This is a genomic window from Amycolatopsis sp. NPDC051045 (assembly GCF_040682955.1).
Taxonomy (GTDB): Bacteria; Actinomycetota; Actinomycetes; order Mycobacteriales; family Pseudonocardiaceae; genus Amycolatopsis.
On sequence record NZ_JBFBCC010000003.1, the window covers coordinates 471,801 to 526,635 of the forward strand.

Here is a 54,835-nt window from a genome sequence, read left to right on the forward strand (position 1 = left end):
TTCCGGTAGTACAGCTCGCCGATGGCGCCGAAGGTCAGCTTGTTGGCCAGGCCGTTCGGGAAGACGTCCGGCAGCGTCGCCAGCTGCGGGGCGTCGAACTTCAGCGGGTTCGCCCGCAGCTTCGGCGGCAGCTCGTCCAGCTTGGCGAGCGAGCCGCGGCCGAAGGCGGCGCGGCCCAGCTTCGGGCCGGTGGAGATCGTGTCGAACCACGCCGACGAGTACGTGTAGTTGTCGTCGGAGCCGTTGCTGACCAGCTCGAGCGTCTCGTCGAGGTTGTTCGTGCGCTCGTTGTCCGCGATGAAGTACGCGGTCTCGGTCTTGGTCATCCGGATCTTGGCCCGGACGATGATGCCGGTCAGGCCGATGCCGGCCACGGTCGCCCAGAACAGCTCGGCGTCCGGGCCCTCCGGCGTCAGCGTGCGGATCTGCCCGTCCGCGGTGATCAGGTCCATCGACACGACGTGGTTGCCGAAGCTGCCCGCGCTGTGGTGGTTCTTGCCGTGGATGTCGTTGGCGATCGCGCCGCCGATCGTCACCTGCCGGGTGCCCGGCAGCACCGGGACCCACAGGCCGTACGGCAGGGCCTCGCGCATCAGCTGGTCGAGGCTGACACCGGCGTCGACGTCGACCAGCGCGGTGTCGGGGTCGATCGAGTGGATCCGGTTCAGCGCGGTCATGTCGACGACGAGGCCGCCGGCGTTCTGCGCCGGGTCGCCGTAGGACCGGCCGAGGCCGCGGGCGATGACGCCGCGCTCACCGGCTTGGGCCACGGCTCGGGCGATCACCTCGACATCGGAGGTGGTCAGCACGTCGGCGATGGTCGGTGACGTCCGCGCCCAGCCCATGAGCGTGCGTCGCTGTGTTTCGGGTACGTGGGTCACTCGACCAGGGTAGCCACGCCGAATGACGCCCGGAACGTGACCCTGAAGTGCTCGCTTCTACACTTTGCGCATCAAGGCACAAGCGCCCGCGCGGGTGACCGTGACTCAGGCATCGAGGTAATGCAGTGGTGGCGACCGATCCGCAAGCCGACGCGACGGCTGGTCCGTCGGCGTCCCCGGGACTGCTCGGGCAGCTCATCCGCTTCGCCCTGATCGGGGGCTTCTGCGCCCTGATCGACCTGGGCACCTACACACTGCTGACCCAGGTGGCCGGGATGGCCACTTCACCGTGGGTCGACATCGCTCGCGCTATCAGTTTCATCGTGGGCACCACCACGGCGTTCTTCCTGAACCGGAAGTTCACCTTCGCCGGCGGGCGCCGCGACGGGAAGGCGCAGGTCGGCTCGTTCGTCCTGCTCTACACCGTGACGTTCTTCGTCGCGGTCGGGGTGAACCAGCTCATGCTGCAGGTGCTGCCGGAGTCCGCGTGGCAGCACACGCTGTGCTGGGCCGTGTCGCAGGCCACCGCCACGGTGATCAATTTCGTGATGCTCAAGTGGGTCGTGTTCCGCGAGCCGTCGACTGAGGAGAACTGAGGACACTCATGCCCGGTAAAACAGCAACCCCGGCGCCGACCACCCAAGCCGGCGCGGCCGCCGAGACGCGGTTCACCGAGCACACTCCGCAGGGCCGCCTGACGGCGCAGCGCGGGCTCTACGCCGGCCCCGCGCCGATCGTCAGCAAGGACCTGTACGCCGAGCTCGAGTGGGGCGCGGCCGTGCGGGAACGGGCGGCGATCACCGTCGAGCCCGCCTCCAAGGTGTCGGGCAACACGTACTTCGGCCGGTTCCCGGCCAGCTACTGGCAGCGGTGGACGACGGTGACCGAGGTCTCGGTCGAGGCCGTCGTCACCGGCACCGGCCTGCTCTCCATGGGCGCGTCGGACGTCGAGGGCGAGCCGCGCGTGGTGGCCGCCGAGCAGGTGACCGACGCCAAGCAGGCGAAGGTGACGCTGACCGGCAAGCTGGACAAGTTCTACGACGGCGGCGCGCTCTGGCTCGACCTCGAGACCGAGGGCGGCCAGACGCTGCGCGTCGAGCAGGTCCGCTGGACAGTTGAAGCACCGACCGTGATCCGCCCGACCGCGGTCACCATCTGCACGATGAACCGCGCCGACGACTGCCTGAAGAACCTCCAGGCCCTCGCCGCGGACGTCTCGTCGCTGGAGACCCTGGACGCGATCTACGTCGCCGACCAGGGCACCGACCTCGTCGAGTCCCGCGAGGGCTTCGAGCAGGTCGCCAAGGACCTCGCCGACAAGCTGCACTACATCAAGCAGCCGAACCTCGGCGGCGCCGGCGGCTTCACCCGCGGCCTCTTCGAGGTGGCCGGGCACACCGCGACCGAGCACGCGAACGTCCTGTTCATGGACGACGACGTGCTGCTGGAGCCGGACCTGGTGATCCGGATGACGGCGTTCTCCAACCGCGCCGCCAACCCGATCATCGTCGGCGGCCAGATGCTGAACCTGTTCCACCCGAACCAGCTGCACGTCGGCGCCGAGTACGCCCGGCTCAACACGCTCGAGCCCGGCCAGCCGGTCGAGCACTCGCTGTCCACCGCCGACCTGCTCGGCGTGGACGAGGAGACGCTGAAGCCGAACCGCCAGGAGCGCCGCCTGGACGCCGGTTACAACGGCTGGTGGTCGTGCCTGATCCCCTACGAGGTGGTGCAGGCCACCGGCTACCCGCTGCCGTTCTTCTTCCAGTGGGACGACGCGGAGTACTCCTACCGGGCCCGCGCGCACGGCTTCCCGACCGTCACCCTGCCGGGTGCGGGCGTGTGGCACGCGGACTTCCACATGAAGGACTGGGACGAGTGGCACCGGTACTTCAACCTGCGCAACTCGATCATCACCGCGGCGCTGCACTCGCCGTTCAACCTCAACCTGCTTTCGCGGGTGCTGATCGCCCAGCTGGTGCGCTACCTGCTCGGCATGCAGTACGGCCTGTCGGCGACGCTGATCAAGGCCGTCGAGGACTTCCTGAAGGGCCCGGAGATCCTGCGTGACGGCGGGGTCGAGGCGATGAAGGAGATCCGCCGCATCCGCGACGAGTACCCGGAGACCAAGCGCCACCGGGCCACCGACGTCCCGGGCATCGCGTCCAACGACATCGGCATCATCAACAGCGCGCCGCGGCCCAGCATGCAGCGCCTGGTGCTGATCAAGCGGGTCCTCGACCGGGTCCTCGGCCGCAGCCGCTTCGGGCTCGGCGCGGTGCCGATCGACGAGGCCAACTGGTGGCACATCGCGCTGTTCGACACGGCGGTGGTCACCGACGCGAGCCAGGAAGGCGTCCGCGTCCGGTCCTACGACCGCGTGAAGATGTTCGCACTGGCCAAGCAGGGCGCGAAGGTCGTCCAGCGGCTGCGCAAGGAAGGCGCGGCGGTGCAGGAGCAGTACAAGCGCGCCATGCCCGAGCTCACCTCGCGCGACAACTGGAAGCGCCTGTACAAGCTCTGATCACGGGCTTTCGCGAAGGCCGTCTCACGCTCGTCGTGAGGCGGCCTTCGCGCGTTATGAGTGCATGCCGAACACCGTGCTCTTGCGGGTGAGGTCGTCGATGTAGGCGGCGGCGACGTGGGCGAAGTTGATCGCGACCACCTTGTCGTCCTTGGTGGTCACCGGTTCGACCGCGCCGGCGCGCACGAACTGGGTGAGCTTGTCCGCCAGCTTGCCGGATTCCTCGTTGGTCAGCGCGAACAGCAGGGGCTCGCCGCCGGTGGCGAGGTGCAGGACTAGTGCGGGTTTCGAGTCAGTCATGCGTCCATCGGACCAGCGGCGATCTTTGCCGGGCAAGCGAGTTCGCTGAGGGCGCAGCAGCGGGTGGTGGCGCGTGGACTACCGTTTTCGGCGAAGGCCGGAAGCACCCTCGGGGGGACGGAAGCGATGCCTCACTCGTTCTCGCTGTCGCTGGCAGCGGTGGACATCCTGCTCGAGCAGCTCGGGCTCGGCCGCGCGCCGACGCCGTTCGAGGTCCCGCACGTCGGCACGACCGTCGACCAGCGCGCGATGATCCGCGACGCCGTCGTCCGCGACCTGACCGGCCGCGGGCTGTGGAGCCGCGGGCGCCTCGACCCGGACGCCGAGCTGGCGCTGGCCACGTTCGTCCGCGGCAGCGTGACCATCAACGCGGCCGCCGAGCTGGGCGACCGGCACCTGTTCGCCCGCGTCGCCTCCAACGGCCAGTTCGCGGTGCTCGCCCGCCAGGAGGAGAACCTCATCCTCTTCGAGGAGGTCCGCCCGACCGGCATCGTGCCGGCGATCGTCGACCTGCTCCCGCTGACCCCGGCCGCGCCCGGCCAGTCGGTCACCATCTCGCGCCCGCCGGAGCAGCCCCGCCGTCAGCGCCGCGACGACACCTACGACCCGTTCGCCGGCGTCACAGGCCCGCGCTCGCCCAGCGCCGGCGGCCCCCAGGTCCGGATGATCGAGCGCGTGTTCCAGGAGCCGAAGAAGCGCGTCGGCCAGTTCACGGCCCAGACCCGCGGCGGCACGTTCCCCCCGCTGGCCTGGTTCGACACCCCCAGCGGCCGCTGGCTGATGTCGTCCCGCGCGGCGGCCGACGGCCAGCGCTGGATCACCTACGCCCCGGCCGACAACGCCCGGCTGGCGCAGCAGCTGTACGCCCAGCTCGAAGGCCAGTTCTGACCTCCGGGAACCGGTTGCCCCTCCGGTACGTCCGAAGTGAAGATCGGTGAACGGCCGTGGCGGAGGGTGCCCGGCTAGTAGACTTCCGGGTGCACACGCACGGGCGAAGCGATTCGGGGTGGAACAGCGATGCAGATGGCTGACGGCGGGGGCGGCGGCTCGATCGCGGACATCGTCAACCCGCTCTCCTCGGCGAGCATGGGTGCAGCGGTCCTGGCCGTCAAGGCGGAGACCGACAAACTGGTCGCGGCCGCCGCGAGCGGCGGCTTCAAGATCACCCCGGAGGGCGTCAAGCCCATCCGGGACGCGCTGAACGACCTGGTAGCCGACCTCGACGGCCTGGGCTACAAGACCGCGGCGCTGGACCAGGCCCCTCAGCTCGGCAGCCACCCGTACGGGCAAACTGTGGCCTCCCACGACCAAAAGGGCGCCACGGAAGCCGAAAGCTCGGCGAGGGCGGTGCTGAACCAGCTCAAGACGGTCGCCCAGCAGGCCGACGAGGCGCTTGCCCGGGCGGCAGGCCTGTACAAGGAAACCGAGAACCAAGCCTTCTCCTCGCTCCAGACCAAGCAGGCCTGAGGTAATGAAGAAACTCCTCGTTCGTGTCGTACTTCCGCTCGTCGCCGGCGGGGCACTGCTGGCCGGCTGCACCAGCACCCAGGGTGGAACGGCATCGCCCGCGCAGTCGCCGTCGGCCGGCGAGCCGAGCTCCCCGGAGAGCTCGTCGTCGGGTGGGGGCGGGACCGAATCGATCACCGATCCCTGTTCACTGCTCGAACCGGGCGATCTGACCGGCTACGGCGAGTTCAGGCCCCCGGAGAACGAGACCCTCGGTGGCGCGCGCGTGTGCAGCTACCAGAAGAAGACCGCCTCGGCGAGCGACAAGGGCATGGTCGTCGGTGCGAACGTCCGCGACAACGCCTCGGTCGACCAGGTCAGGGACACCGGTCGCGGGGTGGTCGACAAGGAGATCAACGGCCGGAAGGCGAAGGAATCGCTGGACGGAGTCGCTCCGGGGTGCACACTCGGGCTGGCCGTCGGTGATTCGTCCCGGGTGGATGTGGCGGTGACGGCGGTCGAATCGTCGGAAGAGGCCTGCCAGATCGCCGAGGCGGTCGCGAAGGCCGCTGTCGAACCGCGGTTGCCGAAGGGATAGGGGAACCCAGATGACGACACGACAGGGACCGCGGCCGAAGACCGAGGACAAGACGCCCCAGGAAGTCCAGGACATGGCGCCCGCCGAGCGGGATGCCTACCTGCAGCAGAAGGCCGAAGAAGGCGTCGAGCCGGGCAGCTGGCTGTTCGGTCCGGTCCAGCAGTGGATCGCCCAGGCCCAGGCCAAGAACCAGGCCCAGCAGATGGGCGACAAGAACGTCAAGGAAGCCACCACGGGCCGCGACGTCGAGTACGTCCAGGGGCTGCACGCGCCCAACGCGGACTACAAGGGCAGCGACCACACGCAGCTCCAAGCGTTCCTCCAGAGCAACCTCGACGTCGAGCAGGTCTCCGACGTCTCGACGGCGTACCACAAGGTCCACCAGGTCTTCGACAAGTTCGCGCAGTCGATGAACACGGCCGTCAACGCCTCCAAGGGCACCTGGGAAGGCAGCGCGGCCGAGAACGCGCAGCAGTACTTCACCAGCCTCAGCAAGTGGTCCGACGCGAACTCGCAGAACGCGAAGCTGGCCTCGGAAACCATCTACGACCAGGGCCAGGCCGCCGCCACGGCGAAGAACTCCATGCCGGCGCCGATCCCGTTCAGCTGGAAGGACGAGTTCGGGTCCTGGGCGACCTCGAACCCGTTCAACCTGCCCGACAACGTCGACAAGTCCATCCAGAAGCAGAAGGACAGCCAGGCGGCGCACGACGAGGCCGCGAGCGTCATGGCGACCTACGACAAGAACCTCTACGAGGCCGCGTCGAAGCAGCCCGCTTTCGCGCCGCCGCCGAGTTTCAGCACCGGTGGCGGCACCGGTGACCCGAACGGCACCGGGGACAAGAACGGCATCAACAACCCGTCCGGCGTGAACACGCCGGGCGGCAACTCGGTGAACATGCCCGGTGGCAACGCCGGTGTCCAGGGTTTCGGGACCGGTGCCGTCCCCGGCGGCGGCGGGTCGGCCGCGCACTTCTCCGGTCCCGGCTCGACCACCGGGTCCGGGTTCGTGCCCGCGGGCACGACGACGCCGTCGAGCTTCACGCCCGGCTCGATCCCGGCCGCGGCGGCTTCGAACCCGAACCAGCAGTTCGGCGGGATGCCGCCGATGAGCCCGATGCCGATGGGCGGCATGAACTTCGGCGGCGACGAGGCCTACAACTCCAAGGTCGGTGGCGGCGGCAGCGGGCGCGGTGGCGGCGGTTTCGGCCCCGGCGGCTCCGGTGCCGGCAACGCGACGGGCGCGGGCGCCGCGTCGGGTGCCGCCCGGCCGGGTGGGATCGGCGCGGCCGAAGCGGCTGCGGGACGCGGCATGGGTGGCCTGGGTGCGGGCGCCGCCGGCCGTGGTGGCATGGGCCCCGGCGGCGGCGGCATGGGGCGCGGCCAGAAGGGCGAAGGCGACGAGGACACGGAGCACTCGCGCCCGACGTACCTGGTCGAGGGTGACCCCGACGAGGTCTTCGGCACCGACATGCGCACGGCGCCGCCGGTCATCGGCGAATAAGGCGAACGAGAAAGGGCCCCGCGGCGAGCGGGGGCCCTTTTCCGTGGGAACTCAGTAGCGGTAGAACTTCTCGGCGCGGCCCTGCCGCACCAGCTTCAGCCACTGCAGGAACGCCTTCGGGTCGCGCTTCACGCCCACGAAGTACAGTCCGAATCGGACGATCTCCAGCGCGCCGATCCTGCGCATGCCCGGCTGGGACAGCAGGTAGCCGCGGTTGCGGTAGGTGTAGTAGCGCTTGACCTCGTTTTCCGGGTCCTGCGCGTGGAACTTGCCGCCCAGCATGGGCTTGAACTCGTCCGAGCCGTCCGGGTGCAGGTACTTCGTCTTCAGCGACGTGCCGAACGGCAGGCCCGAGCGGACCAGCCGCCGGTGCAGTTCGACCTCGTCGCCGCGGAAGAACAGGCGCAGGTCCGGCACGCCGACGACGTCCAAAGTGGACGCCCGGAACAGCGCGCCGTTCATCAGGGAGGCGATGCCGGGCAGGAAGTCCACGCCCAGCTCGGACTGCGAACGCTTCCACGTCAGGCCGCGGCGCAGCGGGAACGCCAGCTTGTCCGGTGCGTCGATGTTCGACACCACCGGCGAAATCTCCGCCAGGTTCCGCTTTTCCGCCTCCGCCAGCAGGATCGCCAGCACGTTCTCGTCGGCCGGGCGCCCGTCGTCGTCGGCCAGCCACACCCACTCCGCGCCCAGCGACAGCGCGTGCAGCATGCCCAGCGCGAACCCGCCGGCCCCACCGAGGTTCCGGTGCGACGGCAGGTACGTGTACGGCAGCGGGTAGTTCTCCACGACCTCGCGGGCCGAGTCGTCCGGCCCGTTGTCCACCACCACCAGGTGGTCGACCGGCCGGGTCTGGGCCGCGATGACCTTCAGCGAGTCCGCGAGCAGCTCGCGCCGGTGCCGCGTGACGACCACGCCGACGACCGCGCCGTCGGGCAGCTGCCGGGTCTCGCTGGTCATCATTCCCCGCCGTTCGTCGTCGCCGCCGGCTCGACGCCGAAGCGCGCCAGGGTTTCCTGGTTCATGTTCTCGAAGGGGTCGCGCCCCTTGTACGACGTGAGGACGTCTCGCAGCGGACCCTGTTGCTTGAGGTGCCCCTCGTCCATCCAGATGGCCGAGTCGCACAGCTCGAACAGGAACTCGTCCGAGTGGCTGGCGAACACCAGGATGCCGGAGCGCTTCACCAGGTCCTTGAGCCGGTCACGCGCCTTGTTGAGGAACGCCGCGTCGACCGCGCCGATGCCCTCGTCGAGGATGAGGATCTCGGGGTCGATCGACGTGACGACGCCCAGCGCCAGCCGCACGCGCATGCCCGTCGAGTACGTCCGCAGCGGCATCTGCAGGTAGTCGCCGAGCTCGGTGAACTCCGCGATGTCGTCGACCCGCTTCTCCATCTCCTTGGCCGTCATGCCGAGGAAGAGGCCGCGGATGATGATGTTCTCCTCGCCGGAGATCTCCGGGTCCATGCCGACGCCGAGGTCGAAGACCGGCGCGATCTTGCCCTGGATCCGCGACGAACCCCGGGTGGGCTCGTAGATCCCGGCCAGCAGCCGCAGCAGCGTGGACTTGCCGGCGCCGTTGTGCCCGACCAGGCCGACGCGGTCGCCCTCGCGGAGGTTCAGGGTCACGTCGTGCAGGGCCTCGATGATCGGCACCTTGGTCTCGGTGCCGATCTTGCCGCCGACCTTGCCGAGGACCTTCTTCTTCATCGAGCGGGTCTTCGCGTCGAAGATCGGGAAGTCGACGTAGGCGTTCTGGACGTCAATGCTGACCATTTGTGTCACACCCAGTAGGAGACGCGGGCACGGTAGTTGCGCATCGCGACGAGCGCGAGCGCCCAGCCGACGATGGTGATGGAGCCGACCACGATCCAGTTGCCGAGGGTGAACGACTGGCCGATCAGCGGCGCCCGGACCACCTGCATGAAGTGGTACAGCGGGTTCGCCTGGATGATCGGGAGCACCCACGAGATGCCCGCCCGCGCCCCGCCGCCCATCAGCTGGTCGACCGGCCACACGATGGGCGTGCCGTAGAACAGCAGCTGGATCAGCGAGTTGATGACCTGCGGGATGTCGCGGAAGCGGGTCGAGATGATGCCCAGCAGCAGCGTCACCCAGCCGGCGTTCAGCGCGAGCAGCACGAAGCCGGGGATCGCGAGCAGGATGTTCCAGCTCAGGCCGGGGTGGCAGTACAGGCCCGTGTGGCAGAGGCCGTCCGGGGAGCCCAGTGAATACGGGTTGTCCAGCGCGCTGAAGAAGATCACGAGGATCACGACGTAGACGATCATGTTGTGCGCCAGCAGCAGCGACTGCCGCCACACCGTGCGCAGCATGTACACGCTCAGCGGCGCCGGGAGCTGCTTGATCAGCCCCTCGTTGGAGATGAACGTCTCCATGCCCTCGGCGAGGCAGCCGCTGATGAAGCCCCACAGGATGAAGCCGGTGGACAGGTAGGGCAGGAACACCTGGATCGGCGAGTTGAACAGCTGCGAATACAGCAGCCCGAGCCCGAGCGCGATGACCGCCTGGCTGATCGTGATCCAGAAGGGTCCGATCACCGAGCGGCGGTAGCGCTGCTTGATGTCCTGCCAGCCGAGGTGACCCCACAGCTCGCGGGCGCGGAAACCGGCCTTGATGTCGGCGAAGGCACGCGCGAACGTCTTGCTGTCCGACATCGGGGGAGCCGACGTCGCTACGGGTGAGTCCGCGGCCTGAACCGTGCTGGTGGCATGCACGTGGACGAGGGTACCGAGGCGATGCGCGGCGGCCTTGATAGGGCACTGGCGTCGGGCGGGACCGGCCCCGGCGGGCCACGGGATAGGGTCGGGGACGGACCGCAGCCCCGCAGCGACCCGGAGGTTTCCATGTTCATGCTCGGCGAGCACCCGGTCGGTGCCGACCACCCCCCTCTCGTGATCGCCGAGATCGGGATCAACCACGAAGGCGACCCCAAGAAGGCGCACAAGATGGTCGACGACGCCGCGGACGCCGGCGTCCAGGTCGTCAAGATCCAGACCCACGTGGTCGACGACGAGATGATCCCGAACGACGTCGTGCCCGGCAACGCCGACGAGCCGATCTGGGACATGATGAACCGCGTCGCGCTCACCGCCGAGGACGAGCGCGAGATCAAGGCGCACGCCGAGGAGCGCGGGCTCGTCTTCCTGTCGACGCCGTTCTCCCGCGCGGCCGCGGACCGGCTGGCCGAGCTGGGGGTCGAGGGCTTCAAGATCGGCTCGGGGGAGTGCAACAACTACCCGCTGATCCGCCACGTCGCTTCGTTCGGCAAGCCGGTCATCCTCTCGACCGGGATGAACGACATCGCGTCCATCACCCCGGCCGTCGAGATCCTGCGTGCCGCGGGCGTCGGGTTCGCGCTGCTGCACTGCACGTCGCTGTACCCGACGCCGCCGGAGCAGGTGCGCCTCGGCGCGCTCGCCGAGCTGCACGCCGCCTTCCCGGACGCCGAACTCGGGCTTTCCGACCACACCACCACGATCTACCCGTGCCTGGGCGCCGTCGCGCTCGGTGCTTCGGTGCTCGAACGGCACTTCACGTCCGACATGAGCTGGCCGGGCCCGGACATCCCGGTCTCGTCGACGCCCGCGGAGTTCAAGCAGCTCGTCGAGGGATCGCGCCTGATCCACGCGGCCCGGGGCGGGTCGAAGCAGATCCTGGCCGAGGAACAGCCGACGATCGACTTCGCCTACGCCTGCGTCGTCACCACCAAGGACGTCGCCGAGGGCGAGACGCTGAGCGCCGAGAACATCTGGGTCAAGCGCCCGGGCACCGGCGAGATCAAGGCCAAGGACTTCGACAGCCTGCTCGGCCGGACCGTCACGCGGGCGCTGCCCGCGAACACGCAGGTGAGCTGGGCGGACCTTGGCTGAGACCGGGCGGCGTGAGGTTCTGTTCCTCACCGGGACCCGTGCCGACTTCGGGAAGCTGCGGGACGTCATGCTCGCCGTCCAGAAGAGCTCGGTGCTGTCCGCCCGCATCGTGGTCACCGGCATGCACATGCTGCGCAGCTACGGCTACACGGTGCGCGAGATCGAGCTGGCAGGGCTCGAACGGCTGCACCTGATCCCGAACCAGATCGAGGACGAGCCGATGGCGCTCGTGCTGGCCAACACCGTCCAGGCGCTGGCCCGGCTGGTGCACGAGGAGCAGCCCGCCGCGATCGTCGTGCACGGCGACCGGGTCGAGGCCCTCGCCGGCGCGATCGTCGGGTCGCTGGCGAACGTGCGGGTCGTGCACATCGAAGGCGGCGAGGTCAGCGGCACGATCGACGACGTCATCCGGCACTCGCTATCGAAGCACGCCCACGTGCACCTGGTCGCCAACGAGCAGGCCCGGCGCCGGCTGCTGCAGCTCGGCGAGGAGGAGAACCGCATCTTCGTCGTCGGCAGTCCCGAGGTGGACGTCCTGACGTCGGCGCGGCTGCCCGACCTCGACGAGGTCCGGCGCCACTACGAGATCCCGTTCACCGACTACGGCCTGCTCGCCCTGCACCCGGTGACGACGGAACGCGACCAGAACCGGCGCAACGCGGCGGCCGTGGTCGACGCCGTGCTCAGCGAGGGCAACTGGGTGGTCATCGACCCGAACAACGACGAAGGCTGCCGCGAGATCAGGAGCGAACTCGATCGCCTCGAAGGTCCCCGGTTCGTGCGCCTGCCGTCGATGCGGTTCGAGTACTTCGTCACCTTGATGAAGAACGCGGCCGTGGTGCTGGGCAACTCGAGCGCCGGGGTGCGGGAGGCGCCCGTGCTGGGCACCCCGTCGGTCACCGTCGGCACCCGGCAGCGCAACCGGACGATGGCGCCCAGCGTGCTGTCGGTCGACCCCACCGCCGAAGCGGTCACGGCGGGGATCGGCAAGGCCCGGGCGATGGGCCGGTGCGAGCCGCACACCGAGTTCGGCGAGCCGGGCGCGCACCGCCGGATCATCGACCTCCTCGAGGGCGAGGAAATCTGGCGGCCCTCGCTGTACAAGGCCTTCGTGGACCGCTGACCCGCCCGGCTTTGCTACTGGACTCCGCCGAGCTGCTCGGCCAGCACGAGGTCCGCGGCGGAATCGATGTCGATCGCGCGCTCGACCGGCACGAACTGGGGCCGCACCTCGGGGATGAAGAACCGTTCGTGCCGGCGCAGGTCGCCGGCGCGGACGAGGTAGATCCCGCCGGTGGGGCGCAGCACGACGGGCAGCGTCTGCCGGGGGGCTTCGAGGTCGGCCCAGTCCCGGACCGGGGCGATCCCGCCGTCCGGCGTCTCCAGGCACACCTTGAGCGGGTGGTGGTCGGTCGACCGGCACATCTGCACGACCGAGCCGGTGGGCCGGTCCGCGTGGATGTCGAGGCACTCGGCGATGTCGTCGGCGGTTCGCAGCGGCGAAGTGGGCTGGAGCAGCAGGACGAGGGTCGAATCCGCGACGCCGAGCGTGTCGATCGCGTGCGTGACCGCGGGCAGGGTCCGGCTCGTCGCCTCGGCGAGGTGGGCGGGCCGTGCGACGGTCCGGGCCCCCTCCGCCTCCGCCGCGGCGGCGATGTCGGCGTCGTCGGTGGTGACGACGACGTCGGCGACCCCGGCCGCGACGGCGGTGTAGACGGTGTGCGCGACCAGCGGACGGCCTTGGAAGGGCGCCAGGTTCTTGCCCGGCAGCCCGACGGAGCCGCCCCTCGCCGGGACGATGGCCAGCGCGGTCACAGAGGACCCCTTCCGGGTAACGACAGTGGTCTGTCGGCTATTGTCCGTCTGCTCGGCTGCCCCCTGACGGCGGCCCCGGTCACCGATGCCATGGGGGAGCGATGAATCGGACTCAGTTCGCGGGCGAAGCGTCCGAGCAGCTCGACGAAGGTGATGGCGGCCGCATGCTCCGGGACCTCCTGCTGGCCTACGCCCGCGGCCAGCGGATCGAGACGATCGCGGTGGTCGGGAACGCGCCGATGGCGCCCGACGCCGCGCGCGCGGCCCTGATCGACGGCAGTGACCTCGTCTTCCGCATGACGACGTTCGCGCTGGACGAGCCGGACGCCGAGCCGACCTACGGCCGCCGCACCGACGTCGTGGTGATCCACCGCGGGGTCGTCGTCTCGCCGTACACGTTCGCCGACTACACCTCGCGCCTTTACCTGCTCGCCGAGCCGGGCCGGCTGTTCTGGGAACCCGAGACGCTGCCCGACTGGTGGCCCGCGGACCTGGGGTTCGTGCCGATTTCGAACCGGGAGTTCGTGCTGCCGCTGTCGAAGCTGCTGGGGCTGTCGGCGGACGAACACGTCTGGGCCACGACCGGCACCTTGGTGACGTACCTGTGCAAGCGGCTGTTCCCCCAGGCGCTGGTGCGCCTCACCGGTGTGTCGATCGTCGAACGACCCGACCAGACCGACTTCGAGCACGCCTGGGGCGGCAAGGTCGGGGTGACGGCGGAACACCGGCTGCACGCGGAATCGCAGCTGCTGGGCACTTGGCGTGACTCCGGAAGAATCGAGATCATACAGTGAGTGACATTCACGGGGTGGTTTCACGGGCGAAAGAGCTCGCCCGGGTGGCCGGGCGGCCGGTGGTCGCGAAGCTGCGGCCGCGGATCGAAAACATCGCGCTCGACCGGATCCGGCCCGAACTCGACGCGGTGCACGCGGACATCGCCGCCCTGCGCGGCGACGTCGAACGAGCCACCCAGGAGCTCGACGGCCACGTGAAGTGGCTCTACGACGAGCAGCGCCGGCTGGCGCCGCACCTCGCTGCCCTGGAAGCGCGCGTCGCCGCCTTCGAACGGCCGGGTGCGGCGGCCCAGCTGGCGGGGAAGCTGGAGTACGCACCGGACGAGGCCGACGAGGTCCGCGCCGAGCACGCCCGCATCCGGGCCCGGCTCGCCGCGATCTCCAAGTACGAAGAGCGCTTGGCCCGCCTGGAGGAAGGCTTCGCGGCACCGCGTGAGGTGACCGGCTGAGCCGAGTCGAGGCCGAGACGCCCGCCGTGTCCCGGCGGGCCGGTTCGGCGTGGCCCCTGCTGCTGCTCCTGCTTCCGCTGGCGCTGACGATCGCGTGGACCGGGCTCAACCACGACGTCCGGTTCGTCCTCGGCACGCTCCAGACGGCCGGCGGCGCGGGGCTGTCGCCGTCCGAAGTCTTCGTGCACCGGCCGATGGCCTACCGGCTGGTGATGGCGCTCGGCGACGCCGGGAGCTCGCTGCCCGGGCCCGGCCGGGAGGCCGTCGTGCGGGTGCTGGCGCTGGTGGCCGTCCTGCTGGTCTCGCTGCTGCTGCGCGCGGGCCTGCTGCGGTACCGCCCGGCCCGTGAGGCCACGGCCGTCGCCGCGGCGACCGGTGTCGCGCTGGCGCTGGCCCCGAACTGGGACTTCCTGCAGCCGGAGTGGCTGGCCGCGGTGTTCGCGGCCGGCGGCGTCGGCGCCGCGCTCCGGATCCGGCGGCTGGTGCCTGCCGCCCTGCTCGGTGGGGTGCTGCTGGCGCTGACCGTGCTGGTCAAGTACACGACCGCACCGACCGCGGTGGTCGCGCTGGGCGCCGTGGCGGTGCTCGACCGGCGTCGCGCGGTGCTCACCGCCGTGCTCGGCGCGCCGATCTGCCTGGGCCTCTTCGGTCTGACGGTGCTGATCGAGCCGCGGGAGTGGCGGTGGTTCGGGGAGCTGTCCACGCTCAACGGGGCGAGCCCGCTCAGCCGCGGCTGGGCGTTGAGCGACGCGCGGGCGCTGGCCGGGACCGTGCTGAACGAGGCACTGGCCGTCCCGATGGTGGCCCTGCTCCCGGTGAGCGTGGTCGTGCTGGTGCGGCTGGCGGCGGGACGGCGTGCCCGCTTGGCGTGGCTCCTGCTGCCCGCGGCCGCGGTCCTCGTCGTGCTCGCGGCCGTGGTGCTGCAGGGACAGTGGTTCCAGTACCACCTCGCGGCGCTGGTGCCGTTCGCCGCCGCGCTCGGCGGCCTCGCGCTGGCGCGCTGGTCGGCCGAGCACGGCGGCCCACCCCGGGCGCTGGTGCTGCCGGCGCTCGCGCTCGGCGCCGGAATACCGATCGTCTCGGCGGCGAGCACGGAGTGGCGCCTGGCGCACGGCACGCCCGTCTACGCGGCGCTGGTGGTGCTGGTCGTCGTGGGCGTGCTGCTCGCGCTCAAGGAGCGTGGCCGAACGTGGCCGGTGGCCGCGATGCTCGGCGCGCTGGCCGTGTTCGCGGTGCCGGTGTGGCCGAGCGCGCCCTACTCGTTCGACGCGATCCACGCCGACTACACGAACTCCGAACGCGTCGCGGCGGCCCGGCTCGACGAGCGGCTGTTCGCGCCGGTCCGGGCGCGGATCGGCGCGGACACGCCCGTGGTCTACCTGGCGTTCGGCGACATGGCGTACTTCTTCGGCAACCCGGCGGACTGCCGCTACCCGGCACCCGTGTTCGTCCAGCGCGGCACCTATATCCCGGCGGTGCGCGGGCTGCGGAGTTATCGGGAGAACCTGGACTGCCTCGAGCGGACGAACGCCGCGTACTTGGTGGTCCAGCCGTCCTGGCTGGCGGTGGACCGGCTGCCGCCCGACGTCGCGGCCGGCCTGCGCAGCCGGTTCGACTGCGACCGCGCGCTGCCCGCGGGCGAACTGACGATCTGCCCCCGGCGTTGATCGAGGACTCTCCCTGTCCGCGATCGTATCTACGGTCGAGTCATGACTTCCGAGCTCACGCCGTTCCGCATCGACGTCCCGCAGGCCGACGTCGACGACCTCCGCGCGCGCCTGGCGAACACCCGCTGGCCCGACCAGCCCGCCGACGCCGGCTGGCGGCTCGGAGCGCCCGTCGACTACGTGCGTGAGCTGGCCGAGTACTGGCGCACGGGCTTCGACTGGCGGGCGCAGGAGGAGCGCATCAACGGCTTCCCGCAGTTCACGACCACGATCGACGGGACGAACGTGCACTTCCTGCACGTGGTGTCTCCGGAGCCCGAGGCGCCACCGGTACTGCTGACGCACGGCTGGCCGGGCTCGATCGTCGAGTTCCTGGACGTCATCGGGCCGCTGACGGACCCCCGCGCGTACGGCGGCGATCCCGCGGACGCGCTGACGGTGGTGGTGCCGTCGGTCCCGGGCTACGGCTTCTCGGGCCCGACGCGTTCGGTGGATTGGGGCCCGAACCGCATCGCCCGGGCATTCGCGGAGCTGATGACCCGCCTCGGCTACCCCCGTTTCGGCGCCCACGGCGGCGACTGGGGCGCGACGATCTCCCGCGAGCTGGCGACCCAGTTCCCGGAGCGGCTGCTGGGCATCCACGTGACGATGCCGGCGTCGTCGGTCGTCCGCAGCGAAGCCGACCTCGAGGGTCTCTCCGAGGCGGAGTTGGAGAAGGCTTCGCGCTCGCTGGCGAAGGGCGCGAAGTTCTCTCGCGAGGGCACCGGCTACGCGATCCTCCAGGCGACGAAGCCCCAGACGCTGGCGTACGGGTTGCACGACTCCCCGGTCGGTCAGCTGGCCTGGATCGCGGAGAAGTTCCGTTCGTTCTCGAACACAACCGAGGACCTGATCGACCGCGACGACCTCTTGGCCGACGTCTCGATCTACTGGTTCACGGAGACGGCGAACTCATCGGCGCGGTTGTATGCGGCCCTGACGGGCGGCTGGGGAGCACCGGTCCCGGCGAACACGGTCCCGACGGGCGTAGCGGTCTTCCCGGACGACATCGGCCTGCCGATCCGGACCCTGGCCGAGCGAACGGACAAGATCGTCCACTGGACGGAGTCCCCGCGCGGCGGTCACTTCCCGGGACTCGAGGAGCCGGACGCGTTGATCGGCGACATCCGCGAGTTCTTCCGCTCACTGCGCTGACGGGGGTAGGGGGGCCGGAAAACATCCCCCGCCCGTCCCTGGGGGGCGTCCCAAGTCCAGTCTATCGCCGCCCCCGGACAAACCCCCGCCAAACGAAGTTGTCCACAGGAGTTGTCCACATCCCCCATGGTCTGTGGACAACCCCGTGGCCAACCCTCAGAGGTACTGCCCGGTCCCGGAAATCCCCGGCCCGTGCTCATGCCCGTGGCCCACCGCACCCGAAGGCCCGGCCGGCAGCCCGCGCCGCATCTGTTCCAGCTGGACCCGCGCCGCCATCTGCTGGGCGAACAACGCCGTCTGGATTCCGCTGAACAACCCCTCCAGCCAGCCCACCAGCTGCGCCTGCGCGATCCGCAGCTCCGCGTCTGAGGGCGTCGAGTCGTCGGTGAAGGGCCGGACCAGTCGCTCCAGTTCGTCCTGCAACTCCGGGGCCAGTGCCTTCTCCAGCTCGCGGATCGACGTCTGGTGGATTTCGCGCACCCGCGTGCGGGACGCGTCGTCGAGCGGGGCCGCGCGGACCTCCTCCAGCAGCTGCTTGATCATCGTGCCGATCCGCATCACCTTCGCCGGCTCTTCGACGAGGTCACCCACCGATTCGGGGTGCTCGTCCGAAGGCAGCGGGGCCGCGCCCACCGGCGTGCCGTCCGGTCCGACGACCACCACGTGGGGTGAAGATTCCTGGCCCGGGTCACCCGTTGTGAAGTTCGGCTCGGTCATGTGCTCCATCCTGGCTTGCGTTCGACACGCTCCGCGACACCCGCGGGGGGTCCGTCTCCGAGCGTAGCGGTCCTGGTGGCTCTCCACCCAACCCCGGACGCACGGCGAAACCGCACGTCCGTACGGTGTCCCCATGGCGTTCGACGTCGCTCGTATCCGTGGGCTCTTTCCCGCGCTGGGTGACGGCTGGATTCACTTCGACGGCGCCGCCGGAATGCTGGTCCCGGAACAGGTCGCTTCGGCCGTTTCCACGGCGATGCGCGCCCCGGTGTCCGGGCCGGGCGGAGCGTTTCCGGCCTCACAACGCGCGGAAAGCATCGTAACCGCGGCCCGCCGGGCCGTGGCCGACCTGGTCGGGGCCGACCCGGCCGCCGTCGTGCTCGGGCCGAGCGCGCCGGTGATGCTGCGCCGCCTCGTCGACGCGCTCGCCGAGCGCTGGACCATCGGCGACGAGCTCGTCGTGTCGAGGCTCGACGAGCAGGCCAACCTGGCGCCCTGGCAGCGCGCCGCCAAGCGCGTCGGCGCCGTCGTGCGCTGGGGTGAGATCGACATCGAGACCTGCGAGCTGCCCGCGTGGCAGTACGAGCAGCTCGTGTCGGCGCGCACCAAGGCCGTCGCCGTCACGCTCGCGTCCGGTTCCGTCGGCACCCGGCCGGACGTGCCGACGATCATCGAGTTCGCCAAGCGGGTCGGCGCGCTCGTCGTCGTCGACGCCACCTACGCCGCGCCGTTCCTGCCGCTGGACATCAACGCGCTCGGCGCCGACGTCATGGTCGTGTCCGCGCAGGCGTGGGGCGGCCCGTCGGTCGGCGCCCTCGTCTTCCGCGACCCCGAGCTCATCGAGCGGATCCCGTCGGCTTCGCTCGAACCGACGGCCCGCGGCGCCGCCCGCCTCGAGCTCGGCCCGCACGCTTACCCGCTGCTCGCCGGGCTGATCGCGTCGATCGACTACCTCTCGGGCCTCGACGACGCCGCCACGGGATCGCGCCGCGAGCGCCTGATCACCTCGCTCGGGTCCGCGAAGTCCTACCACGCCGGGCTGCTCGCTCAGCTGTCGACGGAACTGCTGACGCTGCGGCACATCATGGTCATCGGCAACGCCATGCGCCGGATCCCCGCGCTCGCCTTCGCCGTCGCCGGCAAGAAGGCGCCCGAGGTGGCCGAGTACCTGGCGAAGCAGGGCTTGTGCGCCTTCGCCGACGACGGCACGAGCGGCGTCTTCGCGTCACTCGGCGTCGGAGAAGTGGGCGGCGCCGTGCGGATCGGGCTCGCCCACTACTCCAACGTCTTCGAGATCAACCAGCTGGTGCGCGTCCTCGACGAACTCCGCTAGGACTTCGCGGCCAGCAGGACCTTGCCGAACACGCTGCCCTCTTCCAGGGCGCGGTGGGCGGACGCGGCTTCGGCCATCGGCACCACCTGACCGACGATCGGCTTGACCGAACCGTCCTCGACCAGCGGCCACAGGCGCTCGCGGACGTCGGCGACGATCGCGGCCTTCTGTTCGACGGGCCGGAAGCGCAGCCCCGCGGCGAACACACTGGCCCGCTTGCCGAGCAGCGCGCCCACGTTGAGCTCGCCCTTGACCCCGCCCTGCATGCCGATGATGACCAGGCGGCCGTCGGCGGCCAGCGCGTCGACGTTGCGGCCCAGGTAGGACGCGCCCATGTTGTCGAGGATGACGTTCGCGCCGCCGGTTTCCTTGCGGAGCACCTCGACGAAGTCGTCGTGCTTGTAGTTGATCGTGAGGTCGGCGCCGAGCTGCCGGCAGCGTTCGAGCCGCTCCGGCGAACCCGCGGTGACGGCGACGGTGGCGCCGAGCGCCTTGCCGACCTGGATGGCGTGCGTGCCGATCCCGCCGGCGCCGCCGTGGATCAGGAGCACCTCGCCCTCGGTGAGTTTCGCGTGCATCACGACGTTCGCCCACACCGTGCAGGCCACCTCGGGCAGCCCGGCCGCGGCGAGCAGGTCGACTTCGCCCGGCACCGGCAGCAGCTGCCCCGCCGGAACGACGACCTTCTCCGCGTAGCCACCGCCGGCGAGCAGCGCGCAGACCTCGTCGCCGACGTTCCAGCCTTCGACGCCTTCGCCGAGTTCCGCGACCGTCCCGGAGCATTCGAGGCCGAGGGTTTCGCTCGCTCCGGGCGGCGGCGGGTAGTGGCCCTGGCGCTGCAGCAGGTCCGCGCGGTTCACCGCGCTCGCCGCGACCTCCAGCAGCACTTCACCGGGGCCGGGATGCGGGTCCGCGACCTCCGTCCACTCGAGAACGTCCGGGTCACCTGGTTCACGGATGGTGATCGCGTACATGTGTCGACTGTATACCGGTCCGCGAAGGTCCCGCCGAATGACGCATTGACGTACTACTCATTCGGAACAAAGGTGAGCAACCATGTCACTCTTTCGAATGAGATTTCTCCCTCCGGTGGCCTTGGCCGCCGGCGCGACGCTGGTGCTCGGCCTGACCCCGGCCGCCGCCGCGAACGCGGTCCCCGAAGGCCCCGGCTTGGCGAAACAGCTCGTCAAGAAGGTCGACGTCAACGGCGTCAACCGCCACCTGATCGCCCTCCAGCGCATCGCCGACACGAACGGCGGCACCCGGGCGGCGAGCACCGAGGGCCACAAGAAGTCCGCCGAGTACATCGCGACCAAGCTCGAGGCGGCCGGTTACCAGGTGACTCGTCAAGAGTTTCCGTTCACCTACTCGGAAACCCTCGCCGAGAAGCTGACCGCGGGCGGCGCGGACGTGCCGGTCATCGCCATGGAGTACACGACGTCCACGCCGGTCGGCGGCATCACCGCGCCGCTCGCCGTGATCCCGGTCGACGACACCAGCGGCTGTGAGGCCACCGACTACACCGCGGCCGTCGCGGGCAAGATCGCGCTGATCAAGCGCGGTGGCTGCTCGTTCGCGCAGAAGCAGCAGACCGCCGCGGCGGCGGGCGCGATCGGCGCGATCGTCTACAACAACACCGACGGCGCCCTGAACGGGACGCTGGGGGGTCCGGAGAACGCGAAGATCCCGACCGGTGGCGTGACGGCGGCCGCGGGGGCGCAGCTGGCCACGCTGGACGGGCAGTCCGTGACCCTGGAGCTGCGCGCCTTCCAGGAGGCGCGGACCAGCTACAACGTCATCGCCGAGACCAAGACCGGGCGCAAGGACAACGTCGTGATGCTCGGCTCGCACCTCGACAGCGTCCCGGCCGGCCCGGGTATCAACGACAACGGCACCGGCTCGGCGGCCCTGCTCGAGACCGCGCTGCAGCTGGGGAGCAGCCCGAAGGTCAACAACGCCGTCCGCTTCGGCTTCTGGAGCGCGGAGGAGTTCGGCCTGATCGGCTCGACCTACTACGTCGACCAGCTGAGCTTCGAGCAGCAGCTCGACATCGCGCTGTACCTGAACTTCGACATGATCGGCTCGCCGAACGCCGGGTACTTCGCCTACGACGGTGACAACTCCGACGGCGTCGGCGCGGGCGCCGGCCCGTACGGCTCGGCGCAGATCGAGAAGACCTTCGTCGACTTCATGCAGGCCGCGCGGGGCGTGTCCCTCGAGGGCACCGACTTCACCGGGCGTTCGGACTACGGCGAGTTCATCGCCGTCGGCATCCCGGCGGGCGGCCTCGACACCGGCGCCGAGGTGCTGAAGACCCCGGCGCAGGCGGCGAAGTGGGGCGGCACGGCCGGCATCGCGTTCGACCCGTGCTACCACCAGGCCTGCGACAACCTCGGCAACGTCGACCGGGTCGCGCTGGACCGCAACGCCGACGGCGTCGCCTGGGCCCTCGGCGTCTACGCGACGAGCACCGAGAGCGTCAACGGCGTCCAGCCCGGCAAGGCGAAGACGGCCAAGCAGAAGGCCACCGAACGCGGTGCGCAGCGGAACTTCTCCGCTCGCGCCGTCGCCGGTGACCCGCACGCGCTGACCGCCTGAGTACAAACCGAAGGGGCCGTCCCGCTGCCGGGACGGCCCCTTCGTCGCGGCTCAGCCCAAGCTGTTCGTACCGAAGGTGTCGCAGCGCGCGGGTTCGCCGGTCTGGAAACCGGTGGTGAACCACTTCTTGCGCTGCGCGGACGTGCCGTGGGTGAACTTCGAGCGGTCGACCTGCCCGCCGCCGAGGTTCTCCTGGATGTAGTCGTCGCCGATGCGGGACGCGGTGTCCAGCGCGGAGTTGATGTCGTCCTGGGTGATGTCGGTGATCAGCGGCTTGCCGCTCTCGGTCGGCGTCGTCGAGGCGTGGTTGGCCCAGACGCCGGCGTAGCAGTCGGCCTGCAGTTCCAGGCGGACCGAACCGGACGTCGGGCCGGTGCCGGTGCCCTTCTTCGAGGTGCCGAGCAGGTTCTGCACGTGGTGGCCGTACTCGTGGGCGAGCACGTACGCCTCGGTGAAGAGACCGCCCTGCGCGCCGAAGCGGGTCTTCAGCTCGTCGAAGAAGGTGAGGTCGATGTAGACCTCGGAGTCGGCCGGGCAGTAGAACGGGCCGGTGTCGGAGGTCGCGCTGCCGCAGCCGGTGCGCACGCCGCCGTTGAAGAAGTTGGTCGGCGCCTTCCGGTAGGTCGAGCCGGAGCGCGCGAACTGCTGCGTCCAGTAGTCCTGGACGGAGTTGACGACCGCGACGATCGCGCAGTCGTGGTTCTTGTTGGCGTCCGCGCCGGTCTTGCACTCGCCGGCGAGCCTGGAGTTGTCGACCTGCTGGCCGGACCCGACCCCGCCCAACCCGCCGCTGAGGCCGCTCCCGCCCGGGACGCTGACCCCGCCGAGCTGGGAAAGGACAAAGTAGATGATCAGCCCGACGACGCCGAGTCCACCACCGCCGAGCGCCACGCGGCCGCCGATCCCGCCGCCGCCACCACCGCTTCCGCGCAGGTCCTGGACCTCGGAGGCGTCCAGGCCGGCGTTGTCGTCGAATCTCACCGTCCAAGCGTAACGAGCCTGGGTGCGGCCGTCGCGTTGACGGGCGCACCCAGGCTTGTACCGAGGTATGTCTTTCGTCGAGCGGCTGGCCGCTTCCGGGGCCGGCGTTCAGGCGCTGTCGTCACGGCTGCCGAGGCCGTGACCGGATCCAGGCCCGACCCACGCCGTATGCGGGAACGCATGGAAGCCCGCTCTGGTGCTGTTCACAGGAGGATTCGCAGAACCCTCGATCGCGACCGACCCGGGTGTCCGTTCCGGTCGCGGGGACGCAGCTGGCGGTCAACCGCGAGAATCACCCGTCACACAACCACCTGACCTTCCCTGGCGGGGCGCCGGGCCGGGCACGTCGCCGATGCCGCGCCGCTTACCTGACCAACCGTCCGCCGACAAGCAGAATGCGCCTTTCCCGGCCGAGTCTCAACCTTTTCGTAACCCACGTTCGGGCGATGTTGCGACGGCATTTTCACCGGCAGACGGATCGGACTCGGACCGCGCGGTCCCTTGATCAGCGTTCTACGCTGCCTTATGGCCGAGGAGCGTGCTGTGCGGTGGTTGAACGAAGCCGAGATGGCGGCGTGGCGCTCCTACATCGTGGCGACCTTGCTGCTGAGGCAGCGGCTGCACCGTGAACTGTCCGAGCGCCACGAGGTGTCGCTCACCGACTACGAAGTGCTCGTCTGCCTGCAGTTCCAGCCCGATCACCGGATGCGGATGTCGGAGCTGGCGTTCCGGATGGGGTCGACGAAGAGCCGGCTCTCGCACCAGGTCGGCCGGCTGGAGGTCGCGGGCCTGGTCCGGCGGGCGCGTGACCCGGAGGACAAGCGCGGCGTCATCACGGAACTGACCGAGGAGGGCCTGGCGCTGCTGGAGAAGGCCGCGCCGACGCACGTCGAAGGCGTGCGCGAGCACCTCATCGACCTGCTGAGCCCCGAGGAGCAGGCGACGATCGCCGCGGCGTTCGAGCGGGTGCAGGCGCACCTGCTGGAGGCCGAAAGCTGAACCCGGGCGCACCGGGCGCCCGGGTTCTCAGTGCGGTAGCGGTGGGATTCGAACCCACGGAGAGGTTGCCCCCTCGCATGTTTTCAAGACATGTTCCTTCGGCCGCTCGGACACGCTACCTCGCTCCACGAGGGTAGCCGACGGCCCGAGGCCACCCGGGCCGTGCCTCGGGCGTGCTCGGGGCACGGGGACGCGACGGGATCCGGAGGGCGGCGGGACATCCGGGGCCCGCCCGTCCGCTCAGGCCCAGGTCAGCGTGAGGGCTGCGCCCTGCGCCCGGCCCGCTTCGGCGGCCGGCGTGCGCGTCGACGGGTCCAGCGGGTTCTGGCCGATCGCCGCCTGCGAGGCCTCGTCCGGCGTGATCAGCGCGACCTCCGCGCCCGCGGCGCGCAGGTCGTCCAGCACCGCCGGCAGCGGCTTCTCCATCGGCAGCGGGGCATCCACGCCCAGCGGCGAAACCACCGTCACGCGGGTGAAGCCCGTTGCGTAGTCGGCGTTCTCGGCCGAGCGGACGCCGCCGTCGACGTACCGGCGGCCGTCGATGGTCACCGGGGGCCAGACGCCGGGGACCGCGCAGCTCGCCGCCACCGCGTCGACCAGGGAGACGCCGGACGCGCGGTCGAAGCGCCGGGGTTCGCCGGTTTCCGCGTCGACCGCCACGATCACCAGGCGCCGCTCCGGCCAGTCGTGCACCGGCAGCCGCGCGGCGAGCACCGCGCGGCGGTCCACTTCGGGCACCGTTTCGGCGGCCAGGGCCAGCTTCCCCACGGCCCGCCGCACCTCGGCCGGATCGCTCGCGCCGGCGACCGCACCGCCGAAGTCGGCGGCGAACTTCTCGAAGTCGATTTCAGCCGGGATCTCCGGCGTCTGGCGGGCCGGGTCGGCCTGGCGCGCGAACAGCTCGTCCAGCGGCAGACCGCTGGTCACCTGCGCCGCGACCGCCGCACCGGCCGACGTGCCGACGATCAGGTCCGCGCCGGTGAGGTCCTGGCCGTGGCCGGCCAAGCCCGCCAGCAGCCCCGTCGTCCACGCGATCCCGGCGACCCCGCCGCCGCCCAGCACCAACGCCTGTCCACCCATGCGATCAGCCTATCGGGACCGGGAAAACGACCGCGCGGGATTTACCCGCGCGGCCACCACGGGCCCTGACTCAGGGCCGGCGCAAGGCTTTCGCGGCGATCCGTGCCTGCACCTCGGGGCGGCGCAGCGGTGGCACGGTCGCCGGCGGCTGGCGGCGTTCGGGCAGCTGCTCCAGCAGCCGCGCGGTGATTTCCGTGATCTCGGCGACCGCCGCCTCGAACGGCTCGCGCGTCGCGTCCGACAGCGACTGCACGCCGGTCACCTTGCGGACGTACTGGCGGGCCGCGGCCTCGATCTCCTCGCCCGTCGCGGCCGGCTCGAGCCCCCGCAGGGTGGTGATGTTTCGGCACATGTCGCCCAGGGTACGACGCTTCGGACGGCTCGATCACACGGTCGGGTAGGCCCGGCCCGGTGTCGTTGACGCCCGTACCGGGGCTCGGCAAGGTCGGGGGCGTGCCCCTCAGACCGCGCTCGTTCCGCTCCGCCCGCCCCGCACCCGGCATCCTCGAAGAAGAACTGCCGGAAACCCCGATCCCGGAACAGGCCTGGCCCCGCGTGCGGGCCGACGAACTGGTCACCCTCGTGGCACACGTCTTCGCTGCCCACGGCCTCCCCGAAGGGCGCGCCCGCATAGCCGCCGAGGCGCTCTGCCACGGTGATCTGACCGGCTCACCGGAGACCGGGGTCGCCGACCTGACCCGCGTGCACCTGCCGCTGCTGAAGGACGGGCTCGTCGTGCCGCACGCCGAGCCGATGATGATCGCCGACCGCGGCGCCGCCGCGCTGATCGACTACCGCCGCGCGCTCGGGCTCTGGGCCGTCGGCGACGCGATGGACCGGGCGGTGACGCGGGCCGGCCGCTTCGGCGTCGGGCTCGTCTCGTTGCGCGGCATCGGGCCGTTCGGCCGGGCCGGGCACCACGCCGCGCGGGCCCTGCCGCACGCGATGATCGGGCTGGTCCTCGCCGCGGGCGGCGAACCGGGCCAGCCGATGAACCCGCTGGGCATGGCGGCGCCGGGCGGCGCGTACCCCGAGTTCGTCTTCGACATGGACCGCCCCGGCGCGGAAGCGGCCGGGCTGACGCTGCTCGTCGACGTCCTCGCCGGCGTGCTTTCCGGCGTCGCCGACCACGAGCACGACACCGGCCTGCTGGTGCTGGCGATCGCACCGACGACGCTGCGCAGCGCCGACGGCTTCTACCGCGCGGCGAGCGCGCTGTTCGGCAGCATGCTCGGCTGGGACGGCGGCGCGCCGATCCGCTACCCCGGCTGGCGCGAGGCCCAGCACCTCGAGCAGTGCCGGGCGTTGGGCGTGCCCCTGGCCGGCCCGGTGCGCCGCGAACTGGACGCCCTCGCCGCCTCGCTCGGCTTGCCGCCGCTGAGCAGCGCCGGCTGACGCCGGGCCCGCATGGGGCCGGGCGTCAGCTGACCAGGATGACCTTGCCCCGGGCGGGGCCCACCGCCACGACGTCGCCGTCGGTCAGCTGGCGGCCGCGGCGGGTTTCGACCTCGCCGTTGACCGTGACCTCCTCCGCGTCGAGCAGGTCCTTGGCGTGGGAGCCGTCCTCGGCCAGGCCGGCCAGCTTGAGGAACTGGCCGAGCCGGATCGGCTCTCCGGTGATGGGTACGTCGACGGGCTCGCTCATGCCCCGCATCATGCCGCGTCAGGTGCGGGCGGTCCTCTGCCGGTAGAGCGCCAGGACGTCCGTGTCGAAGTAGCTCGAGTACGACGTGTCCGGATCGTCGCCGCCGTACTCGAAGCCGCCGATCACGCCGATGACCGTGCCGAGCCGGGTCTCCGGGTTCTGCCCGGTGACCCACGGCCCGCCGCTGGTGCCGGTCGGGAACCCCGCGCAGTCCACCCTGAGCTGGTAGGTGTCCTGCTTGCTGGTGGTGTTCTCGCAGACCGCGGGGGCCTCGGAGTCGTTCGGGTAGCCGGTGACCGTGATGGACTGCTCGAACGGGGTGCCGGTGGCCAGCAGGTTCGCGCCGACCAGGCTCTCCAGGGACTTCGTGGTGCCCACCTGGTGCGCGGTGGCGAAGCCGACGTCGAGGTCCGGGTCCGACGACGCGGTCCAGCCCGGCGCGACGAGCTCGTCCGACACCGTCCAGTAGCCGAACGGCGCGACCCCGTCGTGGTAGGCGGGCGCGAAGGTCAGGCCGGTGAGGTAGCCGCCGCCCTCGCCGTCGTGGATGCAGTGGGCCGCGGTCAGCAGCAGGTCACCCCGCTCGCTGTGCACGACGCTGGCCGTGCAGTAGTGCGCTCCTTCGGCGAACAGCGCGCCGACCGCGGGACTCGACACCGCGGGCAGGTCGGGCGCCGTGGCCACCTGGACCGTGCCGGTGTCCGGCGTCGTCGCGCCGGCCCACTGGGGTTGCCGGGCGGCGACGACCACGACGAAGGCCGCGCCGAGCAGCACGATCGCAGCGAGGGTGAGCAAGACGGCCGGCCGCCGCACGTACATCGCCTCCTCATCCGGTCGCTGTCGACCAGCCCACCATAAGGCGACGCACCGACACAATCAGCACACCCACAGCAAGCTCGCAGCCGATAGCATCGGCTACTCGGGAGTAACACCTGGCGGGCGGGAGGGCCGATGAAGCAGTTCGCGGACAAGGTCGTGGTGATCACCGGAGCGGGCTCCGGCATCGGCCGCGCGCTGGCGTGCGAGTTCGCCCGGCGCGGTGCCCGGGTCGCGCTTTCCGACGTCCACACCGCGAACGCGGAGGAGACGGCCAAGCTGGCCGGCGACAACGCCCGCGCGTACACCCTGGACGTCGCCGACCGCAGTGCCGTGCTCGCGCACGCCGACGACGTGGCCGACGAGTTCGGCGGCGTCAACGTCGTCGTCAACAACGCGGGCGTGGCCCTCGGCGCGACCGTCGAGGAAATGACGTTCGATGACTACGACTGGCTGATCGGCGTCAACCTCGGCGGCGTCGTGAACGGCACGAAGGCCTTCCTGCCGCACCTGATCGCTTCGGGCGAAGGGCACGTCGTCAACATTTCCAGCGTATTCGGCTTCATCGGCGTGCCGACGCAGAGCGCCTACAACGCGGCGAAGTTCGCGGTTCGCGGATTCACCGAAGCGCTGCGCGAAGAAATGCTGATCGCGCGGCACCCGGTCGCGGTGAGCTGCGTGCACCCCGGCGGGATCAAGACCAACATCGTGCGCAACTCCCGGAGCGCCGCCGACGACCAGGAGAAGGCCGCGAAGGGCTTCGAGCGGATCGCCCTTACGACACCGGAGAAAGCGGCGCAGACGATCCTGCGCGGGATCGAGCGGAAGGCGGCGCGGATCCTCATCGGACCGGACGCCTACGTGTTCGACGCCATTCCGCGCGTGCTCGGCTCCGCCTACCAGCGGCCGCTGGCGGCGCTCGCCCGGCTCGGGCTCAAGCAGACGTAAAGCTGACCTTCACTCAATGGAGTTGCGTTTCTGACAGGGCCGTCCGAAATGGTCCAGAATGCGTGGGGTCCGCGAGCCCCGTACCGGAGGTCCCCGATGCTTCGCACGGCACCGCGCAGTGCGACCCGCCCGTCCAGCGACCGCACCGCGGTGGAATTGCTGGATCGCACCGGCATCGTCGCGGCGAGCCTGCCCCGGCGCCGCCGCACCGACGACGAAGCCCTGGCGGCCGCACCGATCTACACGCGACCGCCGGTGTGCGACCAGGACCTGCGCCCGAAGTCGGTGGTGATCCGGCGGCGGGCCCGCACGTGGCTCGGCGGCGGGGCCGCGGTCCTGCTCGTCGCGGCCGGGTGGCTGGGCGGCGGGCTGTTCACCGGCGGCCTGTTCGCCCCGGCGCCGGAACGCGACGTCGCCCAGCTGGACGCGCGCCCGGCCGTCGCCGCGGCACCCGCGCCGGAGCCCCAGCCGCCGGCCCCGCCGGCGCCGGTCGTCGTGACGCCCGCTCCGAAGACCGTGTACGTGGCGGTGCCCGCGAAGCCCGCGCCGAAACAGCCGCAGGCGCAGGCCCTACCGCAGCCGAAGAAGGCGGTGCCGGACGACGAAGCCGAGGCGCGGGTGGACCTGCCGTCGTCGACCACGCCGCCGTCGACCACCAACCCCGTCCAGGCGTGGGTCCACGTGGCCGAAAGCATGATGCAGCGCTACGGCGGCCGCTGAGTCAGGCGCCGGACCAGCGGTATTCGTGCTCCGGGCGCCCGGTGGCGCCGTAGCGCAGCTGCATCCGGACCGTTCCCGACTCCGCCAGCGCGGTGAGGTACCGCTGCGCCGTGGCCCGCGCCATGCCCAGCTCCCCGGCGACTTCCGCCGCCGACAGCGGACGGCCCGCCTTGCGCAGCTGCTCCGAAACGAGCCGGGACGTCGCCGTCGACTGGCCCTTCGGCGCGGACGTGCGGTCCTGGTCGTGCAGCACGCGGTACGCGCGGTCGACGTCGTCCTGGGCCAGGGCCCGGTCTTCGGCGAGCAGGCCGCGGAACCGCGCGTACGACGTCAGCCGTTCCGCGAGCTGGCGGGTGGTGAACGGCTTGATCAGGTAGTTCAGCGCGCCGGCCCGGATCGCCGCGGCCACCGACGCGCTGTCGGTCGCCGCGGACAGCACGATCGTGTCCGTCTGCAGCTCCGGGAGCACCGCGAGGCCGGACTCGTCGGGCAGGTAGACGTCGAGCAGGATCAGGTCCGGCGAGAGTTCGCGGACGCGGGCGCGGGCTTCGGCGGCGGTGTGCGCGGTGCCGACCACCGCGAAGCCCTCGACCTCCTCGACGAACCCGGCGTGCACCCCGGCGACCCGGAAGTCGTCGTCGACGATCAGCGTGCGGATCATCCGTCCTCCGTCAGCATTCCGGGCAGTTTGGCGACGAACAGGGCCCCTGTCTCGCCTTCACCGGGGTCGGCCAGCCAGACGTCGCCGCCGCGGGCGCGGGCGGCCTGCCGGGCGAGCGCCAGGCCGAGGCCGTGCCCGGGCGCGATCTTCGTCGAGACGCCTTCGTCGAACAACGTCCGCCGCAGGTCCGCGGGCACGCCGGGGCCACTGTCCACAACGGATACGTGCAGGGTGCCGCCCTCGGCGAGCAGGCCGACTTCGACGGTCGCCGGCCGTCGCGGGCCCATCCGCGCGGCGTGCAGGGCGTTGTCGACGAGGTTGCCGATGACGGTGTTCGCGGCGATCGGGTCGAGCACCGCTGTCGGTACCCAGCTGTCTTCGGCGAGCTTGAGGGTGAGGCCCTTTTCCTGCGCCTGCTCGGTTTTCGCGACCAGCAGCGCCTGCAGGTACGGGTCGGCGACCGCGTCGCCCAGCTCGCTCGGCCGCGCCGAGGACGAGTCCGTCAGCGTCTGCAGGTATTCGACGGCCTCGGTGTGGTGGCCGAGCTGCAGCAGCCCGTAGAGCGTGTGCAGCCGGTTCGCGAACTCGTGCCGCTGGGCGCGCAGGCCGTCGGACAGCGCGCGGATGCCGTCGAGCTCGCGGGTGAGGGTGTCGAGGTCGGTGCGGTCGCGGAAGGTGAGCACGGTGCCGATCGGGCGGTCGTCCAGGCGCACGGCCCGGGAATTGATCACCAGCACCCGGTTCCCGGCCACCGCGAGGAGGTTGTCGACCGGCCGTCCTTCGGCGACGGCCTTGTGCAGCCGCGGGCTGAGCTCGAGCTCGGACAGCGCCGCACCGATCGGGAGTTCGGTGCCGAGCAGGCGTTCGGCTTCGTCGTTGCGCACCGAGACGCGGTTCGCCTCGTCGACGGCGAGCACGCCTTCGCCGATCCCGTGCAGCACGGCTTCGCGTTCGTAGAGCAGCTCGGTCAGTTCGTGCGGTTCCAGGCCGTGCGTGACGCGCCGCAGCCGCCGGTTCAGCAGCGCCGACGCACCCGCGCCGAGCAACAGCGCACCGCCCGCGAACAGCAGCGTGATGGTCAGGAGGCGGTTGAAGTCGCCGGTCGGGTCGCCGACCTCGAAGCCGACGCTGACCTCGCCGACCACCCGCGCGCCCTGCCTGATCGGCGTCTTGCTGCGGACGGAAAGCCCGAGGGTGCCGCTCTGCACCGCGCTGACCTCGTCGAACCCGGCGAGCGCGCGCTCGGGCGACGTGCTGACCGGCTTGCCGATCTCGCCGATCGTCGGGTGCGCGAGCCGGATGCCCCGGTCGTCGGTGATCACGACGAACAGGGCCTCGTTGGCTTTCGTGACGGCGAGGACGCGCTCTTCGAGGGGCCCGCCGGGGAGCTTCGCGGCCGCGTTGGTGACGACGACCGGGTCCGCGGCGACGGACTTCGCGATGGCCAGCGCCCGGCGGCCGTACTGGTCGGTGAGGGTCTGGCTCAGGAGCACGCTGACCAGCGCGACGCCGATCCCGACGACGAGGACGACCACGCCGATCTGCAGCAGCAGCACCTGCCTGCTGAACCGCATCCGCGGGAAGAGCGCCCACTTTGGCATGGCAGGGAACATACCCCCAGCTCACGGCCGTGCGCTAAACGAGCAAAACATTCAGAACGCGCAGCTCGCACGCAGAACGTCGACAAGCTTCACCTGGGCGCCACGCCTGCTTAACGTCCCTTCCCAACGTGACAGGCACCACGTGACGAAGGAGTCACCTCCCCCATGGTTCCCCCACTGATCGAACTCACCGGAGCCACCAAACGGTTCCCGAGCGGGTCCGGTTCCGTGCACACGGCCGTCCGCGATCTGACCATGTCCGTCCAGCCCGGCGAGTTCGTCGCGGTCGTCGGCCCGACCGGCTGCGGCAAGTCGACGACGCTCTCGCTGGTCTCCGGGCTGCAGCCGCCGTCGGCCGGCCGGGTGCGGGTGAACGGCGTGGACGTGAAGTCCATTCCGGACGGTGTCGGCTACATGTTCCAGACCGACGCCGTGATGCCGTGGCGGTCGGTGCTGGACAACGTCGCCTCCGGCCCGCGCTTCCGCGGCGCGTCCAAGGCCGAGGCCCGCGAGCAGGCCGTCGACTGGATCGCCCGCGTCGGGCTCGCCGGGTTCGAGAAGTACTACCCGCACCAGCTCTCCGGCGGCATGCGCAAGCGCGTCGCGCTGGCCCAGACGCTCGTCACCAAGCCGAAGATCCTGCTGATGGACGAGCCGTTCTCCGCGCTCGACGTCCAGACGCGGGCGCTGATGCAGGACGAGCTGCTGCGGCTGTGGTCCGGATCGGGTGCCGCGGTGATCTTCGTGACCCACGACCTCGACGAGGCCATCGCGTTGTCGGACAAGGTCGTCGTGCTGACGACCGGCCCGGCCACGGTCAAGGACGTCTTCGAGATTCCCCTGGAGCGGCCGCGGAAGGTGGAGGAACTGCGGCTCACCGAGGAGTTCCGCAAGCTCTACGCCGACATCTGGGAATCGCTGCGCAGCGAGGTCGACAAGGCCCGCGAGAAGGGAGCGACCAGTGTCGCTTGAGACGCCGGCGGCCCCGTCCGCCCCCCTCCCGGTCCTGGAGACCGAGCAGGACATCCTGGCCCGCGCGAAGCAGGCCTCCTCACGGCGCAAGCGCAACATCTGGCTGCTGCGCCTGGCGATCGTCGTCGTCTGGCTGGGCAGCTGGGAACTGACCGCGACGTACTGGATCGACCCGTTCTTCTACTCGAAGCCGTCGAAGATCTGGGAACGGCTGGTCGAGTGGTTCAGCGCCGGGACCGACTTCGGCTCGATCTGGTACCAGATCCTGGTGACTGTCGAGGAGGCCGCGATCGGCTTCGTCATCGGTGCCATCGCCGGTGTGGTCTTCGGCGTGATCCTGGGCCGCAGCTCCTACCTCGCGCAGGTGCTGGCGCCGTTCATCAAGGCCGCCAACGCCCTGCCGCGCATCGTGCTCGCCGCGCTGTTCGTGATCTGGTTCGGGCTCGGGCTGTCGTCGAAGGTCGCGACCGTCGTCGTGCTGGTGTTCTTCGCGGTGTTCTTCAACGCCTTCACCGGCGCCCGCGAGGTCGACCGGAACCTGATCGACAACGCCCGCATCCTCGGCGCCACCCGCGGCCAGGTGCTGAAGTCGATCGTGCTGCCCAGCGCGACGTCGTGGATCCTGTCGTCGCTGCACGTCGCGTTCGGCTTCGCGCTGATCGGCGCGGTGGTCGGCGAGTACACCGGCGCGAAGGCCGGGATGGGCTTCCTGATCGCCAACGCCCAGGGCACGTTCGACACCGCGGGCGTGTACGCCGGGATGCTGATCATCACCGTCGTCGCGTTGCTGGCGGAGTGGGGGATCGGCTCGCTGGAAGGCAGGCTCCTGCGGTGGCGCCCGCCGTCCGCCGCCGATGCCGCGCACGGAGTGGTCTGACATGCGTCTGAAAAGGACAGTCGGTGTGGTGGCCGCGCTCGCGGTCACCCTGGCCGGGGTCACCGCCTGCCGCGACTCGCGGGAGATCTCGCTCGGCACCACCGGGCAGCCGCACGTCAAGATCATGGTCGGCGGCCTCTCGAAGGTGATCTACCTGCCCGGGCAGCTGGCCCAGCAGATCGGTGCGTACAAGAAGCAGGGGCTGGACGTCGAGCTGTTCGACCAGCCGTCGGGTGCGAACGCCGAGACGTCGCTGCTGGCCGGCGAGGTGCAGGCGGTGGTCGGGTTCTACGACCACACGATCGACCTGCAGGCCAAGGAGCAGTGCATCGAGAGCGTCGTGCAGTTCGCGAACGTGCCGGGCGAGGCGGAGATGGTCGCCACCGGCAAAGCCGGGGAAATCCGCTCCGGCGCGGACTTCAAGGGCCGCAACCTCGGCATCACGTCGCTGGGGTCGTCGACGGACTTCCTGACGAAGGCCCTCGCCTCGCGCGGCGGCGTCGGCTCGAAGGACTACACGCCGGTGAAGGTCGGCGCCGGGCAGACGTTCATCTCGGCCATGAACCAGGGTTCGATCGACGCCGGGATGACCACCGACCCGACGATCGCGCAGCTGACGAACACCGGCCAGGCCAAGGTGCTCTACGACATGCGCACGGTCGAAGGCACGAAGGCGGCGCTGGGCGGGTTGTACCCGGCGAGTTCGCTGTACATGGGCTGCGAGATCGTGAAACGCTATCCGGACATCGTGCAGAAACTGGCCAATGCGTACGTCGAGACCCTGAAGTGGATTTCGACGCACACACCGGAACAGGTCGCCGACATCATGCCGCCGTCGTTCGCCGGCGGCGACAAGGCGCTGTACGCGAAGTCGTTGAGGGACAGCCTGCCGATGTTCACCAAGGACGGCCGGATGGACCCGGCGGGCGCGCAGAACGTGCTGAAGGTGCTGGGCGAGTCGTCGAGCAACGTCAAGCCGAAGAAGGACAAGATCGACCTTTCGCAGACGTACACGACGAAGTTCGTGGACGCCGCACACGCGGCGGCGCAGCAGTAAGAAGCCCCGCTCACCTGACCGGGCGGTTGGTGAGCGACATGGACCCGTGAAGGCCTCTTCCCCCGCGGAGGCCTTCACGGGTCTTTTCGTCCAGCAGGGCGTACTCGCCCGGCGCGTGGGTCAACCTGCCTGGGCGGTCGTCACTTCGCCGGGGAGCTTGCGGGCCACGTCCGTGCGCGAGCGCGCGCCCAGCTTCCGCAGCACCTTCGCTACGTGCTGTTCCACTGTCCGTGGTGAGAGGAACAGCCCGTCCGCGATCTCCCGGTTCGTCCGTCCCTCCGCGAGCATCCGCGCCACTTCGCGCTCCCGCGGCGACAGCTCACTCCCGTACCCACGCCGTCCGCGTTGCGAAGGCGCCCAAGCGCCGTGCTCGCGCAGCTGGTGGCGGCAGCGTCCGGCATCGCGGGTCGCCCCGAGCTGTTCGTAGGCTTCGGCCGCCGCGGTCAGCTCGTCGACGGCTTCGCGGTTGCCCGCGGCGAGGCGGCACATCGAAGCGCGCTCCCGCATGGCCGTCGCGGGGTAGGGCATCGGGAGCGCCGCGTAGCCGGACGCGGCTTCGTCGAACAGCGCCGCCGCGGCCAGGTGCTTGGCGCGCGCTTCGAGCAGCACCGCGCGGCCGGCCACCAGCGCGGCCGCGGCCACCGGTGCGTCCCGGCCCTCGATGCCGCGCGCGAACGCCTCGACCACGTTGTCGGCTTCCGGCCAGCGCTCGGCTCTCGCGTACGCCTGCGCCGCGGCCGGGACCAGCGCGGCTGCCCAGATCCAGACGCCTTTGCGCCCCGCCGCGGCCACGGCGGTGTCGGCCGCCGCGCACGCGCCGTCGACGTCGTCGGTCGCGAGCAGCACGGAGATCAGGACCCCGGCGGCCGACAGCACCACCGGGATGGGGCCGCGGTCGGGCGCGTGCACGCTCGCCGCGGTCAGGTGCCGTTGCGCGGCGGCGAACTCCCCGCGCACGGCCGCGAGCCCGCCGAGCACCAGCGAGGACTCCATGACGATCGGGCCGAGCTCCGGGTAGCTGTCCCGCAGCTGCTCGGCGGCCTCGGCCAGGCCGGTCCAGCGCCCGCGCACCCAGTCCAGCCGGACGCGGGTGCCCTGGATCAGGCCGATCGCGTACAGCGCGCCGGCGTCGGTCGCCCGCCGCACGCCCTCGGTCACCAGCCGCTCGGCGCGGTCGAGGTGCCCGGCCCAGGACTGCCCGTCGGCCAGGTTGCACCACAACCGGGCCAGCTGGACGCGCTCGGCGACCGTGCCGACGGTGTCCGACAGGGCTTCGAACTCCGCCCACGCCGAGCCGTCGCCGACGTGCGACGCGGCGGCGATGCGGTCGGCGGTCAGCGCCAGCCGCAGCTCCGGGTCGTCGAGCCGCTCGTACACCTCGCCCGCGCGGGCGCGCCAGGATTCGTGCCACGCCAGCGGGGTCAGCCCGTCGATCGGCTGGGCGAGCAGGGTGATTCCGCGGGCGGCGAGGTCCGGCCGGTCGATCAGCTCGCCGACCGCGCGCTCGACCTCGAGGCGGCCGCGGCCGAGCCCGCCGATGGTCCGGACCAGCAGCATGCCGAGGCTCAGCCGGATCGACCCGCGGACCGACGGCGGCAGGGTCACCTCTTCGAGGACGCGCTCCAGCGTGCCGAGCACGTCGGGGCGGAAGCCCCGCAGCGCGACCTGGCTCAGTTTGCCCGCCACGCGCCCGATGTCGGCCTGTGAGGGACCGGGTTCGGCGAGCACCGACTGCAGGAGGTCGATCGCCCGGGACGTCTCGCCGCGCGTGATCGCTTCGTCCGCGGCCGCTTCCGCGTAGTGCCGCCACTGGTCGACGCGGCCGGCCGCGCGGGAGTGCCGGGCCAGCAGGGTGAGCGGCGGGGACGGCTGCGCGGCGAGCACGCGGATCGCCTGCGCGTGCAGCAATGCGCGTTCGGGTCCGCTCACGGTGTCGTAGACCGCCTTGCGCGCCAGCGGGTGCCGAAAGCCGTACTGGCCGTCGCCGACTTCGCCGAGCACCCCGCCGGAGAGGGCGGCGAGCAGCGCGGTGCGGAGGGCGTCGCCGGTGAGCCCGGCCAGTTCGCCGAGCACGGCGGCTTCGGCGCCGACGCCGAGCACCGCGGCCGCGCCGGCCAACCGCACAGCCGGCCCCGGCAGCGCGGAAAGCCGTTCGGTGACGGCGTCGCGCAGCAGCACCGGGACTTCGAGGTTCTCCAGCAAGCGGTCGGAGAGGACTTCGCCGACCGGGAGCCGTTCGGCCGCTTCCTTCAGCGCCCGCAGCGTTTCCTCGGCCACGAAGGGGATCCCGGCGGTGCATTCGTGCAGCTTCCCTGCGAATTCGTCGGTGACCCGGGGCAGTTCGAGGATGTCGGCGGCCAGCCGGCGCACGGCCGCGACGTCGAGCGCGCCGAGCGCGACGCGGGCGGAGTGGACGGCCGGGTCGGTGCGAAACGGAGCTCCGAGAGGCCCGGGACGGACGTCGGTCGCCGACCGGTAGGTGGCGACCACCGCCAGCTCCGGCGGCATCGCGCCGGCGAGGAACCGCATGAGGTCCCGGGTGTCTTCGTCGGCCCACTGCAGGTCGTCGATCAGCACGAGCGTGGGGCCGCAGGCGGCCAGCAGTTCCCGCACCGCGCGGAACACGCGGTGGCGCTCGGCGACCGGGTCCGGGAGGGGGTCGGGCCGCGGAGGAAGCGCTTCCGCGAGTTCCGGCAGCAACGGCTGCAGGACGCCGGCGACGGGGCTGAGCGGCCCGAGGGGCGCGTCGCCCACGGCGCGAAGCGCTTCCAGGATGGGCCCGTAGGGAAAGGGTTCCCGTAGTGGCTGGCAGGCCCCGGTGAGGACGCGGCCGCCGTCGAACTCCTTGCGCCGTCCGATCTCCGCGAGCAGCCGGGTGCGGCCCATGCCCGGCTCGCCTTCGATCAGGACCGCGGCCGGGCGCCTTCGGAGCACGTCGACGATGGCGTCGAGCTCGGCGTCGCGGCCGGTCAGCCGGGCGGGTCCGGACCGGACGGAGACCGAGGTGGGGCGGGGGGTGGTCAGCCACATACGACCCTCCTCGACGCACCGAAGACTGTGTGCGCGGGAGCCTAAGCAGCGCTGATCCCGTCCGTAAACCTTTCACCGAATAGGTGGCCGGTGCTGTCGTCACACGTCCGCCTACCCACCGTCACCGGTTTGCCGCGGGAACCGTGGGAACGGATCACAGCGCGTGCGGAATCCCGGTCGATCGCTCGTTCGAACGTCGCTTAACGCGTTCGTGTGGCGTTGGTGGCTACTGAAAGTAGTTCACAGATACCCTACTTACGGACCTGTCCGACCGGGTGACGCGGGGCGGATGAGTCCAGCTGGAGCAGGGGATTCGTCCGAGGAGAATGCGTATACCCATTCGCCGGTCGCCCGGATTGCACCGTAACGCCCACTGCGGGGACGCTCACCCGGGGGAGTACCACTGCGTGGCCGATGTGGAGCCGCGCGTAACCACCTAGGGAGAAGCATGAAGATCGCGAGACTTCTCGGTGCCGCTGCCGCCGCGGTGATGGCGACGGGCGCGCTGGCCGCGACCGCCGTCCCCGCGTCGGGCCAGGACCTGCTGAACCCGGACATGGTGCCCGCCATGGAGCGGGACCTCGGCCTGACCCACGACCAGGCGCTCGCGCGGCTCAAGAGCGAGGACGTCGCGAACAAGGTCACCGAGGCGCTCACCTCGGCGCTCGGCGACGCCTTCGGCGGTGCCACCTACAACGCCGCCACGGGCAAGGCGCACGTCACCACGACGAACGCCACGCTGGTCGGCAAGATCCGCGAAGCCGGCGCGGAAGCGGAAGTCGTGAAGTTCAGCGCCCGTCAGCTCGGCTCCACAGTGGACACCCTGAACGCCGCGGACAAGGCGGCACCGGCCGCGATCACCGGCTGGGGCGTCGACGACACCGCCAACCGCGTCACTTTGGACGTGCTGCAGGGCCAGCGGGCCGCCGCGGACGCGTTCCTCGCGAAGTCCGGTGTGGACAAGGCCGCGGTGACCATCCGCGAAACGGCGGTCAAGCCGTCCCTGTACGCCAACATCCGCGGTGGTGACGCCTACTACATCGGCGGCTCGTCGCGCTGCTCGGTCGGGTTCTCGACGACCACCGGCTTCCTCACCGCCGGCCACTGCGGCGCGCTCACCGGCGGCGGCTCGCTGACCGGGTCGAACGGCGCGGCGCTCGGCAGCTGGATCACCTACCGGTTCCCGGGTTCCGACTACGCGGCGGTCCGGACCAACAGCAGCTGGACCCCGGTGGCCCAGATGAACAACGGCACCGCGGTGCGCGGCTCGTCGAACGCGGCGACCGGCTCGTCGGTCTGCAAGGCCGGCTCGACCACCGGCTGGACCTGCGGCACCATCGGCGCCAAGAACCAGAGCGTCCGCTACTCCGAGGGCACGGTCAACGGCATGACCGCGACCAACGTCCGCTCGGCGGCCGGTGACTCCGGCGGCGGCTTCATCGCCGGCAACTACGCGCAGGGCATCCTGTCCGGCGGCAACACGTCCGTGACGTACTTCTACCCGATCGCCGGCGCCCTGTCCGGCACCGGCACCACCCTCAAGACCAGCTGATCCCCGCAGGCGGAAGGGCGGGTTCCGGGCGCCTGGAATAAAAACCGGGCGCCTCGCGCCACCGTTGAGGGTGGTGGCGGGGGCATCGGTGGAGCGTTCGGAACCCGCCCTTCGTCCTCGCCGCGGGAATGGGAGGGTTGGGGGTCAGACGTTGCTGATCTCCTCGATCAGCCCGTCGACGTCAAAGTGCGCACTCTCCTCGCCGAGCGGCACCAGTTCGCAGGACGCGTCGAGGAACGTCCGGACGTCTTCGACTTCGAGCTCGAACGACGCATAGCCGTCCGGTGACTCGATTTCGAGGGTGAGGAAGTCTTCGTCATCGGACAGGTCCGGGCGGACCCGGACGTCACCGATACCGGCCGGCTCGTCGAGACCGGCCACGAGGAGCTCACGCGCGAAGGTCCACTCGATCCACCGGCCGCGCTCGGTCCGGAAGGCCACGGTCACCGCGAACGGCTCGTCGGCGTGGTAGGACAGGCGCGACAGGACGGGCGTGGTGCTCTCGTTCAGCAGCACGAACTGGCTCTGGTGTACGGCGTCGGTGTGCACGGCCCCTCCTGGAGTCTCGCGGTGGTTCGCGCGGCGCGAACTGTTCGGCAAGGAGATGACCAGGGCCGACGGTCATGACGAAGAAACTCTCACGTTCACTTGATCGGTTGCATCCGTCCATTGTGGTGTAACACCGCGCACGTACCCCTTGCGCTCAGGCGGCCACGGGTGGTGACGGTTCGCGCAGCGCGCGCGGCAGCGATGTCCTTCCCCAGGCGGACAGCGCTCCGGTTTACGGGTCGAGCGGCAGGGCGAGCCCCACCTTGACCCGGTCCATCGCCACGCTCGTCGTGAAGTGCCGGACGTTCGGGTTCTCGAAGAACAGCCGCCGGGTCAGCGCTTCGAAGCCCGCCATGTCCGGGCACGTCACGATCAGCACGAAATCCGCGGTGCCGGTGACGTAGTAGCACTGCTGCACGGTGTCGTCGGCGAGGACCTGGCGGCGGAACGCGTCGAGGACCGCGAGGTTCTCCCGCTCCATCTCGACCGTCACCACGAACGTCATGCTCAGCCCGAGGGCCTCCGGCGACAGCACCGCCACCTCGCGCTCGATGACGCCCGCCTCGCGCAGCCGCTTGATCCGCCGTTGCACCGCCGCGGCCGAGAGCCCGACCTTGGCGCCGATCGTCTCGGCGATCGTGCGGGCGTCCGCCTGGAGGCAGGCGAGGATGGCGATGTCCAGCTGGTCGAGGTCGGGTGTCGGCACCTCAGCAGGCTAACCGGCACCCCCGACAATCCGCCTGGTTTCACCCCTCAGTGACGTCGCTCACTACTCCGCCCGGCGCGAAGATGAAACAACTTTTTAAGTGATCTCGAACACAACTGACCGGTCTACCAGGGGGTAGCCCATAGAAGTGGAAGACCAGCCGGTCACTTCGCCAACCCGCCGGCGTGGGGAGGCTATCCCGTGCCCGCACCTGCCGCCGTGTTGACCGGCCTCGGTTCGTGGTTGCCGGCGAAAGTGCTGGACAACCACGAGATCGCCACCCGGCTCGACACCTCGGACGAGTGGATCAGGACCCGCACCGGGATCCGCGAGCGCCGCGTCGCGGGGCCCGACGAGTCTACTGTGGACCTCGCGGTCGGGGCGGGCCGCGAAGCGCTCGGGGGCACGTCCGCCGACGCAGTCGTCCTCGCCACCTCCACGCCCGACCAGCCCTGCCCGGCCAGCGCGCCGCAGGTCGCCGCCCGGCTGGGGCTCGGCACGGCCGCGGCGTTCGACGTCAACGCCGTGTGCAGCGGCTTCGTCTACGCGCTGGCCACGGCCGCGGGGTTCATCGCGGGCGGGCTGGCCGAGCGCGTGCTCGTGATCGGCGCCGACACCTTCACCACGCTCATCGACCCCGCCGACCGCACCACCGTGCCGATCTTCGGCGACGGCGCCGGCGCGGTGCTCCTGCGCGCGGGCGACGCCGACGAGCCCGGCGCGTTCGGGCCGTTCGACCTGCACAGCGAGGGCGAGCACGCCGACCTGCTGTGGGTCGAGGCCGGCGGCGCGCGCCGCCGGCTCTCCGACCAGCCGAGCGACCGCTTCCTCGCCATGCAGGGCACCGCGGTGTTCCGCCACGCCTGCGCGCGGATGGCGGAGTCGTCGCGCACGGTCTTGGAACGCGCGGGCTGGATGGTCGGCGACGTCGACCGCTTCGTCGGGCACCAGGCGAACATCCGGATCCTCCAGGCGACGGCGAAGCAGCTCGGGATGCCGGCCGACGCCGTGGTCGCCAACATCGACCGGGTCGGCAACACCAGTGCCGCCTCCATCCCGCTGGCCCTGGCGGACGCCCGCGCCGACGGCACCCTCGTGCCCGGTCACCGCGTCCTGCTCAGCGCGTTCGGCGCGGGCCTGACCTGGGGTTCGACGGTGCTGCGCTGGCCGGAACTGGGTCAGCCGGCCTGAGGTTCCGTGCCGGTCGTCCAGGTCGGCGTCGCCTCCTGGCGGCCGCGCAGCTCCAGCTCACCGTGCTTCTCCCAGTGCGCGCCTTCGCTGGGCAGCGCCGCGGAGACGACGGCGTCGCTGGCGAGGACCCGCGCCGGGACAGCTTTGGCGAGTTCGGTGAGCCGCGCGGCCTCGTTGACCGCGTCGCCGATCACGGTGTACTCGAGCCGGCTGCTGGTGCCGAGCTGCCCGGCGAACACCGGGCCGCTCGAGACGCCGATGCCGAGGTCGAGCTCGTCGGCCTCGCGCACCGCGTCCCGGATCGCCCGGGCCGCGGCCAGCGCGGCTGTCGGGGCGTCCGCGAGCCGCGTCGGCGCGCCGAAGATGCACAACGCGGCGTCCCCCTGGAACTTGTTGACCAGGCCGCCGCGGGCGTTGACCGCGGAGACGACGACGGCGAACAGCCGGTTCAGCTTCCCCACGAGTTCCTCGGGCGGGGTGCGGTAGGCCAGCGCGGTCGAGTCGACGACGTCGACGAACAACGCCGTGACCTCGCGGACGTCCCCCGAGAGCGACGCGCCGTACTCCAGGGCGTGCCGGGCGACGTCGGCGCCGACGTGCCTGCCGAACAGGTCCCGCATCCGCGCTTGCTCGCGCAGGCCGGCGGCGAGCTGGTTCACCGACGTCTGGAGCAGGCCGATCTCGCTGGAGTCGTCGACGTCGACCGCGACACCGGTGTTGCCGCGCGCGATCTCGTCGAGCGCCACGCGCAGCCGGTGCAGCGGCGCCGCGACCGCCCTGGCCAGCAGCGCCGTGCCGATCGCGCCGACGGCGAGGCCGATCACCGACAGCATGATCAGGCTCGCGGTGTGGTCGCCCGAGCCCAGCTCCGGCGGTGTGGCGACGAGCAGGACGCCCACGAACGGGACGCCGCTGGCCAGCGCCCAGGTGACGATCAGCCGGGTCAGCACGGTGACCGGCAGCGAGCCGCGCGGTGGCAGCACCTCCAGGGCGATCGTCATCACCGGCCGCGCCACCCATTCGGCGGCGAGGTAGGTGAGCCCGACGGTGGTGAGGCCGCCGAGCCCGATCACCGTGGCCATGCCGACGGCGTCGCCGGGGGAGCCGAGCGCCCCGGCGAGCACGGTGAGGACCACGGTGCCGATCAGCCAGAGCGTGCCGCTGACCACCGCCATGTCGACCGGCAGCCGCAGCGCGAGCCGGGCTTCGCTCACCGACGGCGGGCGGCCGAGCACGAACCAGACCACGGTGCGGCGCTGCAGCCACGCCGTCCACAGCGTCCCGGCGAGCAGGGCCGCGGCGACGATGCCGGCCGCGGTCAGGCCGAGCACCCAGCCGCGGTCGCCGACGTCGTTGGGCAGGCCCTGCAGCACCAGTAGCAGCGCAACCACACCGGACCCGGCGACACTGGAGCCGATACCCAGCCCGGCGAAGCCCAGGCTGGTGCGCAACACCACCCGGAAATTCCCCACGGCGATCCTGCGCACGGCGTCGATCGTACGGCGGAAAATGCGTGGCCACCGCCCGTGTGCGTGATTACCGTGCGGATCATGGACCCATCTACCGCCTTTTCCGGGGGGTCCGGGTGGCGGAGCCCCCGGCCCGGGCGAAGCCCGGTTCGATACAGCCAGGAGGAGATCCGGGCCTCGTTCGTCAACTGCACCCGCGGCGAGGCCAAGGGTGTGACGCTGCCCGCCCGGCCCGAAGAGATCCCGTGGGACAAGCGGGAGTTCCTCGGCTGGCGCGACCCGAAGGCGCCCGCGCGCGCCTACCTCGTGCTGCCCTACGGCGGTGAAGTCGTCGGGCTCGCCCTGCGGGCCGCCGCGCCCCCGAAATCGCGGCTGCGCAGCAACATCTGCGGCTTCTGCACCACGGCTCACGGCCTCGCCGACATCACGCTGTTCTCGGGCAAGCGCGCCGGCAAGTCCGGCCGCGACGGCAACACGCTGGGCATGTACGCCTGCGGCAACCTGGCCTGCTGCCAGTACGTCCGCGGCGAGCTCAAGTCCGATGTGCCGCAGCCGTTCGAGACGCTCACGCTGGAGGAGCGCATTGCGCGGCTCGAGGAGAAGCTGCACAAGTTCGTGGCGCGGGTGCTGGAGTCCCGCTAGAAGCGGTACCGCACGATGTGCGCCGTCCGGGCCAGGGCCGGGAAGACCTTCAGCATGCGCAGCTGGAACCGGGTGATCGGCCCCATCCTGGCCAGCACCGCCGGCGACGCCCAGTGTGCCGCGTCCAATGAGGACTCCAGGGTGAGGCCGCAGCGCTCGAGCTCGCGTGGGTCGTCGATGCCCCAGTACAGCGTCGCGCCTGCTTTGCGCACTGGCGCGTTGAGCTTCTGGATCTTGATGGCGGTCCGGTTGAAGACGTCGCAGATCAGCTTGCCCGACGGGAACTTCGCGACCAGCCGGCGGACCAGTTCGGTGCCGCTCTCGGGGGTCAGGTACATCGTGAGGCCTTCGGCGACGACCAGCGCCGGCCGGTCCGGCGGCACCTGGTCGAGCCACCCGAAGTCGGTCACCGACGTGCCGATGTGCGTCTGGTTCGGCGCCTTGTCGTACAGCTTTTCGCGCAGCTCGACGACCTCGGGGTAGTCGACGTCGTACCAGTGGACGGTCGGCGGCGGGGCCAGGCGCTGGAACCGCGTGTCCATGCCGCAGCCCAGGTGCAGCACGATCGCGTCCGGGTGGTCGCGCAGGTACTCGGCCGTCCAGTCGTCGATCGGCTTCGCTCGCAGGACGACCGACACCGCCCGGTCGCGGGAGATGCCGACCTTGGTGAAGTCGAAGTCGATGCGGCGGACGGCGTCGTCCGCCGCCTTGTCGCCGAGGATCGGGTGGGCGCTGCGGTAGTCGAGCGCGCGGCCGTACAGCGTGGCCAGGTTGGTGGCTTTTTCTGCGGTGAAGCGAACCTTCTCCATCACGACCCCCAGAAATTTCACAATGTTGTGAAAAGTCTAGCGCTCTTCGGGGTGTGCGGCGTAGTCGTGCGCGTAGGTTTTCGCGTCCACCAGGTGCTTGAGGGTCAGTTCGCGGGCGGCGGCCGGGTCGGACCGGCGGATGGCGTCGAGGATGGCGCGGTGGTCGTCGACGGCCTTGCGGATCTGCCCTGGCAGCCGCAGCGCGGCCCGCCGCTCCTCGCCGACCAGGGCGAGCACCGCCCGCAGCAGCCCGGCGACGTCGTCGTTGCCGGCGTTCTGCGCGATCACCCGGTGGAATTCGGCGTCGGCGGCGATGACGTGCAGCATGTCCCCGTCCTCGGCGGCCTGCGCCATCTCGGCGACGTTGTCTTCGAGCCGGCTCACGGTTCGCGCGGTGGCGTGCCGGGCCAGCCGTTCGGCGAGGGTCGGTTCGACGGTCGCGCGCAGGTCGAACAGCTTCTCGACGAGCTGGTCGTGCTCGGTGAACCAGGTGCGCAGCGGCTGTTCCTGCTGTTCGCGGACGTAGGTGCCGGAGCCGGCGCGGATCTGGACGTACCCGATGGAGGCCAGGACGCGCAGGGCCTGCCGCAGCGAGCCCCGGCTGATCCCGAGTTCCTCACACAGGACGCGCTCGGCGGGCAGCCGTGAGCCCGGCGGCAGGTCACCGGAGTCGATCCGCGCCCGCAACCGGTCGACGGTCGCGCTCCAGACCTGCTCGGTGTCCACCGCCTCATCCTCTCAGTTCACGGAATTGTCGGGGGTGGCTGCCATGATCACCGACCATGGAGATCTTGGGGGCGTGGGTGCACGGCTGGGCGGTGTCACGGGCGACGCCGGAGCCCCTTCCGGAGCCCGACGGCTACCGCGTCGACGTCGGACTGCCCGGCCACCGCGTGCGTTACCTGCTGCGGTCGCCGGCCACGGTGGCCTCCCGGGCCCGGACGGTGGCTTCGCCGGGCACCTGGCTGAAGACGTGCGGCCCGCGTCCCGCTGTGTTGGCGGGCCTGACCCCGGCGTGGACGGCGGAGGAGACGGAGTACCTGATGGCCTTCGAGGGTGCGCCACCCGAAGTGGCGGTCCCGGCGCCGTACTCGGTCACGGTGACCGGCGACGGACCGGTGTGGGAGGTGCTGGTGACCTCCGGCGACGTCCCGGCGGCCCGGGGCCGGGTGGCGGTGGCTTCGGGCGTCGCGGTGTTCGACAAGATCGAAACGGAGCCGGAGCACCGGCGACGGGGCCTCGGCCGGGTGGTGATGCACCGGCTGGGCGTCGCGGCCGGGGCGGATTCGAGCGTGCTGCTGGCTTCCGAAGCCGGGCGCGGCCTGTACTCCTCGCTCGGCTGGCGGGTCGAGTCCGAGGTCGTCCCGGCCCACGTACCGGAAGGAACGGCATGACAGTGCGCTCGGACACCCGTGACTGTCTGGCCTGACACATCTGCGTCGCGGGAGCGCCCCACGGTGCTTAGGCTCCGGACGTGATTGCTTCATGACGTGGTGGCACGCGCTGATCGTCGTGGTCGCCGGGATCTGGGCGGGGACCATCAACGCCGTCGTCGGGTCGGGGACGCTCGTGACCTTCCCCGTGCTCGTCGCGCTGGGCTATCCGCCCGTGACCGCCACGACGTCCAACGCCATCGGCCTCGCGCCCGGGACCCTCAGCGGGGCCTGGGGCTACCGGCACGAGCTCAAGGGCTACTGGCCGCAGGTCGTCAAGTTCGGCGTCGCGTCCTTCCTCGGCGCCATCGGCGGCACCATCCTGCTGCTCTCCCTACCGAAGGACGCCTTCGAAGCCGTCGTCCCCGTGCTGGTCGGCTTGGCCGTGGTCCTCGTGATCATCCAGCCGAGGGTGTCGAAGTGGGTCGCGCAGCGGCGCGAGCAGAACGGCACCGAGCACAAGCCCGGGCCGCTGCTGATGTTCTTCATCTTCCTCATCGGCATCTACGGCGGGTACTTCACCGCCGCGCAGGGCGTGATGCTGATGGCCGTGATGGGGATGCTGCTGTCGGAACCGCTGCAGAAGCTCAACGGCGTGAAGAACGTCCTCGCCGCCGTGGTCAACGTCGTCGCCGGGGTGATCTACGCGTTCGTCGCGCCGATCAGCTGGGCCGTCGTGCTGTGGCTGGCCGTCGGCTCGACCGCCGGCGGCTTCCTCGGCGCCAAGATCGGCCGGAGGCTGCCGCCGGCGGTGCTGCGCGGCGTGATCGTGGTGATCGGCGTCGCCGCCGTCGTCCAGCTGGTGGTCAAGCAGTTCGCGGACTGAATTCGCGGGCCGCGGCCAGGAACAGGTCGTTCTCCTCGCGGGTCCCGATGGTCACGCGCACGCCGTCGCCGGCGAACGGGCGCACCACCAGCTTGCGGTCCAGCGCGTGCTCGGCGAACGGGACGGCCTGGTCACCGAGCGGCAGCCAGACGAAGTTCGCCTGCGTCTCCGGCACCCGGTAGCCCGCTTCGAGCAGCGCGTCCCGCACCCGCCCGCGCTCGGCGACGATCTCCTTGCAGCGGTCCAGGAGCTCGTCGGCCGCGTCGAGCGACGCCAGCGCGGCCACCTGGGCCAGCATGTTCACCGAGAAGGCGACGTACACCTGGCGAAGGGCGTCCGCGATCGGCTCGGGCGCGACCGCGTAACCGACGCGAAGACCCGCGAGGCCGTACGCCTTCGAGAACGTGCGGAGCACCATGACGTTCGACCGGGTGCGGGTGTACTCGACGCCGTCGGGGACCTCCGGGTCGGTGACGAACTCCTTGTACGCCTCGTCCAGCACGACCAGCACGTGCTCGGGCACCGCGGCCAGGAACCGCTCCAGCTCCGCGCGGCGCACCGCCGTTCCGGTGGGGTTGTTGGGGTTGCAGACGAAGACCACGCGCGTCCGGTCGGTGATCGCCGCGTGCATCGCGTCGAGGTCGAGCTCCTGGCCCTCGGTGATCGGGACCTTCACCGAGACGGCGTTCGCGACCTGCGTGACGATCGGGTACGCCTCGAACGACCGCCAGCCGAAGATGACCTCGTCGCCGGGTGCGCACACCGCCTGGATCGTCTGCTGGCACAGCGACACCGAGCCGCAGCCGATCGCGACGTGCTCCACCGGCACGTCCAGCTCGCGCGCCAGCCGCTCGCGCAGCGCCTGCGAGCCGGTGTCGGGATAGCGGTTGATGTCCGCGGCGGCCTCGGCGATCGCCCGCGCGACGCTCGGCAGCGCACCGCCGGGCACCTCGTTGCTCGCCAGCTTGATCGCGCCTTCGATCGTCCGGCCGGGGACGTACTTCGGCAACGATTCGAGATCGGCACGCGGGGACACGGACGGCATCTTCGGCGCTCCTGGAAATCGACGGGACGACCCGGTCACCGTATCTTTTCCGCCCGCCGCCCCGCGACTCCCTTCCAGCGGTCCTGTCCCCGGCGACCTGCGTCACCGGGCTTCCTCCCGTTCACCTGGAAGTGATTGAGTGAGGTATGACGCCGACCTCCACCGTGGACTACCAGCGCACCGACGGCCCCACCCTGCGCCTGACCTTCTCGGAACCCGAAGGCGCGCTACGCGGCGGCTTGGTGGTGCTGCACGAGGCCGACGGCGTCACCGACGGGGTGAAGCTGCTGCTCGCCAGCCTCGCCACGGAGGGCTGGCTGACCGTCACCCCGCACCTGGAGAACGACCGCCTCACGCAGCAGGACCTGCTCGACGCGACCGACCTCACCCTCGCCTGGCTGGTCGAGCGGGGAGTCCAGGCCGACTTGCTCGGCGTGATGGGCTTCGACCTTGGCGGCAGCGCGGCCCTGGTCGTCGCGTCGCACCGCAAGCTCGGTGCCGCCGTCAGCGTCGGCGGGCAGCAGGCCGTCGAGCTGCCCGCGCTGGTCGAGATCGCCGGGCGGCTCACCAGCCCGTGGCTCGGCATGTACGGCGACGCCGGTGACGAGGCGGGCGGGGCCGAGGTCGAGCGCCTGCGCGACGCCGCCGCGTCGGCGAAGGTCGCCACGAACGTCGTCCACTACCCGGGCGCGAACCACCGCTTCGACGCCGATCCGGGCGCGGCCGCGGAAGCCTGGCAGCGCACGCTCAACTGGTTCGACGCGCACCTGCGGTAGGTGTGGGCGCCCACCACTTCCGGGCTGGGTTCCGTGTTGGTTCCGACCACGGTGACTTCCCGATCCGAGGGATTAGGCTCGGGGCGTGACGCACACCGCCGACGCCCCCGAAGTGCTCTGGCGCCCCGAGCCGGGCCACGTTGCCGACACCAAGATCGAAGCCTTCCGCCGGTGGCTGCGCGCCGAGCGCGGTGTCGAGGTGGACGACTACCGCTCGCTGTGGGAGTTCTCGGTCGACCGCGGCCCGGACTTCTGGGCGGCGGTCGCGGAGTTCCTCGGCGTCCGCTGGCACGACCAGCCGGGCGAAGTGCTCTCGGGCGGGATGCCGGACGCCGTCTGGTTCGAGGGCGGCACCCTCAACTACGCCGAGCACGCCCTCACCCCCGGCGTCGCGGGCGCCGCGAAGGCCGACGACGAGACGGCGGTGATCTTCCACCGCGAAGACGGCTTCGCGAGCCACCTGACGTACGGCGAGCTTCGCGCGCAGGTCGCCGCGGCCCGGGCGGCGCTGCTCGAACTGGGCGTCGGCAAGGGCGACCGGGTCGTCGCCTTGGCGCCGAACTGCCCGCAGACGCTGGTGGCGTTCCTGGCCGCGGCGAGCATCGGCGCGATCTGGTCGTCGTGCTCGCCCGACTTCGGCGTCCGCGCGGTCGCGGACCGCTTCGTGCAGATCGAGCCGAAGGTGCTCTTCGCGGTCAACGCGTACGCGTACAACGGCCGCCAGTTCGACATCCGGACGACCATCGCCGATCTCCAGCGGCAGCTGCCGTCGCTGGCCGCGACCGTGCTGGTCGAGTACGTCGGCGAAGGCCGGATGGAGGGCACGCTCGACTGGGCCGAACTGCTCGCGCGGCACCAGGGCGCGCCGCTGCTGTTCGAGCCGGTCGAGTTCGCGCACCCGCTGTGGGTGCTGTACTCGTCCGGCACCACCGGCCTGCCGAAGGGCATCGTGCACGGGCACGGCGGCATCACGCTGGAACACCTCAAGGCCCTCGCCCTGCAGACCGACCTCGGACCCGGCGACCGGTTCTTCTGGTTCAGCACCACCGGCTGGATGATGTGGAACTTCCTCATCTCCGGCCTGCTGGTCGGCACCACGATCGTGCTCTACGACGGCAGCCCCGGGTACCCGGGGCTGAACGCGCTCTGGCACCTGGCCGAGCAGCACCGCGTCACCTACTTCGGCACGTCGGCGCCGTTCATCCAGAGCTGCCTGAAGGCCGGGATCAAGCCCGCCGAACGCTACGACCTGACCGGGCTGCGGGCGCTCGGCTCCACCGGCGCGCCGCTGAGCGTCGAAGGCTTCCGGTGGATCGTGGACGAGGTCGGGAAGGACGTGCAGATCTGCTCGGTTTCCGGCGGCACCGACCTGTGCGCGGCGTTCGTCGCGTCGGCGCCGGACGTGCCGGTCTGGCTCGGCGAGCTGTCCTGCCCGGCGCTGGGTGCCGCGGTCAACGCGTTCGACGAGGCCGGCAACGCCGTCGTCGAAGAGGTCGGCGAGCTGGTGATCACGAAGCCGATGCCGTCGATGCCGGTGTTCTTCTGGAACGACCCCGACGGCTCACGGCTGCGCGAGGCGTACTTCGAGATGTACCCGGGCCGGTGGCGCCACGGGGACTGGATCCGCATCACCAACCGCGGCTCGGCGGTGATCTACGGCCGCAGCGACTCGACGCTCAACCGCGGCGGCGTCCGGATGGGCACGGCGGAGTTCTACCGGGTCGTCGAGGGCTACGACGAGATCGCGGATTCCCTGGTCGTGGACACCTCCGCAGCCGGGAACGAGGACGGGCAGCTGATCTGCTTCGTGGTGCTCGCGGACGGTGTCGAGCTGGAAGACGTCGAGCCGGCGCTGCGGAAGGAACTGCGTAGCGCGCTGTCACCGCGCCATGTACCCGATCGGTTCGTCGTGGTTTCCGAGATACCTCGTACCTTGAACGGTAAGAAGTGTGAGGTACCGGTGAAGAAGATCCTCGCCGGTGTGGCTCCCGACCGGGCCGTCAGCCGCGATGCGCTGGCCAATCCGGCGGCACTGGCGCCGTTCGTGGAGCTCGCCGGGGGGTAGATGGGGGAAGCATGATCATCCACGGCGGGTTGTACAGGTGGTGACGGGAACACGCGCGCAGATCACCTGGAAGGTGGCAGGAGCCACCACCGTGGGGGTGATCACGTGGGTGACCCGGCTGGCGGGGCTGATGACCCTGGGCTCGATCCTGATCCCGGCCGGGCGGCGCAGCCTGCGCGGGCACCTGGCCGAGTGGCTGGAGCTGCCGCAGGAGGCGACGGTCGCCGCGGCGACCGTCGCGTTGGTCACCGGGGTGCTGCTAGTGCTGCTGGCCGCGGGGCTGCGGCGCCGCAAGAGGCGGGCCTGGCAGCTCGCGGTCGTCGCGACCGTGCTGCTCACGGTGTCGCACCTCGGGCTGAAGCACGTCTTCGGCGCCGGTCTGGTGTCGGTGGTGCTGCTGGTGGGCCTGATCGCGAACCGGCGATACTTCGTCGCGAAGCCGGACCCGGTGGTGGGGCGCTGGCGCGCGATGCGCGTGTTCCTCCAGCTGGCACTGGCCGGATTCGTGATCAACGTCATCCTGCTGTCCGTGGCGCCGCGGGCGGTCCTGACGCCGATGGGCTTCGGGGACCGGCTGGCGGAGTCCGCACTCGCGCTGGTCGCCGCCAGCGGGCCGGCCGCGTTCCACCAGATGTGGCTGGAGGACCTCACCGCCGCCGTCGGTCTGCTGTTCGGCCTCGCCGCGGTGCTGGTGTCGGCGTACTTCCTGCTGCGCTCGGCCGAGCCGGCGCCGCGGCTGACCGACGAGGAGGTCGCGCGGCTGCGCCGGCTGCTGGACGAGCACGGCGAGCGGGACTCGCTCGGGTACTTCGCGCTGCGGCGGGACAAGTTCGCCGTGTTCTCCAAGACCGGCAAGGCGGCGGTCACCTACCGCGTGATCGCCGGGGTCGCGCTGTGCTCGGCCGACCCCCTGGGCGACCACGAGGCCTGGCCGGGTGCGATCGAGGAGTACCTGGAGGTCTGCCGCTCGGGCGGCTGGATCCCGGCGGCGATGGGCGTCTCGGAGCTCGGCGCGACGGTCTGGGCCCGGTTCGGCCTGGAGGTACTGGAGATCGGCGACGAAGCCGTCGTCGACGCCGCCGGGTTCACCTTGGACGGTCGCACCATGCGCGGCGTCCGCCAGGCGGCGGCCCGCACGAAGCGCGCGGGCTACAAGGTGCTGGTGCGGCGAGCCGAGGACCTGCGTCCCGGTGAGCTGGCCGAGCTGGAGGTCCTGGCCGCCAACTGGCGCGACACGGACACCGAGCGCGGCTTCTCGATGGCGCTGGGCCGCATGGGCGACCCGGGTTCGGTGCTGGTGACGGCCGAGCAGGGCGGCCGCGTCCGCGGGGTGCTCCAGTTCGTGCCGTGGGGCCGGACGGGTCTCTCGCTGGACGTCATGCGCCGCGACCGCACGGCCGACAACGGCGTCAACGAGCTGATGATCTCGGAGCTCCTGCTGTCGGCGAGCCGCCACGGCGTCGAGCAGGTGTCCCTGAACTTCGCGGCTTTCCGCGCGTTGATGGAACAGGGCCGGCGCATCGGCGCGGGCCCGGTCGCCAAGACGGCGGCGAAGGTGCTGCACTTCTTCTCGCGGTGGATCCAGATCGAGACGCTGTACCGGTTCAACGCGAAGTTCCAGCCCCGCTGGGTGCCGCGCTACTTGGTGTACCCCGGCGTCCGCGAACTGCCCCGCGTCGGCATCGCGACGTTCGAGGCCGAAGGCCTGGGCGGCCGCTCTCCGCGCCTGCTCAGACTGCTGCACCGGGCGTGAGGGGGGTGCCGTCAGAGGGGGTTCGGGGGGTGTGTAACCTATCTGAGCAGTGGTCGTTGGGCCCAGGAGGCTTCGCCTAGTCTGGTCTATGGCGCCGCACTGCTAATGCGGTTGGGGGTAACCCCCCCTCCCGGGTTCAAATCCCGGAGCCTCCGCTGGTACCCGGTTCGCCGGGTGCTAGGTTACAACTGAACACGCGCCCGTAGCTCAGCTGGATAGAGCATCTGACTACGGATCAGAAGGTCAGGGGTTCGAATCCCTTCGGGCGCACGTCTGGTTGAGACGGCAATACAAGGAGCCCCCTGGTGACAGGGGGCTCCTTGCTTTTCGCTCCTGTGCTCGGAAAAGTCACCGACTCCGACACAGTGCGCCGAACGGGCTTGCTGGGGCGCCCGTCAAGGCACGGAATTCGCTCAGACGCTGACCGTGATCTTCGCCGTGTACCCGGATGTGAGATCGCCGGTGACCGTGGGCATCTGACGGCTGTAGCCGTCGCGGAAGACCATGTCGCCGGCGAGGGTGATCCGTCGGTAGTTCGCCAGGCTGGTCGAGTACGCCGACGTGGCGTAGACGGTCGCACAGTTCGCCGGGGGCAGCGCGAGCTGCGACGTCAGCCGCGGGGTGGAGCTCGCAGTGGCTTGGGCGAGGGTGTTGTAGACCTCGAAGTGGGCATGGGGCCAGCGGCCGGAGTAACAGCCGGGGAAAATGGCCTGAAAGGCGAGCGTGCCGGTGCTGTCGGCGACCTGGACGCCACGCAGGTAATTCTCGTTCAGCTTGCCGGCGGAATACAGGGTGTAGGCGCCGTCCTTGTCGCATTGCCAGATGTAGAGAGCGGCGCCGGCCAGGGGAGCACAACTGGCGGCGTCGAGGAGGGTGATCTCGTAGCGCAGGGGGACGCCGGTGGCGACTCCGGTGAAGCTGCCGAAGCTCGACCGGATGTCGCGGCGGACGACGCCGCTCTGGGTCAGGATGTCGGGGCCGTTGCTGCCGTCGGCCGGGTACGGGCCTCCGGTCTCCGTGGGAACCTTGCCGACACAGGCTTCCACGGCCGCGGTCGCGGCCTGGGCGCCTCCGGCGGTGATGGCCGCGACCGCGCCGCCGGCGACGAGTCCTGCCGCACCGAGGAGCTTGAGGGCACCCCGGCGGCTGTAGAACGTTTCCATGTCCGCGGCGAGGCCGCGGTCGAAGATGTCCGGATCGTGGTCGTGATTGTGGCGGTCTGTCATCAACGTCTCCGATGTCCGGTAATGGGGAAGCACAGATTCAAACCGCTACCTGGGCGTGAGCTGGGAATGAGGTAACGTTTTGATATCGCGACGATTTGTTGTCCTTTTTTGAGTTATCGCTGCGGTATAAGCGCCATTTCGTTCCTGCGAACGGCCCCGCGTCGAAAGTCGGGTGCCGTTGCCTTCTCGCGGTGGTCGACCTCGGCTGCTTTGCGTAACTGGACTGGACCACTTCGCGCGCAACGCCGATCACCGGGTTCGACCGTTCGGCCCCTGGCCGGCACTCTCCGTGGTGGGACTTCCATAATTGGTCTGGACCACGTAACGTTTGCGCAAACGGCGCAAAACACCGCCCTGGTCCCCGCCGGTGGTGTTGGTGTCCGCCGTCCTGCACCTGGCTCAAGGGAGAGCGATGTCCAGAAAGAGATGGCACCTCCTCGGTCTGTTCACCGCGGTCGGCGCGATCGCGGTCGGTCTCGTCACCGTGCCGGCGAGCGCCGCCGGTGGCGTCGGCGCCGCCTTCACGAAGGGGTCCGACTGGGGCACCGGGTATGAGGGCAAGTACACGATCAACAACGGCTCCGGTTCGACGCTGTCGAGCTGGACGGTGGAGTTCGACCTGCCGGGCGGCGCGAAGATCGCGTCGCTGTGGGACGGCAGCTACACCGCGTCCGGTCAGCACGTCACCGTAAAGAACACCTGGAACGGCAACGTCGGCAACGGCAGCAGCGTGAGCTTCGGCTTCAACGTCGCCTACTCCGGCACCTACGCCGCCCCCGCCAACTGCAAGCTGAACGGCGGCTCCTGCGACGCCGGCGGTGGCACCCCGACCACCACGCCGACGACCCCGACGCAGCCGACCACCACCCCCACGACGCCGACCACCCCGCCGACGACCACCACGCCGCCCCCGCCGGGCGGGCTGAAGAACGTCGGCTACTTCGTGCAGTGGGGCGTCTACGGGCGCAACTACCACGTCAAGAACATCGAGACGTCGGGCTCGGCGAGCAAGCTGACCCACATCAACTACGCCTTCGGCAACGTCAAGAACGGTCAGTGCACGGCGAACGACGACCCGTACGCCGACTACCAGAAGACCTACGACGCCGCGGGCAGCGTCGACGGTGTCGCCGACACCTGGGACCAGCCGGTGGCCGGCAACTTCAACCAGCTGCGCAAGCTCAAGAAGCTGCACCCGGGCCTCAAGGTGATCTGGTCGTTCGGCGGCTGGACCTACTCCGGCGGCTTCGGCCAGGCGGCGCAGAACGCGGCCGCCTTCGCGCAGTCCTGCTACAACCTGCTCAAGGACCCGCGGTGGGCGGACATCTGGGACGGCATCGACATCGACTGGGAGTACCCCAACGCGTGCGGCCTGTCCTGTGACACCAGCGGTGCCGCGGCCTACAAGAACCTGCTGGCCGCGCTGCGGGCGAAGTTCGGCTCGTCGTTCCTGGTCACCTCGGCGATCACGGCGGACGGCAGCAACGGCGGCAAGCTCGACGTCGCCGACTACGGCGGCGCCGCGCAGTACGTCGACTGGTACAACGTGATGACCTACGACTACTTCGGCGCCTGGGCCGCGCAGGGCCCGACCGCCCCGCACTCGCCGTTGACCAACTTCACCGGCATCCCGACGCAGGGCTTCTACTCCGACGCGGCGATCCAGAAGCTCAAGAGCAAGGGCGTCCCGTCGAACA

At 70.8% G+C, this 54,835-nt stretch carries 53 protein-coding genes and 3 tRNA genes (2 of these 56 only partly in view); 32 read left to right on the forward strand and 24 right to left on the reverse strand.

Annotated elements, in window-relative coordinates:
* Positions 1–881, reverse strand: partial view of an FAD-binding oxidoreductase gene (locus tag AB0M80_RS10020; protein WP_364561525.1) — the 5' portion only. It extends 490 nt beyond the left edge of the window; only the first 881 of its 1,371 coding nucleotides appear in the window; it begins with the start codon at positions 879–881; the stop codon falls past the left edge of the window.
* Positions 882–1,006: 125 nt separating this feature from the next.
* On the opposite strand from AB0M80_RS10020, the gene AB0M80_RS10025 reads away from it, so the two are divergent.
* On the forward strand, positions 1,007–1,477 hold the full coding sequence (locus AB0M80_RS10025; RefSeq protein WP_364561527.1) for a GtrA family protein: 471 nt from the start codon (positions 1,007–1,009) through the stop codon (positions 1,475–1,477).
* A gap of 8 nt (positions 1,478–1,485) precedes the next feature.
* Positions 1,486–3,405 (forward strand): glycosyltransferase, encoded by a 1,920-nt coding sequence (locus AB0M80_RS10030; RefSeq protein ID WP_364561530.1) that lies wholly within the window; start codon positions 1,486–1,488, stop codon positions 3,403–3,405.
* Between the two features lie 54 nt (positions 3,406–3,459).
* On the opposite strand, the gene AB0M80_RS10035 is transcribed toward AB0M80_RS10030, so the two are convergent.
* Positions 3,460–3,705 carry a hypothetical protein gene (locus AB0M80_RS10035; protein WP_364561532.1) on the reverse strand — a complete coding sequence of 82 codons (246 nt, stop codon included), beginning with the start codon at positions 3,703–3,705 and terminating at the stop codon, positions 3,460–3,462.
* 126 nt (positions 3,706–3,831) lie between these two features.
* Between AB0M80_RS10035 and AB0M80_RS10040 the strand changes: the two genes are divergently transcribed.
* The 4 genes from AB0M80_RS10040 to AB0M80_RS10055 all read left to right on the forward strand — a co-directional run bounded on the left by AB0M80_RS10040 (position 3,832) and on the right by AB0M80_RS10055 (position 7,253).
* On the forward strand, positions 3,832–4,593 hold the full coding sequence (locus AB0M80_RS10040) for an ESX secretion-associated protein EspG (RefSeq protein WP_364561534.1): 762 nt from the start codon (positions 3,832–3,834) through the stop codon (positions 4,591–4,593).
* Between the two features lie 129 nt (positions 4,594–4,722).
* A complete protein-coding gene (locus AB0M80_RS10045) occupies positions 4,723–5,172 on the forward strand; it encodes a hypothetical protein (RefSeq protein WP_364561537.1) in 450 nt (149 codons plus the stop codon).
* 4 nt (positions 5,173–5,176) lie between these two features.
* On the forward strand, positions 5,177–5,749 hold the full coding sequence (locus AB0M80_RS10050; protein WP_364561540.1) for a DUF3558 family protein: 573 nt from the start codon (positions 5,177–5,179) through the stop codon (positions 5,747–5,749).
* A gap of 10 nt (positions 5,750–5,759) precedes the next feature.
* Complete coding sequence (locus AB0M80_RS10055) at positions 5,760–7,253, forward strand: hypothetical protein (RefSeq protein ID WP_364561543.1); 1,494 nt, start codon at positions 5,760–5,762, stop codon at positions 7,251–7,253.
* A 51-nt stretch (positions 7,254–7,304) separates the two neighbouring features.
* On the opposite strand, the gene AB0M80_RS10060 is transcribed toward AB0M80_RS10055, so the two are convergent.
* Genes AB0M80_RS10060 through AB0M80_RS10070 form a run of 3 tightly spaced genes read right to left on the reverse strand, consistent with a single transcriptional unit; the run spans position 7,305 to position 9,987 of the window.
* Positions 7,305–8,213, reverse strand: coding sequence for a glycosyltransferase family 2 protein (locus AB0M80_RS10060; RefSeq protein ID WP_364561546.1), 909 nt, complete (start codon positions 8,211–8,213; stop codon positions 7,305–7,307).
* Positions 8,213–9,028, reverse strand: a complete 816-nt coding sequence (locus AB0M80_RS10065; protein ID WP_364561549.1) for an ABC transporter ATP-binding protein — start codon at positions 9,026–9,028, stop codon at positions 8,213–8,215. Before AB0M80_RS10065 ends, AB0M80_RS10060 begins: the two co-directional genes overlap by 1 nt.
* A gap of 5 nt (positions 9,029–9,033) precedes the next feature.
* Complete coding sequence (locus AB0M80_RS10070; RefSeq protein ID WP_364561552.1) at positions 9,034–9,987, reverse strand: ABC transporter permease; 954 nt, start codon at positions 9,985–9,987, stop codon at positions 9,034–9,036.
* A 129-nt stretch (positions 9,988–10,116) separates the two neighbouring features.
* Here AB0M80_RS10070 and AB0M80_RS10075 point away from each other — a divergent pair, with 129 nt between their 5' ends.
* Together AB0M80_RS10075 and neuC are read left to right on the forward strand one after the other, a co-directional pair.
* A complete protein-coding gene (locus AB0M80_RS10075) occupies positions 10,117–11,142 on the forward strand; it encodes an N-acetylneuraminate synthase family protein (protein ID WP_364561555.1) in 1,026 nt (341 codons plus the stop codon).
* Positions 11,135–12,265 (forward strand): UDP-N-acetylglucosamine 2-epimerase, encoded by a 1,131-nt coding sequence (gene neuC, locus AB0M80_RS10080; protein ID WP_364561557.1) that lies wholly within the window; start codon positions 11,135–11,137, stop codon positions 12,263–12,265. The genes AB0M80_RS10075 and neuC overlap by 8 nt, the downstream gene beginning before the upstream one ends.
* A 14-nt stretch (positions 12,266–12,279) precedes the next feature.
* On the opposite strand, the gene AB0M80_RS10085 is transcribed toward neuC, so the two are convergent.
* Positions 12,280–12,957: an NTP transferase domain-containing protein gene (locus AB0M80_RS10085; RefSeq protein ID WP_364561560.1), complete on the reverse strand. Its 678-nt coding sequence runs from the start codon at positions 12,955–12,957 to the stop codon at positions 12,280–12,282.
* Between the two features lie 101 nt (positions 12,958–13,058).
* Here AB0M80_RS10085 and AB0M80_RS10090 point away from each other — a divergent pair, with 101 nt between their 5' ends.
* From AB0M80_RS10090 to AB0M80_RS10105, 4 genes are read left to right on the forward strand one after another with little or no spacing between them, the layout of a single operon-like run.
* Positions 13,059–13,751, forward strand: a complete 693-nt coding sequence (locus AB0M80_RS10090; RefSeq protein WP_364561562.1) for a hypothetical protein — start codon at positions 13,059–13,061, stop codon at positions 13,749–13,751.
* Between the two features lie 14 nt (positions 13,752–13,765).
* Entirely contained in the window at positions 13,766–14,200 is a 435-nt protein-coding gene (locus AB0M80_RS10095; protein ID WP_364561564.1) for a hypothetical protein, read from the forward strand.
* Between the two features lie 26 nt (positions 14,201–14,226).
* Positions 14,227–15,867 carry a hypothetical protein gene (locus AB0M80_RS10100; protein ID WP_364561567.1) on the forward strand — a complete coding sequence of 547 codons (1,641 nt, stop codon included), beginning with the start codon at positions 14,227–14,229 and terminating at the stop codon, positions 15,865–15,867.
* Positions 15,868–15,909: 42 nt separating this feature from the next.
* A complete protein-coding gene (locus tag AB0M80_RS10105; RefSeq protein ID WP_364561569.1) occupies positions 15,910–17,061 on the forward strand; it encodes an epoxide hydrolase family protein in 1,152 nt (383 codons plus the stop codon).
* A gap of 156 nt (positions 17,062–17,217) precedes the next feature.
* Here AB0M80_RS10105 and AB0M80_RS10110 read toward each other — a convergent pair whose 3' ends face one another.
* Positions 17,218–17,787 carry a bacterial proteasome activator family protein gene (locus AB0M80_RS10110; protein WP_364561572.1) on the reverse strand — a complete coding sequence of 190 codons (570 nt, stop codon included), beginning with the start codon at positions 17,785–17,787 and terminating at the stop codon, positions 17,218–17,220.
* A 124-nt stretch (positions 17,788–17,911) separates the two neighbouring features.
* On the opposite strand from AB0M80_RS10110, the gene AB0M80_RS10115 reads away from it, so the two are divergent.
* The gene (locus AB0M80_RS10115; RefSeq protein ID WP_364561574.1) at positions 17,912–19,111 is read left to right on the forward strand and encodes a cysteine desulfurase-like protein; all 1,200 of its coding nucleotides are present in this window, start codon (positions 17,912–17,914) and stop codon (positions 19,109–19,111) included.
* On the opposite strand, the gene AB0M80_RS10120 is transcribed toward AB0M80_RS10115, so the two are convergent.
* The gene (locus AB0M80_RS10120) at positions 19,108–20,085 is read right to left on the reverse strand and encodes an NAD(P)H-quinone oxidoreductase (RefSeq protein ID WP_364561577.1); all 978 of its coding nucleotides are present in this window, start codon (positions 20,083–20,085) and stop codon (positions 19,108–19,110) included. The genes AB0M80_RS10115 and AB0M80_RS10120 overlap by 4 nt on opposite strands.
* Before the next feature lie 82 nt (positions 20,086–20,167).
* Here AB0M80_RS10120 and AB0M80_RS10125 point away from each other — a divergent pair, with 82 nt between their 5' ends.
* Entirely contained in the window at positions 20,168–21,709 is a 1,542-nt protein-coding gene (locus AB0M80_RS10125; protein WP_364561580.1) for a M28 family metallopeptidase, read from the forward strand.
* 51 nt (positions 21,710–21,760) lie between these two features.
* Here AB0M80_RS10125 and AB0M80_RS10130 read toward each other — a convergent pair whose 3' ends face one another.
* Positions 21,761–22,690, reverse strand: a complete 930-nt coding sequence (locus AB0M80_RS10130; protein WP_364561583.1) for a neutral zinc metallopeptidase — start codon at positions 22,688–22,690, stop codon at positions 21,761–21,763.
* Between the two features lie 525 nt (positions 22,691–23,215).
* On the opposite strand from AB0M80_RS10130, the gene AB0M80_RS10135 reads away from it, so the two are divergent.
* Positions 23,216–23,689, forward strand: a complete 474-nt coding sequence (locus AB0M80_RS10135) for a MarR family transcriptional regulator (RefSeq protein WP_364561585.1) — start codon at positions 23,216–23,218, stop codon at positions 23,687–23,689.
* Positions 23,690–23,722: 33 nt separating this feature from the next.
* On the opposite strand, the gene AB0M80_RS10140 is transcribed toward AB0M80_RS10135, so the two are convergent.
* The 3 genes from AB0M80_RS10140 to AB0M80_RS10150 all read right to left on the reverse strand — a co-directional run bounded on the left by AB0M80_RS10140 (position 23,723) and on the right by AB0M80_RS10150 (position 25,121).
* A tRNA-Ser gene (locus tag AB0M80_RS10140) sits at positions 23,723–23,809 on the reverse strand.
* Between the two features lie 120 nt (positions 23,810–23,929).
* The gene (locus tag AB0M80_RS10145) at positions 23,930–24,769 is read right to left on the reverse strand and encodes a patatin-like phospholipase family protein (protein ID WP_364561589.1); all 840 of its coding nucleotides are present in this window, start codon (positions 24,767–24,769) and stop codon (positions 23,930–23,932) included.
* A 70-nt stretch (positions 24,770–24,839) separates the two neighbouring features.
* Entirely contained in the window at positions 24,840–25,121 is a 282-nt protein-coding gene (locus AB0M80_RS10150) for a DUF2277 domain-containing protein (protein ID WP_364561592.1), read from the reverse strand.
* A 101-nt stretch (positions 25,122–25,222) separates the two neighbouring features.
* Between AB0M80_RS10150 and AB0M80_RS10155 the strand changes: the two genes are divergently transcribed.
* A complete protein-coding gene (locus AB0M80_RS10155) occupies positions 25,223–26,164 on the forward strand; it encodes an Ldh family oxidoreductase (protein ID WP_364561594.1) in 942 nt (313 codons plus the stop codon).
* A gap of 25 nt (positions 26,165–26,189) precedes the next feature.
* Here the strand turns inward: AB0M80_RS10155 and AB0M80_RS10160 are convergent, their stop codons facing one another.
* Positions 26,190–26,414, reverse strand: a complete 225-nt coding sequence (locus AB0M80_RS10160) for an RNA-binding S4 domain-containing protein (protein WP_364561597.1) — start codon at positions 26,412–26,414, stop codon at positions 26,190–26,192.
* Between the two features lie 18 nt (positions 26,415–26,432).
* Positions 26,433–27,233, reverse strand: coding sequence for a trypsin-like peptidase domain-containing protein (locus tag AB0M80_RS10165; RefSeq protein ID WP_364561600.1), 801 nt, complete (start codon positions 27,231–27,233; stop codon positions 26,433–26,435).
* 132 nt (positions 27,234–27,365) lie between these two features.
* On the opposite strand from AB0M80_RS10165, the gene AB0M80_RS10170 reads away from it, so the two are divergent.
* On the forward strand, positions 27,366–28,178 hold the full coding sequence (locus tag AB0M80_RS10170) for an SDR family NAD(P)-dependent oxidoreductase (protein ID WP_364561602.1): 813 nt from the start codon (positions 27,366–27,368) through the stop codon (positions 28,176–28,178).
* Positions 28,179–28,274: 96 nt separating this feature from the next.
* Positions 28,275–28,898 carry a hypothetical protein gene (locus AB0M80_RS10175; protein WP_364561605.1) on the forward strand — a complete coding sequence of 208 codons (624 nt, stop codon included), beginning with the start codon at positions 28,275–28,277 and terminating at the stop codon, positions 28,896–28,898.
* Position 28,899: 1 nt separating this feature from the next.
* On the opposite strand, the gene AB0M80_RS10180 is transcribed toward AB0M80_RS10175, so the two are convergent.
* Together AB0M80_RS10180 and AB0M80_RS10185 are read right to left on the reverse strand one after the other, a co-directional pair.
* Positions 28,900–29,559, reverse strand: coding sequence for a response regulator (locus AB0M80_RS10180; RefSeq protein WP_364561608.1), 660 nt, complete (start codon positions 29,557–29,559; stop codon positions 28,900–28,902).
* Entirely contained in the window at positions 29,556–31,133 is a 1,578-nt protein-coding gene (locus AB0M80_RS10185; protein WP_364562046.1) for a sensor histidine kinase, read from the reverse strand. The genes AB0M80_RS10180 and AB0M80_RS10185 overlap by 4 nt, the downstream gene beginning before the upstream one ends.
* A 192-nt stretch (positions 31,134–31,325) precedes the next feature.
* Here AB0M80_RS10185 and AB0M80_RS10190 point away from each other — a divergent pair, with 192 nt between their 5' ends.
* The 3 genes from AB0M80_RS10190 to AB0M80_RS10200 are packed head-to-tail and all read left to right on the forward strand — an operon-like array spanning position 31,326 to position 34,066.
* Positions 31,326–32,132, forward strand: coding sequence for an ABC transporter ATP-binding protein (locus tag AB0M80_RS10190; RefSeq protein WP_364561611.1), 807 nt, complete (start codon positions 31,326–31,328; stop codon positions 32,130–32,132).
* On the forward strand, positions 32,122–33,009 hold the full coding sequence (locus AB0M80_RS10195; RefSeq protein WP_364561614.1) for an ABC transporter permease: 888 nt from the start codon (positions 32,122–32,124) through the stop codon (positions 33,007–33,009). Before AB0M80_RS10190 ends, AB0M80_RS10195 begins: the two co-directional genes overlap by 11 nt.
* 1 nt (position 33,010) lies before the next feature.
* Positions 33,011–34,066 carry an ABC transporter substrate-binding protein gene (locus AB0M80_RS10200; protein ID WP_364561616.1) on the forward strand — a complete coding sequence of 352 codons (1,056 nt, stop codon included), beginning with the start codon at positions 33,011–33,013 and terminating at the stop codon, positions 34,064–34,066.
* 120 nt (positions 34,067–34,186) lie between these two features.
* Here AB0M80_RS10200 and AB0M80_RS10205 read toward each other — a convergent pair whose 3' ends face one another.
* The gene (locus tag AB0M80_RS10205; RefSeq protein ID WP_364561618.1) at positions 34,187–37,096 is read right to left on the reverse strand and encodes an AAA family ATPase; all 2,910 of its coding nucleotides are present in this window, start codon (positions 37,094–37,096) and stop codon (positions 34,187–34,189) included.
* A 448-nt stretch (positions 37,097–37,544) separates the two neighbouring features.
* Between AB0M80_RS10205 and AB0M80_RS10210 the strand changes: the two genes are divergently transcribed.
* The gene (locus AB0M80_RS10210; protein WP_364561621.1) at positions 37,545–38,648 is read left to right on the forward strand and encodes a S1 family peptidase; all 1,104 of its coding nucleotides are present in this window, start codon (positions 37,545–37,547) and stop codon (positions 38,646–38,648) included.
* A gap of 144 nt (positions 38,649–38,792) precedes the next feature.
* Here the strand turns inward: AB0M80_RS10210 and AB0M80_RS10215 are convergent, their stop codons facing one another.
* Together AB0M80_RS10215 and AB0M80_RS10220 are read right to left on the reverse strand one after the other, a co-directional pair.
* Positions 38,793–39,197, reverse strand: a complete 405-nt coding sequence (locus AB0M80_RS10215) for an SsgA family sporulation/cell division regulator (protein ID WP_364561624.1) — start codon at positions 39,195–39,197, stop codon at positions 38,793–38,795.
* 232 nt (positions 39,198–39,429) lie between these two features.
* Entirely contained in the window at positions 39,430–39,903 is a 474-nt protein-coding gene (locus tag AB0M80_RS10220; RefSeq protein ID WP_364561627.1) for an Lrp/AsnC family transcriptional regulator, read from the reverse strand.
* 201 nt (positions 39,904–40,104) lie between these two features.
* On the opposite strand from AB0M80_RS10220, the gene AB0M80_RS10225 reads away from it, so the two are divergent.
* Entirely contained in the window at positions 40,105–41,094 is a 990-nt protein-coding gene (locus tag AB0M80_RS10225) for a beta-ketoacyl-ACP synthase III (protein ID WP_364561629.1), read from the forward strand.
* Here AB0M80_RS10225 and AB0M80_RS10230 read toward each other — a convergent pair.
* The gene (locus tag AB0M80_RS10230; RefSeq protein ID WP_364561632.1) at positions 41,082–42,581 is read right to left on the reverse strand and encodes an adenylate/guanylate cyclase domain-containing protein; all 1,500 of its coding nucleotides are present in this window, start codon (positions 42,579–42,581) and stop codon (positions 41,082–41,084) included. The two genes, AB0M80_RS10225 and AB0M80_RS10230, sit on opposite strands and share 13 nt — an antisense overlap.
* Positions 42,582–42,644: 63 nt before the next feature.
* Between AB0M80_RS10230 and AB0M80_RS10235 the strand changes: the two genes are divergently transcribed.
* Positions 42,645–43,205 carry an FBP domain-containing protein gene (locus AB0M80_RS10235; RefSeq protein ID WP_364561633.1) on the forward strand — a complete coding sequence of 187 codons (561 nt, stop codon included), beginning with the start codon at positions 42,645–42,647 and terminating at the stop codon, positions 43,203–43,205.
* Here the strand turns inward: AB0M80_RS10235 and AB0M80_RS10240 are convergent.
* On the reverse strand, positions 43,202–44,014 hold the full coding sequence (locus tag AB0M80_RS10240) for a class I SAM-dependent methyltransferase (protein WP_364561635.1): 813 nt from the start codon (positions 44,012–44,014) through the stop codon (positions 43,202–43,204). The genes AB0M80_RS10235 and AB0M80_RS10240 overlap by 4 nt on opposite strands.
* Before the next feature lie 36 nt (positions 44,015–44,050).
* Positions 44,051–44,740, reverse strand: a complete 690-nt coding sequence (locus AB0M80_RS10245) for a FadR/GntR family transcriptional regulator (RefSeq protein ID WP_364561637.1) — start codon at positions 44,738–44,740, stop codon at positions 44,051–44,053.
* 56 nt (positions 44,741–44,796) lie between these two features.
* On the opposite strand from AB0M80_RS10245, the gene AB0M80_RS10250 reads away from it, so the two are divergent.
* Positions 44,797–45,408, forward strand: a complete 612-nt coding sequence (locus tag AB0M80_RS10250; RefSeq protein WP_364561640.1) for a GNAT family N-acetyltransferase — start codon at positions 44,797–44,799, stop codon at positions 45,406–45,408.
* Positions 45,409–45,499: 91 nt separating this feature from the next.
* Complete coding sequence (locus AB0M80_RS10255; protein ID WP_364561643.1) at positions 45,500–46,273, forward strand: sulfite exporter TauE/SafE family protein; 774 nt, start codon at positions 45,500–45,502, stop codon at positions 46,271–46,273.
* Here the strand turns inward: AB0M80_RS10255 and hisC are convergent.
* A complete protein-coding gene (gene hisC / locus AB0M80_RS10260) occupies positions 46,254–47,318 on the reverse strand; it encodes a histidinol-phosphate transaminase (protein ID WP_364561646.1) in 1,065 nt (354 codons plus the stop codon). The two genes, AB0M80_RS10255 and hisC, sit on opposite strands and share 20 nt — an antisense overlap.
* Positions 47,319–47,464: 146 nt before the next feature.
* On the opposite strand from hisC, the gene AB0M80_RS10265 reads away from it, so the two are divergent.
* From AB0M80_RS10265 to AB0M80_RS10285, 5 genes are all read left to right on the forward strand, one after another.
* Complete coding sequence (locus AB0M80_RS10265; RefSeq protein ID WP_364561649.1) at positions 47,465–48,094, forward strand: dienelactone hydrolase family protein; 630 nt, start codon at positions 47,465–47,467, stop codon at positions 48,092–48,094.
* 85 nt (positions 48,095–48,179) lie between these two features.
* Complete coding sequence (locus AB0M80_RS10270) at positions 48,180–50,159, forward strand: acetoacetate--CoA ligase (protein ID WP_364561651.1); 1,980 nt, start codon at positions 48,180–48,182, stop codon at positions 50,157–50,159.
* A gap of 37 nt (positions 50,160–50,196) precedes the next feature.
* Positions 50,197–51,912, forward strand: coding sequence for a phosphatidylglycerol lysyltransferase domain-containing protein (locus AB0M80_RS10275; RefSeq protein ID WP_364561654.1), 1,716 nt, complete (start codon positions 50,197–50,199; stop codon positions 51,910–51,912).
* Positions 51,913–51,977: 65 nt separating this feature from the next.
* Positions 51,978–52,067, forward strand: a tRNA-Ser gene (locus AB0M80_RS10280).
* Between the two features lie 41 nt (positions 52,068–52,108).
* Positions 52,109–52,182, forward strand: a tRNA-Arg gene (locus AB0M80_RS10285).
* Positions 52,183–52,325: 143 nt separating this feature from the next.
* On the opposite strand, the gene AB0M80_RS10290 is transcribed toward AB0M80_RS10285, so the two are convergent.
* Positions 52,326–53,138 (reverse strand): intradiol ring-cleavage dioxygenase, encoded by an 813-nt coding sequence (locus tag AB0M80_RS10290; RefSeq protein WP_364561657.1) that lies wholly within the window; start codon positions 53,136–53,138, stop codon positions 52,326–52,328.
* Between the two features lie 412 nt (positions 53,139–53,550).
* Here AB0M80_RS10290 and AB0M80_RS10295 point away from each other — a divergent pair, with 412 nt between their 5' ends.
* A protein-coding gene (locus AB0M80_RS10295) for a glycosyl hydrolase family 18 protein (RefSeq protein WP_364561660.1) crosses the window boundary here: on the forward strand, positions 53,551–54,835 show its 5' portion. Its footprint extends 338 nt past the window's final position; the window shows 1,285 of its 1,623 coding nt (coding positions 1–1,285); it begins with the start codon at positions 53,551–53,553; its stop codon lies off the right edge, out of view.

What these genes read in the sequence shown, in the direction of transcription:
- AB0M80_RS10030 (WP_364561530.1), top strand. Translation starts at nt 1,486, where the DNA reads ATGCCCGGTAAAACAGCAACCCCGGCGCCGACCACCCAAGCCGGCGCG.
- AB0M80_RS10035 (WP_364561532.1), bottom strand. Translation starts at nt 3,705, where the DNA reads ATGACTGACTCGAAACCCGCACTAGTCCTGCACCTCGCCACCGGCGGC.
- AB0M80_RS10040 (WP_364561534.1), top strand. Translation starts at nt 3,832, where the DNA reads ATGCCTCACTCGTTCTCGCTGTCGCTGGCAGCGGTGGACATCCTGCTC.
- AB0M80_RS10045 (WP_364561537.1), top strand. Translation starts at nt 4,723, where the DNA reads ATGCAGATGGCTGACGGCGGGGGCGGCGGCTCGATCGCGGACATCGTC.
- AB0M80_RS10050 (WP_364561540.1), top strand. Translation starts at nt 5,177, where the DNA reads ATGAAGAAACTCCTCGTTCGTGTCGTACTTCCGCTCGTCGCCGGCGGG.
- AB0M80_RS10055 (WP_364561543.1), top strand. Translation starts at nt 5,760, where the DNA reads ATGACGACACGACAGGGACCGCGGCCGAAGACCGAGGACAAGACGCCC.
- AB0M80_RS10060 (WP_364561546.1), bottom strand. Translation starts at nt 8,213, where the DNA reads ATGACCAGCGAGACCCGGCAGCTGCCCGACGGCGCGGTCGTCGGCGTG.
- AB0M80_RS10065 (WP_364561549.1), bottom strand. Translation starts at nt 9,028, where the DNA reads ATGGTCAGCATTGACGTCCAGAACGCCTACGTCGACTTCCCGATCTTC.
- AB0M80_RS10075 (WP_364561555.1), top strand. Translation starts at nt 10,117, where the DNA reads ATGTTCATGCTCGGCGAGCACCCGGTCGGTGCCGACCACCCCCCTCTC.
- AB0M80_RS10090 (WP_364561562.1), top strand. Translation starts at nt 13,059, where the DNA reads ATGAATCGGACTCAGTTCGCGGGCGAAGCGTCCGAGCAGCTCGACGAA.
- AB0M80_RS10105 (WP_364561569.1), top strand. Translation starts at nt 15,910, where the DNA reads ATGACTTCCGAGCTCACGCCGTTCCGCATCGACGTCCCGCAGGCCGAC.
- AB0M80_RS10110 (WP_364561572.1), bottom strand. Translation starts at nt 17,787, where the DNA reads ATGGAGCACATGACCGAGCCGAACTTCACAACGGGTGACCCGGGCCAG.
- AB0M80_RS10115 (WP_364561574.1), top strand. Translation starts at nt 17,912, where the DNA reads ATGGCGTTCGACGTCGCTCGTATCCGTGGGCTCTTTCCCGCGCTGGGT.
- AB0M80_RS10120 (WP_364561577.1), bottom strand. Translation starts at nt 20,085, where the DNA reads ATGTACGCGATCACCATCCGTGAACCAGGTGACCCGGACGTTCTCGAG.
- AB0M80_RS10125 (WP_364561580.1), top strand. Translation starts at nt 20,168, where the DNA reads ATGTCACTCTTTCGAATGAGATTTCTCCCTCCGGTGGCCTTGGCCGCC.
- AB0M80_RS10135 (WP_364561585.1), top strand. Translation starts at nt 23,216, where the DNA reads ATGGCCGAGGAGCGTGCTGTGCGGTGGTTGAACGAAGCCGAGATGGCG.
- AB0M80_RS10145 (WP_364561589.1), bottom strand. Translation starts at nt 24,769, where the DNA reads ATGGGTGGACAGGCGTTGGTGCTGGGCGGCGGCGGGGTCGCCGGGATC.
- AB0M80_RS10150 (WP_364561592.1), bottom strand. Translation starts at nt 25,121, where the DNA reads ATGTGCCGAAACATCACCACCCTGCGGGGGCTCGAGCCGGCCGCGACG.
- AB0M80_RS10160 (WP_364561597.1), bottom strand. Translation starts at nt 26,414, where the DNA reads ATGAGCGAGCCCGTCGACGTACCCATCACCGGAGAGCCGATCCGGCTC.
- AB0M80_RS10165 (WP_364561600.1), bottom strand. Translation starts at nt 27,233, where the DNA reads ATGTACGTGCGGCGGCCGGCCGTCTTGCTCACCCTCGCTGCGATCGTG.
- AB0M80_RS10170 (WP_364561602.1), top strand. Translation starts at nt 27,366, where the DNA reads ATGAAGCAGTTCGCGGACAAGGTCGTGGTGATCACCGGAGCGGGCTCC.
- AB0M80_RS10175 (WP_364561605.1), top strand. Translation starts at nt 28,275, where the DNA reads ATGCTTCGCACGGCACCGCGCAGTGCGACCCGCCCGTCCAGCGACCGC.
- AB0M80_RS10180 (WP_364561608.1), bottom strand. Translation starts at nt 29,559, where the DNA reads ATGATCCGCACGCTGATCGTCGACGACGACTTCCGGGTCGCCGGGGTG.
- AB0M80_RS10185 (WP_364562046.1), bottom strand. Translation starts at nt 31,133, where the DNA reads ATGCGGTTCAGCAGGCAGGTGCTGCTGCTGCAGATCGGCGTGGTCGTC.
- AB0M80_RS10190 (WP_364561611.1), top strand. Translation starts at nt 31,326, where the DNA reads ATGGTTCCCCCACTGATCGAACTCACCGGAGCCACCAAACGGTTCCCG.
- AB0M80_RS10200 (WP_364561616.1), top strand. Translation starts at nt 33,011, where the DNA reads ATGCGTCTGAAAAGGACAGTCGGTGTGGTGGCCGCGCTCGCGGTCACC.
- AB0M80_RS10205 (WP_364561618.1), bottom strand. Translation starts at nt 37,096, where the DNA reads ATGTGGCTGACCACCCCCCGCCCCACCTCGGTCTCCGTCCGGTCCGGA.
- AB0M80_RS10210 (WP_364561621.1), top strand. Translation starts at nt 37,545, where the DNA reads ATGAAGATCGCGAGACTTCTCGGTGCCGCTGCCGCCGCGGTGATGGCG.
- AB0M80_RS10235 (WP_364561633.1), top strand. Translation starts at nt 42,645, where the DNA reads ATGGACCCATCTACCGCCTTTTCCGGGGGGTCCGGGTGGCGGAGCCCC.
- AB0M80_RS10240 (WP_364561635.1), bottom strand. Translation starts at nt 44,014, where the DNA reads ATGGAGAAGGTTCGCTTCACCGCAGAAAAAGCCACCAACCTGGCCACG.
- AB0M80_RS10250 (WP_364561640.1), top strand. Translation starts at nt 44,797, where the DNA reads ATGGAGATCTTGGGGGCGTGGGTGCACGGCTGGGCGGTGTCACGGGCG.
- AB0M80_RS10255 (WP_364561643.1), top strand. Translation starts at nt 45,500, where the DNA reads ATGACGTGGTGGCACGCGCTGATCGTCGTGGTCGCCGGGATCTGGGCG.
- hisC (WP_364561646.1), bottom strand. Translation starts at nt 47,318, where the DNA reads ATGCCGTCCGTGTCCCCGCGTGCCGATCTCGAATCGTTGCCGAAGTAC.
- AB0M80_RS10265 (WP_364561649.1), top strand. Translation starts at nt 47,465, where the DNA reads ATGACGCCGACCTCCACCGTGGACTACCAGCGCACCGACGGCCCCACC.
- AB0M80_RS10290 (WP_364561657.1), bottom strand. Translation starts at nt 53,138, where the DNA reads ATGACAGACCGCCACAATCACGACCACGATCCGGACATCTTCGACCGC.